The following is a 56255-nucleotide window of genomic DNA, read 5'->3' on the forward strand; positions in this document are numbered from 1 at the left end:
GAGGTTCCGCTGATCCTCAGGATCGAGCTTCAGCATGGCGCGCGGTTGATCCTGGTGGATCGTGCAGAAGATCTTCTTGCCCACGCGAAACGACGGCATGCCGTGGTGGTCGGCCTCATAGGCCTCCGGCTGGCCCAGCGCGATGCGTCTGACGTCGTCGGGGGTGAGCATGACCGGAGGATAGCGCCCTCCGCCGGTCATGGAAAACCACCTAGACCAGGCGCGAACGTTCCTTGGCCGCGCCGATGAAGCTGGCGAACAGCGGGTGCGGATCGAACGGGCGGCTCTTCAGTTCCGGGTGGAACTGCACGCCGATGAACCAGGGATGGTCCGAGCGCTCGCAGATCTCGGGCAGCACGCCGTCCGGCGACAGGCCCGAGAAGGTCAGGCCGGTGTTCTCGATGGCCTCGCGGTAGCCGATATTGACCTCGTAGCGATGGCGGTGGCGCTCGCTGATCGCCGTGCCGCCATAGATCTGCGAGACCTTGGAGCCGGCCGTCAGGACCGCGTCGTAGGACCCCAGGCGCATGGTGCCGCCCAGGTTATCGCCTTCCTTGCGGGTCTCGCGCTCGTTGCCGCGGGTCCACTCGGTCATCAGGCCGACGATCGGTTCCGACGTCGGGCCGAACTCGGTCGAGGAGGCCTGCTTGATGCCGGCCAGATTCCGCGCCGCCTCGATCATCGCCATCTGCATGCCGAAGCAGATGCCGAAGTAAGGCACCTCATGTTCACGCGCGAACCGCACCGCGCGGATCATGCCTTCCGAACCGCGCTCGCCGAAGGCGCCGGGCACCAGGACCCCGTGAACGCCGGTCAGGCGCTCGGAGATCAGCCCTTCCTCGCGCTCGAAGGCCTCGCCCTCGATCCAGTCGAACTTGACCCGGACGTTGCTGGCGACGCCGCCGTGCACCAGCGCCTCGATCAGCGACTTATAGGCGTCGGTCAGGGCCGTGTACTTGCCGACGATGGCGATGTTCACCTCGCCGTCGGGGTTGGTCAGGGTGTGGGAGATGCCCTCCCAGCGCGACAGGTCCGGCGCCGGCGCGGTCTCGGTCAGGCCGAACACGGCCAGCACTTCGCGGTCCAGACCCTGGGCGTGATAGTCGAGCGGCACGTGATAGATGTTCGGCGAGTCCATCGCCTGGATCACGGCGCTTTCGCGGACGTTGCAGAACTGGCCGATCTTGCGACGCTCGCTGTCCGGGATCGGCTGTTCGCAGCGGCAGAGCAAAATGTCGGGCTGAATGCCGATCGACCGCAGCTCCTTGACGGAGTGCTGGGTCGGCTTGGTCTTCATCTCGCCGGCCGTCTTGATATACGGCAGCAGCGTCAGGTGGATATAGCAGGCGTGGCCGCGCGGCAGCTCCTGGCCAAGCTGGCGGATCGCCTCGAAGAACGGCAGGCCTTCGATGTCGCCGACCGTGCCGCCGATCTCGACCAGCACGAAGTCGACGCCCTCGCCCGGATCGCTGAGCACGAAGTTGCGGATCTCATCGGTGACGTGCGGGATCACCTGGACGGTCGCGCCCAGATAGTCGCCGCGGCGTTCCTTCTCGATGATGGTCTTGTAGATCTGGCCGGTGGTGATGTTGTCGGCCTTGGTGGCGTTCACGCCGGTGAAGCGCTCGTAGTGCCCCAGATCGAGGTCCGTCTCAGCGCCGTCCTCGGTCACGAAGACCTCGCCGTGCTGATAGGGACTCATCGTCCCCGGATCGACGTTCAAATAGGGATCGAGCTTGCGCAGGCGGACCTTATAGCCACGAGCCTGCAGCAATGCGCCGAGAGCGGCGGAAGCGAGACCTTTTCCCAAGGAGGAGACCACGCCGCCGGTGATGAAAATGTACCGGGTCATGGGCGTTCAGGTTAGCCGTGATTCGCGTTGGGCGCCCTGCGGCGATTCGCCAAAGGCTGTGGAAAGTGTGGAGTGATGTGCGCCAAGACGTACGCGCAAACGCAGAGTGAGCCGCCGAGGCGGCTTTTGGGAAGGTCTCACGATCACTCTGGACTTAGGGGTTGGACGGCGCCGGCTGATCGCCGGTGAAGGGATTGCGAACCTGCGGGGTCGGAGCCGTCAGCGGCGCGGGCGCGTCGCTCGGGCTGGTCGGCGCCGGCGCGGTGGGCGTCGGAACGGCCGGGCGGTTCAGGCTGTTGGGATCGATGCCTTCGACCTTCACCCGGTCGACGACCGAGGAGGCGCCGCGCTCACGGCCGGCCAGCAGGGTGAGCACCAGGCTGAGGATGAAGAAGACCGAACCCAGGATCCAGGTCGTGCGGGTCAGCAGGTCGCCGGCGCCGCGCGCGGTCATGAAGCCAGTGTTGCTACCGCCCATGCCCAGTGCGCCGCCTTCTGAGCGCTGCAACAGGACGACCGCGATCAGCGAGACGCAGACGATGACGTGGATGGTGAGCAAAATGCCGAGCAGCATTGATATATCCGATGCCTTCGACCGGTCGCCCGTGCCGAAATGAAGCGCGCGCTCTACCATCAGGCGGCGCACAAGGCCATAGCTAGGGCGTCGTATCCGTCAGGCCAAGTCCATGATTCTCGAAACCCAACGCCTGAGCCTGAGGCCTCTGCAGGTCTCAGACGCCGAATTCCTGTTTCCGATCCTGAATGATCCGGAGGTCATGGCCCACTGGGACATCCCCGAGATCGACGATCCGGACCTAGTCCGCGCCATCGTCGAGGGACAGGTGGCCGACACCGCCTCGGGCAAGGCCTTCCACTGGACGATCCGCACCCTCGACGGCGCAACCTTCCTAGGCGCCTGCGATCTGTCCGACATCGACCGCTGGCACAAGCGGGCGGAGATCGGTTTCCTGCTCGGGCGCGACGTCTGGGGCCAGGGCTATGCGCTGGAAGCCACCCGCTCGGTGATCTCCTATGCCGCCGCGATGGGCGTACGGCGGCTGTCGGCCCGCACCCACCTCGGCAACCTCCGTTCCGACGCCCTGCTCGAGAAGCTGGGTTTCGAGGAGGAAGGCCTGCTGCGGGGCCACGTCCTGCGCGACGGCGAGCACCGCGACTGCCGGCTATTCGGCCTTCTGCTCTAGCGTCGCCGCGCCGGCCGCCTATCTCAGACAGACCATGACAAATCCAATCCGCCCCGCCGGCTTCGACCACATCGTCCTGCGCGTGGTCGATAAGGATCGAATGATCGCCTTCTATCGCGACGTCCTGGGCTGTCCGGTGGATTGGGATCGCCCCGAGCTCGGCCTGACCCATATCCGCGTGGGCGCCTCCCTGATCGACCTGATCACCGTGGACGGCCCCTTGGGCAAGTTGGGCGGCGAAGCGCCGGGCGACGAGGGCCGCAATCTCGATCACTTCGCGCTGGCGATCCGCCCATTCGACGAGGCCGCGATCCGCGCCCACCTGGCCGCGCACGGCGTCGCGATCGCCCTGGAGGGCGAGCGTTACGGCGCCGAGGGCGATGGGATGTCGCTCTACGTCCTCGATCCGGAGGGCAATATGGTTGAGCTGAAGGGGCCTTCCGTTTAGCCAGCTTCGTCATCCTCCGGGCAGCCAAAGGCTGATCCGGCGGACCCAAGCTGAGTCGCCGAACTTGATGGGCCGCCGCCAGCGTCCCCCGGATCGTCTTTCAGACGACCGGAGGATGACGACTGGGCCGCCTAGAGCGCCGAGATGATTCCCAGGAAATCCTCGGCCTTCAGCGAGGCACCGCCGACCAGCGCGCCGCCAACCTCGGCCGCGTGCAGGATTTCGGCGGCGTTCGAGGGCTTCACCGACCCGCCATAGAGAATCGGCGGGACCTTGCCGTGGTCGCCGAAGATTTCGACCAGCGTCGCCCGGATGGCCACATGGACCTCCTCGATCTCCGGCGTGGTCGGCGTCAGGCCGGTGCCGATGGCCCAGACCGGCTCGTAGGCGACCGAAAACGCCTTGCCGTCCAGGACGGCCGGCAGCGAGCCCCTCACCTGCCCGGTGACGATCTCCAGCGCCTTGCCGGCCTTGCGTTCTTCCAGGGTCTCGCCGACGCAGACGATGGGTTCGAGACCCGCGCGCAGGGCCGCCTCGACCTTGGCGGCCACCAGGGCGTCGGTCTCGCCATAGCCGGCGCGGCGCTCGGAGTGGCCCAGGATGACCAGGCTGGCCCCGGCGTCGCTTAGCATTTCAGCGGAAACATCGCCGGTGAAGGCGCCGGAGGTCTCGGCCCGGCAGTCCTGTCCGCCGAGCAGCAGAGCCGTTCCCTTAACCGCCCAGGCCGCCTGCGCAATCAGCGTGGCCGGCGGGCAGATCGCGACGCGGGCCGTGGTCGCACCGATCCCGGCGGCGACCGCCTGGGCTTCCGACAGCGACGCGGCGACCCCGTTCATCTTCCAGTTGCCGGCGATCAAAGGGGTCGGAGAAGTCATCTTGGCCTCACGTTTTTCTGGACACAGGCGCGTTAAGCCAAGCCGTTCATTCTGTCACGCGCTTGCGGGGGGGAAGTCCACTCCACTATACCCGCCTTCCACGTTCGCGCCGAAGAGGCTCCGGAAGGTCAAATGCTGTCCGCAACCCGCAAGTTCGCCAAATCCTGGGTCGCCGCTGTGCTGATCGGCCTCCTGGTCGTCAGTTTCGCGATCTTCGGCATCAACGACGCCTTCAAAGGCAACTACACCAACGATGTGATCAAGGCTGGCTCGCGCCATGTCGCCGGTCCCGACTTCCGGCGGGAGTTCGATAATTTCCGCAAGGGCGCCGAGGAACAGACCAAGCAGCCCATCTCGCTCGAGCAGGCCGTTCAATTTGGTCTGGATAAGCGCCTGATGGAGGAAATCGCGACTCGCGAGGCCTTCGGCGCGATGCTGGAGAAGATCGGCATCCGTCCGTCGGACCGCCTGGTCAGCGGCGAGCTGCGCAAGATCCCGGCCTTCTTCAACCCGATCTCCGGCGCCTTCGACAAGGCGCTCTACGCGCAACGTCTGGGCGAGAACGGCCTGACGCCGGCGCGCTTCGACACCCTGATGCGCGACCAGATCGCCGAATCCCATACGGTCTCGGCCATGGTCAACGGCCTGCGGGTGCCCCGCGCCTACAGCGCCCTGGGCGCCGTCTACGAGATGGAATCGCGCGACGTCGGCTACTTCATGATCGACCCGCGCAGCGTCGCCCCGCCGGCCCTGCCGACCGACGCCCAGCTCAACGCCTTCATGAAGGAAAAGGCCGCCCAACTTACCCGGCCCGAGTTCCGCGTGCTCACGGTGGTGGCGTTCAGTCCCGCCATGGTCAGCGCCAACCTGCCGATCGACGAGGCCGAGGTTCAGAAGCGCTTCCAGTTCCGTAAGGACACCCTGAACAAGCCCGAGACCCGCTCGCTGGTCCAGATCCCGGTCAAGGACGCCGCGACGGCCCAGGCCGTCGCCGCCCGCCTGGCCAAGGGTGAAGATCCCTCGGCGGTCGCCAAGTCCCTTGGCGTCGAAGCGATCAACTATGTCGACAAGCCGCAGAGCGCCATCGCCGACAAGCGCGTCGCCGCGGCGGCCTTCGGCCTCAAGGCCGGCGAGGTCTCGCCCGCCCTCCAGGGTGACCTGGGCATGGCCGTGGTGAAGGTCGTCAACGTCGTCCCCGGACAAACGATCACCCTCGATCAGATCCGCCCGCAGATCGAAGCTGAACTGCGCAAGGACGCCGCGGCCGAGAAGGTCTACGCGCTGAGCCAAGCCTATGACGAAGCTCGCGGCGGCGGCTCCAACCTGGCCGAAGCGGCCAAGAAGGCCGGCGTGCCGACCATCACCATCGGCCCGGTCAGCCAGCAGGGCCAAGGCCCGCAAGGCCAGCCGGTCGCCGGCGTGACGCCCAAGCTGCTCGAAATCGCCTACGGCCTGCCGGCCGGCGGCGAGAGCGAAGTCCAGGACGCCGGCAACGGCGAATACTACGCCGTCCGCGTCGAGCGGATCCTCCCCAAGGCCCTGCCCGCACTGGCCGAGGTGAAGCCGGACCTGACCCGGGTGTGGATGATGACCGAGATGCTGAAGCGCCTGCAGACCCGCGCCGACGAGTACGCCGCCCGTCTGCGCAAGGGCGAAAGCCTGGAGACTGTCGCCGCGGCGGCTGGCTCCAAGGTCGCCCGCGTCGCCGGCATCGACCGTCAGAACGCGGCGCAGAACACCGCGCTGTCGCGTGACGCTCTAATGAAGGCCTTCGGCGCCAAGCCCGGCGAGATCTTCACGGCCGAAGGCACGCAGTTCGGCCTGATCGTCGGCAAGCTGGAAGCCGTCCGCGCGCCGTCCGGTTCCACCCTGGCCCGGATCACCGAGGATGCGCGGCCGCAGGTCACCATGGCCCTGTTCCGCGACCTCGGCGCCGCGGCCCGCAAGGCCGCCCGGACCGAAGTGAAGACCAAGATCTATCCCGACAAGGCGCGCGTGGCTCTCGGCCTCCCGCCCATCGGCAGCGACAAGACCGCCGGTGCGGCGGGTACGGCGGAGAAGGCGAAGTGACGATCGATCCTGCGTTTGCGGACTTTGAGGCGAAATACTCTCAAGGGGCGCCGCAGGTCGTTTGGACCCGTCTGATCGACGATCTCGAGACCCCGGTCTCGGCCTATCTGAAGATCGCTCACGGACGGCCTTACGCCTTCCTGTTCGAATCGGTGGAGGGCGGCGCCCATCGGGGCCGCTACTCCGTCATCGCCATGAAGCCCGATCTCGTCTGGAGATGCCGGGGCGATCAGGCCGAGATCGCGGTCGGCCCCGATATCGAGGCCGGGCGCTTCCAATCCCAGGCCGGCGGAGCGCTCGATTCGCTCCGCGACCTGGTGGCGCGCTCGCGTCTGGACCTTCCTGAAGGCCTGCCGCCGATGTCGGCCGGCGTGTTCGGGGCCATCGGCTACGACATGATCCGGCTGGTCGAGCGGCTGCCGAACATCAATCCCGACCCGCTGGACCTGCCCGACGGCCTGATGATCCGGCCCTCGATGATCGCGATCTTCGACGCCATCGCCCAGGAGATCATCCTGGTCACGACGGTCCGGCCCTCGGAGATCACCGCCAAGGCGGCCTATGACGACGCCAAGGCCCGCCTGGCCGAAGTCGTCGCCGACCTGCGCGGGTCGGCCCCGCCGCTGGCCGGGACCGCGACGCCGCAGCCCGACAGCTTCACCACCCCGGTGAGCCGCGAGGACTATCACCGCATCGTGGCGCGGGCGAAGGAGTACATCCTGGCCGGCGACATCTTCCAGGTCGTGCCCAGCCACCGGTTCCGCGCGCCCTTCGCGCACGACCCGTTCGCGCTCTATCGGTCATTGCGGCGGACGAACCCCTCGCCGTTCCTGTTCTATCTGAACTTCGGCGACTTCCAGCTCGCGGGCTCCTCGCCTGAGATCCTGGTGCGGTTGCGCGATGGCAAGATCACCATCCGTCCGATCGCCGGCACCCGTCCGCGCGGCGCCACGGCCGAAGAGGACCGCGCGCTCGAGGCCGAGTTGATGGCCGACCCCAAGGAACGCGCCGAGCACCTGATGCTGCTCGATCTGGGCCGCAATGACGTGGGCCGCGTCGCCATGCTGAAAAGCACCGGTTCCAACGAACCGCCGCAGCCCTCGCGCGGAGCCCGCGTGCGGGTGACCGACTCGTTCTTCGTCGAGCGCTACAGCCACGTCATGCACCTGGTCTCCAACGTCGAGGGCGACGCCCCCGAGGGCCTGGACCCCATCGACGTGCTGATGGCCGCCCTGCCCGCCGGCACGCTGTCCGGCGCGCCCAAGGTGCGGGCGATGGAGATCATCGACGAACTGGAGCTGGAAAAGCGCGGCATCGCCTATGCGGGCGCGGTCGGCTACTTCGGCGCCGACGGCTCGGTGGACACCTGCATCGTCCTGCGCACCGCCTGCTTCAAGGACGGCCAGATGTACGTCCAGTCCGGCGGCGGCGTGGTCGCCGACAGCGATCCGGACGCCGAATACGACGAGACCCTGCACAAGGCCCGAGCCCTGCGCCGCGCCGCCGAAGAGTCCTGGCGATTCGTCTAGGGCGTGCGCTCGACCACGTGCTGGGTGGTCACTGGCGGGGCCATGATCATGGCCCCGGCCAGGGCCAGGGCGGCGATAGCCGCGAACCCAGCCGCCGCCAGGGCGGGCCACACGCGTTCACGCGCCACCGGCGCTCGCAGGAGCGCTCTGGCATAGGCCATCTGTTCAGGGTCGAGGACAGAATCGGGCGGCGACATGACCACAACATCCGGTGAACGGGCCTCGTCCGCAATCCGGGGCCTTGGCGGCAAGCCAAGCGGAGCCTAGAGAAATCTGATGATCTTGGTGATCGATAACTACGACAGCTTCACCTACAACCTGGTTCACTATCTGAACGAACTGGGCGCGGAGACGCTGGTCTATCGCAACGACGCGCTGAGCGTCGAAGAGGCCCTTGGCCTCAAGCCCCAGGGCGTGCTGCTGTCGCCCGGTCCCTGCACCCCCAACGAGGCCGGCATCTGCCTGGCCCTGCTGGAGGCCGCCCCCGTCGACCTGCCGATCCTTGGGGTCTGCCTCGGCCACCAGGCCATCGGCCAGGCCTATGGCGGCGACGTGGTCCGCGCCAAGCATGTGATGCACGGCAAGACCAGCCCGATCATCCACGAGGGCAAGAGCCTCTTCGCCGGCCTGCCCAACCCGTTCACCGCGACCCGCTATCACAGCCTGTCGGTCGAGAAATCGACATTGCCCCCGGTGCTGGAAGTGACCGCCTGGACGGAAGACGGCGAGATCATGGGCTTCCAGCATCGCAACCGGCCGATCCACGGGGTGCAGTTCCACCCCGAATCCATCGCCACCGAGGGCGGCCACGCCATGCTGGCCAACTTCCTCAAGCTCGCGGGCGTTGAGCCCCAGGTCGACGCCTAAACATGTCAGACGCATTCAAGCCGCTCCTGAGCCGCCTGGCTGACGGCGGCACCCTCACCGAGGACGACGCCGGCGAGTTCTTCGCCGCCTGCCTGCGCGGCGAGCCCACTCCCGCCCAGGTCGCCGCCGCCGTCACCGCCATGCGCATGCGCGGCGAAACGACCGGCGAGATCACCGCCTGCGCCCGCGCCATGCGCAAGGCCGCCATCACGCTCGACCACCCGTTCCAGGTCATGGACGTCTGCGGGACCGGCGGCGACGGGCTCCACACCCTCAACGTCTCGACCGCGGTGGCCTTCGTCGCCGCCGGCGGCGGCCTCAAGATCGCCAAGCATGGCAACCGCGCCGTCTCCTCGCGCTCCGGCGCGGCCGACGTGCTGGCCGAACTAGGCGTCAATGTCGCGGCCTCGGCGCAGCAGCAGCTCCGCGCCCTGGACGAGGCCAATGTCGCCTTCTTCTTCGCGCCGGCCCACCACAGCGCCATGCGGCATGTGGCGCCGATCCGCACCGACCTCGGCTTCCGCACCATCTTCAACCTGCTCGGTCCGCTGACCAATCCGGCCGGCGCGCAGCGTCAGGTGATGGGCGTGTTCGCCGACCGTTGGGTCGAGCCCCTGGCCCGGGTGCTGGGCGCTCTGGGCGCCGAACGCGCCTGGGTCGTTCACGGCGGCGGCATGGACGAGATGACCATCACCGGCGAGACCAGCGTCGCCGAATATCGCGACGGTCAGGTCCGGCTCTTCACCGTCACGCCGGAGGCCGTCGGCCTGCCCCGCGCGGCCCTGGCCGACATCACCGGCGGCTCCCCGGCCCAGAACGCCGTGGCGCTGCGCGAACTGCTGGACGGCGCCAAGGGCGCCTACCGCAACATCGTGCTGCTCAACGCCGCCGCGGCTTTCCTGGTCGGCGAACAGGTCGAGACCCTGCGCGACGGGGTCGACCTGGCCGCCCAGATCCTCGACGACGGCCGCGCCAAGGCCGCCCTGGCCAAGCTCATCGAGCTCACCTCCGAACCGCAGAGCGTGGCATGAGCGACATCCTCGACAAGATCGCCGCCTACAAGCGCGACGAGGTCACTGAGCGTAAGGCCCTGCGCAGCCTGGCCGAGCTAGAGGCCGCGGCCCAGGCCGCCTCCCCGCCCCGTGGTTTCCGCAAGGCGCTGGAGCGCGCGCACGCGCCCGGAAAGCTCGCCCTGATCGCCGAGATCAAGAAGGCCTCGCCTTCGAAGGGCCTGATCCGCGAAGACTTCGATCCGCCGTCCCTGGCCCAGGCCTACGAGGCCGGCGGCGCGGCCTGTCTGTCGGTGCTGACCGATGGGCCGAGTTTCCAGGGCGCCGACAGCTTCCTGGCCGCCGCCCGCGACGCCGTCGCCCTGCCCGCCATCCGCAAGGACTTCCTGGTCGATCCCTGGCAGGTCGCCGAGTCTCGCGCTCTGGGGGCCGACGCCATCCTGGTGATCCTGGCCATGGTCGACGACGTCGTCGCCGCCGAACTGATGGCCGAGGCCGCGCGCCTGGGCATGGACGCCCTGGTCGAGGTCCATGACGAGGACGAGATGGCGCGCGCCGGCAAGCTGGGCGCGAAGCTGGTCGGGGTGAACAACCGCAACCTGCGCACCTTCGAGACCGACCTGGCGATCACCGAGCGGTTGGCTCCGGCCGCCCCCGCCGACGCCCTGCTGGTCACCGAAAGCGGCATCTTCACCGCCCTCGACGTCACCCGCCTCGAACGCTCCGGCGCCAGGGCGATGCTGGTCGGCGAGAGCCTGATGCGCCAGGCCGACGTCACGGCCGCCACCCGCGCCCTGCTGGGCTGAGTCGGCGCCAACTTCGTTCCGAACGGTCGGAAAAAGCTAAGCCTTTCAAAGGCTCGGCGGTAACTTGACATTAACCAGGAACACCTAGAGAACATTCGTAACGTTTGCGCTTTGTTCTCCAAGGGCTCCTAGGCCATGCTCACCCGTAAGCAGCACGAACTTCTCATGTTCATCCATGAGCGGATCAAGGAAACCGGCGTCTCGCCGTCGTTCGACGAGATGAAGGAGGCGCTCGATCTGGCGTCCAAGTCCGGCATTCACCGCCTGATCACGGCGCTGGAGGAGCGCGGCTTCCTACGCCGCCTGCCCCACCGGGCGCGGGCTCTGGAAGTGGTGAAGCTGCCGCAGCAGGCGACCACGACCGCGCCGCCCAAGGGCCGCTCGCCCTTCAAGCCGCAACTGGTCGATCCGGGCGACGCGCCGCCCCTGCCGGTCGCCAACGACACCCGCGACCTGCCGATCCTCGGCCGCATCGCCGCCGGCACGCCCATCGAGGCGATCCAGCAGGAACGCGACCGGCTTCCGGTGCCCGAGACCATGCTGGGCGCGGGCGAGCACTTCGTTCTGGAGGTCCAGGGCGACTCGATGATCAACGCCGGCATTCTCGACGGCGACTATGTCGTGATCCGTCGCACCGACTCGGCCAATTCCGGCGACATCGTCGTGGCCCTGGTGATGGGCGAGGAAGCCACCCTGAAACGCCTGCGCCGCAAGGGCGCGTCGATCGCGCTTGAAGCCTCCAACCCGGCCTACGAGACCCGCATCTTCGGTCCCGACCAGGTTCAGGTTCAGGGCCGGCTCGTCGGCCTCATCCGTCGCTACCACTAGGGCCGGTCCAGGGGCGCTGGCCGCGAAGGTCCTGCGCCCAGACCACCCGCCACCCCGCCGGCGTCCGATGGAGCTCGGCTGATCCGCCGCGGGCGAAGTCGGCCTCTGTCAGGGTCAGCGCCTTGGGGCACGCAGGCGCCTAGCCCCGCACGATCACCACCTCGGCCCAGTCGCAGAACAGCGGCAGCTTGCGCACGATGGTCGAGGCGCGTCGGGTCATGATGGCCGCCACCCGCGGCGTCGCCACGCCGGCTCTCGGCGCGCAGGACCAGCGATCGCAGTCATGGCTGGTCTCGACCCCGCCGATGCCGTCAAAGAAGGCGTCACGGGCGAAGTCGTAGGATCCCGGACTGGCCGGCGGCGGCGGCGGCGGCGCGTTCAGCATTCCCCGTACCGAGACCACGGTTCCCGGCGCCGGCAGCGTATCGTCATCCTGCAGCGTCACCCGCACCCGGATCGGCGTTTCCGCAGGCGACAGCCCGCTGATCTGGATCGGCGCCAACAGCAATCGCGGCCCGCCCTGGCCAGGACTGGCCACGTCGACGACAAAGCCCTCGATCGTCCGCACCCCGCCCCCGGCCGGAGCGATCGGCGCCCGCACGCTGTCGGTCCGCAATTTGCCGGCCGCGAACCCCGCCAGCGCGAAGGCTGTGAGACTGAGCGCGATCGTCAGCGGCCGGCCGAGACTCCAGCGCGCGCAGGCCGCCACCAGGGCCCCGGCCAGGGCCAGGACCGCGAACCCCACGGCCGCCGGGGGTTCAGCCGGGAGCGCCAGATAGATCGCCGCCCCAATCCCGAAGGCCACAGGCGTCCACAAGGTCCATCGATCAGACTGCACGAGAGCTTGATCGCGCCACCATGCTGCGATGCGGCAAATGCTAGGACGGTCACGAAACGTCGTGCTAAGAGGCGCCGCGCGCACCCCGTGCGCCCCTGCGTCAGCCATACCCACGAGTTCTATGTCCGACCGTCCCGTCGTCACCCGGATCGCCCCCTCGCCCACCGGCTCTATGCATATAGGCACGGCACGGACGGCGCTTTTCAACTGGCTTTACGCCAAGCACACCGGCGGCAAGTTCCTCCTGCGCATCGAGGACACCGATCGGGAGCGCTCGACCGAGGCCGCCGTCCAGGTGATCTTCGATGGTCTGGCGTGGCTGGGCCTGACTCCGGACGAAGAACCGGTCTTCCAATTCGCGCGCGCCGAGCGCCACGTCCTGGCCGCCCAGGAACTGCTCGCCAAGGGTAACGCCTATCGTTGCTACATGACGATCGAGGAAACCTCGGCCGAGCGCGAGATCGCGCGCGCCGAAGGCCGCGCCATCCGCTCGCCCTGGCGCGACTCGGGCGCCAATTTCAACGACCGCCCGCACGTGATCCGGTTCAAGAGCCCGCAAGAGGGCGAGACCGTGGTCCGCGACAAGGTGAAGGGCGACGTCACCTTCCAGAACAAGGATCTCGACGACCTGATCCTGCTGCGGACCGATGGGACGCCGACCTACAATCTGGCCGTCATCGTCGACGACCATGAGATGGGGATCACCCACGTCATTCGCGGCGACGACCACCTGAACAACGCCGCGCGCCAGACGCAGATCTACGAAGCCCTGGGCTGGGAAGTTCCGGTCTGGGCCCACCTGCCGATGATCAACGGCCCGGACGGCAAGAAGCTGTCCAAACGCCACGGCGCCCAGGCGGTCAGCGAATTCGACGACATGGGCTACCTGCCCGAAGCCATGCGCAACTACCTGGCCCGGCTGGGCTGGGGCCATGGCAATGACGAGATCTTTTCCGACGACCAGGCCGCGTCCTGGTTCGAACTGGAAGACGTGGTCGGCGCGCCGGCCCGCCTCGACTGGGACAAGCTCAACCACCTCAACAACCACTATATCCGGCAGGCCGAAATCGGCCGGCTCGCGGACCTCGTGACCGCGATCCACAAGAGCCGCGACCACGCCCTGCATGACGGCGACCAGGACATCCTGCTGCGCACCATCCCGCTGGTGCGGGACGGCGCCAAGACCATGCTCGAACTCACCGACGCCACGGTCTTCGCGCTCAAGCGCCGGCCGCTGGAACTGCCCGAGAAGATCAAGGGCATGCTGAGCGAAGAGACCCGTGCGCGGCTGGGACGCCTGCGCCAGGCGCTCGAGGCTCAGGCCGCCTGGGAGGTCTCCGACCTGGAAGCGGCCCTGCGCAGCTTCGCCGAAAGCGAAGGCGTCGGCATGGGCAAGTTCGGCCCGGCTCTGCGCGGTGTTCTCTCAGGAGGGTCACCTGCGCCAGACCTGGCCGGAGCCCTTGTGAGCTTGGGAAAATCGGAAAGTTTAGGGCGCCTTGACGACGCGCTTTCACAAGCCGCGTAAGGCGGTATAAGGCTCGCCGAACAGGCGTTTAATATTACATGCGGAAGGGATGGCATGGGCGATACGGCTAAAGTGAATTTCGACGGCAAGACCGTCGAGTTGCCGATCCTGAAGGGAACCGACGGTCCTGCCGTCGTTGATATCCGAAAGCTGTACGCCGAAGCCGACGTCTTCACCTACGACCCCGGCTTCACGTCGACGGCGAGCTGCGAAAGCAAGATCACCTTCATCGACGGCGACAAGGGCGTCCTGCTGCACCGCGGGTATCCGATCGCGCAGTTGGCTGAAGAATCGAGCTTCCTGGAGGTCTGCTACCTCCTGCTGAACGGCGAACTGCCGGACGCCAAGGAATTCGAGACCTTCGAACACAACATCACCTATCACACGATGCTGCACGAGCAGTTCGATAGGTTCTTCATGGGCTTCCGTCGGGATGCTCACCCGATGGCGATCATGGTCGGCGCCGTCGGCGCTCTGTCGGCCTTCTATCACGACAGCACCAACGTCGATGATCCGGAACAACGGATGATCTCGTCGCACCGGCTGATCGCCAAGATGCCGACGATCGCGGCGCGCGCCTTCAAGTACTTCCGTGGCCAGCCGTTCGTGCACCCGCGCAACGACCTGTCCTATTCGGAAAACTTCCTGCGCATGTGCTTCTCGGTCCCGGCCGAGGATTGGAAGCCGAACCCGGTGCTGACGCGGGCCATGGACCGCATCTTCATCCTGCACGCCGACCATGAACAGAACGCCTCGACCTCGACCGTCCGTCTGGCCGGTTCGTCGGGCGCCAATCCGTTCGCCTGCATCGCGGCCGGCATCGCCTGCCTCTGGGGCCCGAGCCACGGCGGCGCGAACGAAGAAGCGCTGAACATGCTCAAGGAGATCGGCACCGTCGATCGCATTCCTGAGTACGTTCAAGGTGTTAAGGATCGCCGCTATCGCCTGATGGGCTTCGGTCACCGCGTCTACAAGAACTACGACCCGCGCGCGACCGTGATGCAGAAGACCTGCCACGAAGTGCTCGCCGAAGTCGGCCACGGGGATGACCCGCTGCTGAAGGTCGCGATGGAGCTGGAAAAGGTCGCCCTGAGCGATCCGTATTTCATCGAACGCAAGCTCTACCCGAACGTCGACTTCTACTCGGGCATCACCCTGCGCGCTCTGGGCTTCCCGCCCGAGATGTTCACCGTGCTGTTCGCTCTGGCCCGCACCGTGGGCTGGATCTCGCAGTGGAAGGAAATGATCGAGGATCCGTCGCAGAAGATCGGCCGTCCGCGCCAGCTCTACACCGGCGCCCCGGCTCGCGATTACGTCCCCGTCGACAAGCGCTAAACGCTTCAGACGCACCTAGAATGATGGCCTGGCTCCCGCGAGCCAGGCCATTTTTCGTTGTGGGGCGAGCATCCTCTTCAGATCGTCATGGCCGCCCCCGGTGACGACCAACTGAGAGGCGGTCGGACGTCGAGCTCGGCTCTAGGCCTTGCGCTCCGCCAACAGCTTCAACACCGCATCGGCGGCGGCTTCTGAGGGGTTTGGCCCGCCGCGCCCCATGGTCACCAGGGCCTCGCTCTGCGCCTGGGCCTGGCGGCGGCGCAGTTCCGGATCATCCAGACGCTTGGAGATCTCGCGCGCCAGGGCTGGGCCATTGCAGTCGTCCTGCACCAGTTCAGGCGCCACGAAAGCCTTAGCCGCGATATTGAACAGGGTGATGTAGGGCGTCCGGATCAAATGCTTCAGGATCGCGTGGGTCAGGGCGCCCAGGCGATAGCCGACCACCATCGGAACGCCGGCCAGGGCCAACTCCGTCGTCACCGTGCCTGAGCAGGCTAGGGCCACGGTGGCGGCCTTCATGGCGTCGAGCTTGGCGCTCTCCCCCTCGACAACGTGGGCCCAGGCCCCGGCCTGCGCCTTGACGGCCTCGGCGACGGTCGGAGCAGCCGGGATCACGACTTCAAGATCAGGTCGCGCGGCCTTGAGAATGGCGACCGCCTCGGCGAACGGCGGCAGGATGCGCGAAATCTCGCCCGGACGGCTGCCCGGCAGCACCAGCAGCAGCGGAGCATCCTGGCGCACGCCGAGCCGGCGACGCAGCCGATCGCCGTCCGCCACCGAGAAGTCGATGGTCAGGGCCGAGTTGCCGACAAAGGTCGTGGGCAGACCCTCGGCTTCAAAATAGGGCGCGTCGAACACGTGGATCGACAGCAGATGGTCCACCGCCGCGGCCAGGGTCTTGGCCCGGCCCGGACGCGTCGCCCAGACCTGGGGCGCCACGTACTTCACCAAGGGCAGTTTCGGGTCGAGCTTCCGCAGACGCTGGGCGACGCGCAGGGTGAACCCCCAGGAGTCGATCAGCACCACCACGTCGGGCTTCTCGCGGACCGCCAGGGCCACAGTGTCCTCAACCCGCGCCATCACCCGGCGATAGGCCAACAGCCCCTCCAGGAGGCCCAGGATCGACAGCTGGGAGATATCGAAGGGGCTTACGACCCCTTCAGCGGCCATCCGCTCGCCGCCGACGCCGACAAAGCGCACGCCATCCCCGAGCCGACGTCGCAACGCCTGCGCCAGCCCCGCGCCACGGTCATCCCCCGAAGCCTCGGCGGCGACCAGCATGACGCATAGCTGTTTGGTCACGGCGCCGCCGGCGGCTCCACGCCGACCACGAACAGGCCAAGCTCGTCGGCCAGTTGGATGACGGCGTCGCGGTCCAGCACCAGCAGGCCGCCGGCCTGGCCAGCAACGCCCGCCAGCCCGGCCTGGGCCGCACGCCGGATGGTGTTCAGGCCGATGGTCGGCAGGTCGATACGGGTTTCCTGGATCGGCTTGGGCGCCTTGGCCAGCACGCCGCGCGGCGCGTCGGGGCCGCCGCGGATCGTGCGGGGCAGTTCGGCCACCCGTCGCAGCATGGCGTCGGTGCCCTCCTGAGCCTCGACCGCCAGGACCAGGCCGTCGCAGACCACGGCCCCCTGCCCCACATCCAGCTCACCGATGGCGCGTGCGACCGTCAGGGCGCGCTCGACGTCGGCCATCTGTTGTTCGTTGGGCGTCACGGCGCCGAGCGCGCCGACCGGCAGGGTCAGGTCGCCCATCACCTCGTGAGCGCCTTCGACGGCGAAGCCTTCCTTCTCGAATTCCCCGACCAGGGCCCGCAACAGGGCGTCGTCGCCCTTACGCGCCGCGGCGATCACGCTCGGCAAGGCCAACAGGCCGCGCAGGTCCGGCGTGAGCGACTTGAAATCGGGCCGGTCCACGGTCCCGACCAGGGTCACGGCCTTGCAGCCGGCGCGCTTGAGCGCCTTGAAGCACTTGCCCAGCTCGGCCAGGCCGATGTCGGCGCCGGGATAGCGGGCGATCTCGGGACCGGAAAAGCCCTTGAGCCGCACGATGAAGAACGGCCGGCCGGCCTGTTCGCAGTGCTGCGCGATCTCGACCGGCAGGTTGCCGCCGCCGGCGATGAGGCCAAGTTTCTGCACGACCTAGATCTCCCGTACCGGCAGGCACAGCGGACGGCTGGCGTCGGCGCGGATGAAGTCGATGATTTCCATCACCTCGGGGCTGCCGGAATAGGTCTCGACCGTGTCGTCGAGCCGCTCCTGGAAGGTGCCCTCGTCGGCGAACAGCATGCGATAGGCCGCTCGCATGATGTTGATGCTCTCACGGCTGAAGCCGCGACGCTTCAGGCCAAGCAGGTTCAGGCCTTCCAGGTGGGCGTGGTTGCCCCAGACCGAGCCGTAGGGGATGACGTCCTTCACCACGGCGGCCAGACCGCCGATCATGGCGTGACGCCCCACCCGGGTGCGTTGGTGCACGGCCGCCAGGCCGCCGACGATCACGAAATCGCCGATCTCGCAGTGACCGCCCAGGGTCGCCTGCTTGGTCAAGATCACCTGGTCGCCGACAACGCAGTCGTGGCCGACATGACTCTCGATCATGAACAGGCCGTCCGAACCCACCTTGGTCACGCCGCCGCCGCCGGCGGTGCCGGTGTTCATGGTGGCGTGTTCGCGGATCAGGTTGCGATCGCCGATCACCAGTTCGGTCGGCTCGCCCTTATAGGCGGTGTGTTGCGGCGGCCCGCCCAGCATCACGAACGGATAGAGGACGTTGTCCTCGCCGACCGTGGTGTAGCCGTCGACAACCACGTGGGAGGCCAGTTTGGTCCGCGCGCCCAGCTTCACATTGGGGCCGACCGTGCAGAACGGGCCGATCACGACGCCGTCGGCCAGTTGCGCCTTGGGGTCTACGACCGAACTGGAATGGACCTCGACGCTCATGGGGTCTCCACCAGCATGGCTGCGAACTCGGCTTCAGCGGCGGTCTTGTCGCCCACCAGCGCCTTGCCCTGGAACTTGAACAGGCCGCCACGCGCGCGCAGGACCTTGACGTGCATCTTCAGCACGTCGCCAGGACGTACCGGTTGGCGGAAGCGGCAGTTGTCGACCGAGGTGAACAGAATGGTCTTGCCCACCCGGTCGACGTTCAGCGACTTCGACATCAGGACCGCGCCGGTCTGGGCCATCGCCTCGACGATCAGCACGCCAGGCATCACCGCATAGTCCGGGAAGTGCCCCTGGAAGAACGGCTCGTTGATGGTCACGCATTTGATGCCGACGATGGATTCGTTCTGGCGATATTCCTCGGCCCGATCGACCAGCAGGAAGGGATACCGGTGAGGTATCCGCTCCATGATCTCGGCGATGTCGATAGTGGGTTCGGCCACGGCCGCGTCATTGCTCATTTATCCGCTCCCTTGCGGTTGGCCGATCTCGAGAGCCACGCGACTTCACGCATCCAACGGCGAATAGGCTGACCAGGGACACCGCCCCAGGTTTCGCCTGCCGGGATATCACGGAAAACCCCGGCCGCGGCCGCCACCTGGGCGCCGTCGCCGATGTTGACATGGTCGGCGACGCCCGCTCGGCCGCCAAAGGCCGCGCCGTCACCGATGACGACGCTGCCCGAAATGCCGGTGTGAGCGGCCATGACGCAGTTTCGTCCCACGCGCACGTTGTGGGCGATCTGCACCAGGTTGTCGATCTTGGTGTTCTCGCCGATCGAGGTGTCGTCAAAGGCCCCGCGATCGATGCAGGTGTTGGCGCCGACCGTGACGCCGTCCTGCAAGATCACGCGGCCGAGTTGCGGAATGTCGACCACGCCCTTGGCGCCGCCCGCCGCGCCGAAACCCGGCTCGCCGATCACGGCGCCGGCCAGGATCCGCACGCGGTCGCCCAGCAGGGCGAAGCCCAGCGTCACGTTGGCGCTGATCACGCAGTCGCGGCCAATGGCGACGCCGGGTCCGATGACCGTATTGGCGCCGATCTCCGTCCGCGCGCCGATCCGCGCGCCAGGACCGACCACGACGCCGGGCGCCAGAACGACGTCTTCCTCGAGCACCGCGTCGGACGAGACCGCCAGGTCGCCGCAATGCCGTCGAGGACGGTGCAGGCGGTTGGCGGCGGCGGCGTAGGCCGCCTGCGGCAGAGGCGTCACCAGGGCTGCGCAGCCTTCAGGAACCAGGTCCTTGTCACGCGCCATGACGAACACCGCGCCGGCCTTGGCCGCGGCCAGGTCGGGGGCGTACTTGCGGTCGGTCAGGAAGGTGATGGTGTCGGGCTGGGCGCTGGCGAGCACCGCCACGGCGCGCACCTGGCGCGAACCATGGTCTGACACGAGGAGTTCGGCGCCTGTCAGACTCGCCAGATCGGCGAGCGTGACAGGGCCAAGGTCTTCAAAGAAGCGGGGGTCGGGCATCGAAATCCTTCGGCTCCCCCCGCCTTTATCGCGAGTCGGGCCCTACTTGCGGGTCGCGGGCGCCGGAGTTTGCGCGGGGGCGACCGCCTGGTCCAGACGTTCCCGATCAAACGCGAACTGAGTGATCTTCGCGTTCAGCGCCGTGACGACCGGCTGGCTGATATCCATGGCCGGGTTGGCGATGACCACCGAGTCACGGTTCAGCAACATGCTGCACTGACGCGACTGATAGACCTGACGGATGATCGGGTCGAGCTCCTGGCCGACGCGGCCAATCGCCTTCTGCTGGGTCGCGCCGAGCTCGCGCTCGCGCAGCTGAGCCTTACGCTGGAAGGCGTTGGCCTTGACCTGCAGGGCCGAGGCGCGGGTCTCGAGCGTGTTCTGGTCGAGGGTCGCGCGTTGGCCTTCAAGCGTCTTGGCTTCGTTCTGAAGGGCGGCTTCTTCAGCCTTCAGTTCTGCCTGAACCTGGGTGGCGATCTGCTGCAACCGGGTTTGGACGTACTTGCCGACCGTCGAGGTGGTGATCGCGCCTTCCAGCGAGACCACGCAAACGCCGGGGATCGCCGGGCCATGACTGACCGTCGGGGCCGCGGCGGCGGGCGCGGCGGCTTGCGCGAAGGCCGCGGTCGACATGGACGCGGTGATGGCGGCGACGCAGGTCGCCGCGACGAGGGCTTTGATCGTCATGAGGAGTTATCAGAACCTGGTTGAGGTGGAGAACCGGAACGTTTCGGTCTTGTCGTAGTCTTCTTTGGCCAAAACTTGGCTGAAGTCGAATCGGATCGGGCCCATCGGCGAGCGCCAGAAGACCGAGAGACCGGCCGAGGCGCGCAGGGCCAGGTCGTCGTGGATCAACGGGTCGACCGTGCCGTCGGCCTTCAGCTTGTCCTTGTCGTCGAGCAGGCCAAGCGTGCCGACGTCGGTAAACAGCGCCGCCTTGATCCCGTACTGCTCGGGCAGGAAGGTCGGGATCGTCAGTTCGGCCGAGCCGATGGCGTAGGCCCGCCCGCCGAGCGAGTCGGAGCGGCCGAAGTTGGTGTCGCGCGGGCCGATACCGGCCGTCTCGAAGCCGCGGAAGTTGTTGCCGCCCTTGTAGAAGCGGCTGTTGACGCGAACCGTGTCCCCGCTCCAGCCAGCGATGTAACCGCCCTGGGCCGTCACGTTGAGGATGAAGTCCTTGCTGAACCCGTGCCACCAGCCGCCGGTCACTTCAGTGCTGAGATAGTTCACGTCGCCGCCGATACCGGCCAGATCCTGGCTGATGTCGAAGCGGTAGCCGCGGGTCGGATTGATCGGGTCGTTCCGACGGTCGTACAGGTAGGTGTAGCCGACCAACGACGTCAGATACTGGCCGCGCTGGGCGCAGAGCGACAGCGACACCAGCGGCGCGTTCGGATCGCAGTAGGAAGAGTCGATCTGCACGTCTTCCTGACGCAGCGTATAGCGCGTCGACATCCGCGAATTCAGCGTCAGCGGGAAGGCCATGCGGATGTTGCCGCCGACCGTGACCGTCTTGTAGGCCGAGTATTCCGTCAGGTCGTAGCGATAGGAATAGAGGTCGACGCCGGCCCCGAGATCGCGACCCAGGAAGCGCGGCTCGGTGAAGCCGAAGTCGATCTGCTGACGCAGCGAACCCACTGAAACCCGTGCGCGAACGCTCTGGCCGCGGCCGCGGAAGTTCCGTTCGGTGACGCCCAGGTCGAGCACCAGCTGGTCGACCGAGGAATAGCCGGCGCTGAACGACAGTTCGCCCGTGGGCTGCTCTTCGACCTTGACCTGCAGGCCGGTCCGATCGGGCGCCGAACCTGGCACCTCGTCGATGGTGACGTCCTTGAAGAAGCCCAGGGCGCGGATGTTGTTGCGCGAGCGGTCGACCAGGGCGCGGTTGTAGGCGTCGCCCTCGACCAGGTTCAACTCGCGGCGGATCACGTAGTCCAGGGTGCGGGTGTTGCCGGTCACGTCGATGCGCTCGACATAGACCCGCGGCCCTTCACGAACCTGGAAGACCACGTCGACCAGGCCGGTTTCGCGGTTGGGCGTGTAGCGCGGACGCACGTCCACCGCCGCAAAGCCCGCCGCGCCGGCCGCGAAGGTCAGCGAGTCGGTGGCCTGCTCGATCTTCTCGTCCTGATAGATCTCGCCCGAGCGGATCGGGACAAGCTGCTGAAGGACGTTCTTGTCGAGCTTCTGGAGTTCGGTCTCGACCGAGATCTTGCCGAACTTGTACTCCTGGCCCTCTTCGAGGGTGTAGGTGATCGCAAAGCCGTTCTTGTCCGGGGCCAGCTCGGCGATCGCCGAGGCCACGCGGAAGTCATAGAAGCCGCGGTTGCGGTAGTGCTTGCGCAGCTGTTCCTTGTCGTACTCGAGCCGGTCCGGATCGTAGTTCGCGTTGGTCGAGAAGAATTTGTACCAGCTGGTCTGCTCGGTCACGACCACGTCGCGCAGGTCGTTGTCCGAGAATTCCTTGTTGCCCAGGAAGTTGACGCGCAGCACCCCGCTCTTGGGGCCTTCATTGATCTCGAAGATCAGGTCGACGCGCTTTTGCGGCAGTTCGACGATCTTCGGCGTGACGGTGGCCGAGATCCGGCCCGACCGGCGATAGAGCTCGACGATGCGCTGGACGTCCTGCTGCACCTTGGCGCGGGTGAAGATCCCGCGCGGGCGGACGGTGACCTCGTCGCGCAGCTTCTCCTCCTTGAGGCCGGAGTTCCCCTCGAAGACCACCTTGTTGATGATCGGGTTCTCGACGACCGTGACGATCATGTCCGCGCCCTGAAGATCGATCTTCACGTCGGCGAACAGGTCGGTGCGGAACAAGGTCTTCAGCGCCAGGTCGGCCTTGGCCGGATCCAGGATCTCGCCGGGCTGGATCGGCAGATAGGACAAGACGGTCGATTGCTCGATCCGCTCGTTGCCGCGGACGATGATCCGCTGCACCACGCCCGACTGCTGGCCTTGGGCCTGGAGCGCAGGCGCTGGAGCCGCTTCCTGCGCCAGCACGGCGCCAGGCAGGGTGAGCGCCGTCGTCCCCATCAACAGGGCGAGGCCGGAGGCGAGCGCGGCGCCGTTGGCGCGGGTTCTTTGCATCGTATCAGCCGTCAACGGAAAAGGGCGGGTCAGGAGAACACGCCGCCAAGGATTTTGAACACACGCAGTTGCTGCAGATCGTTCCAGGTGGCGAACAACATCAATCCCAGCAGCAGCGCAAGCCCCACGCGGTAGCCCGCGGCCTGCACCTTCGCCGCGACCGGCCGGCGCGCCACCGCCTCATAGGCGTAGAACAGGAGATGACCCCCATCCAGGACGGGAATTGGCAACAGATTCATGAAGCCGATGCTCACTGAGATGAACGCCGCGAGCTGGAGCAGATTGACCCCGCCGCCGAGGATCATGCTCCCGACGTCAGGCGCCCCCGCGGCGCCAGCCTGCACCACCTTGCCCGAGGTTCGCGCGATTCCCAGCGGACCGCTGAGCTGATCGGCGGCCACCTGGCCCGTCACCATGCGGCCCAGATAGTAGACCGTGGTCTCCAGCGTGCGCCACGTACGCTCCGTACCGCCGGCCAGGGCCTGGATCGGGTTGTAGGTCAAATGGACATAGTCGGCCTTGGACTGAGCCGGCGCGAGGCCGAGCATGCCCTGGCGCCGCTGGCCGGCGACCTTGTCGCTGCGCACGACCCATTCAGGGGTGGCGACGATCTCGATCTGGCGCCCTGCCCGCTCGACCACGAAGTCAGTCGGCACATTGGCGCGAACCTGGACCAGCTGGGCCAGCTCGTCGAAGCCCTTGATGCTCCGCCCCTCGGCCTTCAGCACCAGGTCTCCGGCCATGAAGCCCGCGCGCGCGGCCGGGCTGCCCGGCTGCACAGAGGCGATCTTCGGCGGCAACACATACTGGCCGAACGCCAGCAGCAGGGCCGCGAACAGCACGATGGCCAGGGCGAAATTGGCCAACGGCCCGGCGGCGACCACGATGGCCCGCTGCCAGAGCGGCTTGAAATGGAAATAGCGGCGGACGGCGTCATGCCCCTCCTCGGCCTCGATCTCGCGGCGGAGGTTCTCGAGGTTCTCGCGGTCAGGCACGCTGGAGGCGTTCTCGTCGCCCGAGAAGCGGACATAGCCGCCGAGCGGAATCCAGCCGACGCGCCATTCGACGCCGGACTTGTCGGTCCAGGACGCGATCGCCTTGCCAAAGCCGATGGAGAACCGGTCGATGGCCACGCCGAAGCTCTTGGCGGCCAGAAAGTGGCCCAGTTCGTGGATGGTCACCACCAGGCCCAGCACCAGGACGAAGGGGACCACGAATGTCAGGGCGGTGAGGATGAATTGGATCACGGGCGGTATTCCTCCAGGATCCTAGCGGGCCAGGCCGCTGACGACATCATGGGCCACACGCCTGGCGTTCGAATCCGTTTGCCGAGCCCGTTCAAGCGTATCGCCCTCCGACGCGACCGGAAGGCCCAGGGCCTCCACGCGTTCAAGGGTCTCGGCCACTGTGGCCGCAATATCGAGAAACCCAATCTTGCGGTCAAGGAAGGCGGCCACTGCGACCTCGTTGGCGGCGTTCATCACCGCAGGCGCGGCCCCACCGGCCGCCAATGCTTCTTTGGCGATCTTCAAGGCGGGAAAACGGCGCAGGTCGGGTTCTTCGAAGGTTAGTTGACCGATCTGGGCCAAATCGAGCTTCGGCGCGGGCCAGGGCAGCCGGTCAGGCCAGGCGAAGGCGCAAGCGATCGGGGTGCGCATGTCGGGCGCGCCGAGCTGCGCCAGGGTCGATCCGTCGGCGTACTCGACCAGGCTGTGAATGATCGACTGCGGATGCACCAACACGTCGACCCGTTCGGCCGGCATCGCGAACAAGTAGGCGGCCTCGATCATCTCGAGCCCCTTGTTCATCATGGTGGCGGAGTCGACGGAGATCTTCATGCCCATGTCCCACTTGGGGTGGGCGATCGCCTGCTCAGGGGTCGCATGGGCCATCTGCTCCATGGTCCAGCCCCGGAACGGGCCGCCCGAAGCGGTCAGGATCAGCCGCGAGACGTGCTGGGCGTTCATCGGGTCCAGCACCTGGAAGATCGCCGAGTGCTCGGAATCGACCGGGATCACCGCGCCGCCCGCGAATTTGGCGGTCCGCAGCAGGGACGGCCCGGCGCAGACCAGGCTTTCCTTGTTGGCCAGGCCGATCACGGCCCCGGCCTTGGCCGCCGCCAGCGTCGGCGCCAGCCCGGCGAAGCCCACGATGGCCGACATCACCCATTGCGCGTCCGCCGCGGCCGCGTCGACCACCGCGCCGGCCCCCGCCGAGGCCTGGACGCCCGAACCCTTCAGGCGGTCGCGCAGTTCGGCGTACTTGGTCTCATCCTCGATGACGGCCAGGGTCGGACGCCAACGCAGCGCCTGTTCGACCAGCCGGTCCACGTTCTTGCCGGCGGTGAGCGCGCGGACCTCGACCTCGGCTCCCGCCTTGTCCAGCAGGTCCAGGGTCGAAACCCCGACCGATCCTGTAGAGCCCAGCACGCTGACGCGACGCGGAAGAGTCAATTCGCCCATCCCCAATGGTTGATCAGGCGGGCCCCGGCCAGAACGACGGCTGCGAACATCAACCCATCGACCCGATCAAGCAAACCCCCATGTCCGGGAATCAGGTCGCCGGAGTCCTTCACGCCGAACCGGCGCTTGAGCATGGACTCCCAAAGGTCGCCGGCCATGGTCGCCAGACCGCCGACCAGGCCGATCAGCGCCCCGGCCTGGAGGCTCAGCACGATGTCGCTGAACGCCGCCATGGCGACGCCGGCGCCGGCCGCGGCGAGCAGGCCGCCGATGAAGCCCGACCAGGTCTTGTTAGGGGAGAAACGCGGCCAAAGCTTGGGGCCCTTCAGCGCGCTGCCGACCGCGAAGGCGGCGATATCGGCCGACCAGGCCACGACGAACAGCAGCACGGTCCATTGCCGGCCCTCCGGCATGGAGCGCAGCCAGACGAGGCAGATCACCGGGATGGCGAGATAGATCGCGCCGAACGCCGCATTGGTGGGCCGCTCGGCGACGCCGCGCGCCACCAGGGCCGCCGCCGCCGCGCCCACCGCCACCGCGCTCCAGGCCAGCGGCATCCGCCCGTCATGGGCCAGGAAAGCGCCTGCGAGGATCGCGACGGTCAGGGCCGTGGAGACGCGGACCGGCGCGTAGGGCGCGGTCATCGCTCCCCACTCGATGGCCAGCAGCGCTACGGCGACCGCCACCAGGACCAGGAACAGCCAGCTGAAGCCCGGATAGTCGGCGAACCAGACAGCACCCAGCACCGCAGGCACCAGGACCGTGGCCGAGGCGACGCGTATGCCCAGATTGGACCAGTCGAAGCGTCTAGCCGGCGGCAAGGACATTATCGGCCACGGCGCCGCCGTATCGCCGCTCACGCTTTTGATATTCCGCGATGCCTTCGGCCAGGTGTCGCGGCGTGAAGTCCGGCCAGAGCACGTCCTGGAAGACGAACTCGGAATAGGCGGACTCCCAGAGGAGGAAATTGGAGAGGCGCTGTTCGCCGCTGGTGCGGATCACCAGGTCGGGAGCCGGCAGGCCGCCGGTCGAGAGCTTGGCTTCCAGCAGTTCGTCGGTGATGTCGTCGGCGGTGATCCGGCCTTCGGCCACATCAGTCGCCAAGGCGCGGGCGGCGTCGACCAGATCGGCGCGGCCGCCATAGTTGAAGGCCACCTGCAGGAAGAACTTGTCGTTATGGGCGGTCTGGCGCTCGGCCCGCTCGACGATCTCGGCGACGTCCGGCGGCAGCCCTTCGCGACGCCCCAGGATGCGGACCTTCACGCCCTCGCGCACCAGCTTGTCGAGGTCGGAGTTCACATAGAGCTTGAGCAGCCGCATGACCTCGGCGACCTCGCCAGCCGGGCGACGCCAGTTTTCCGTCGAGAAGGCGTAGAGCGTCAGCCAGCGAATCCCCTGGTTGGGGGCCGCCTCGACCACGCGCCGAATCGCATCGACCCCCTTCGGGTGGCCGACCTGACGCGGCAAGCCACGACGTTTCGCCCAGCGGCCGTTGCCATCCATGACGATGGCCACGTGCAGGGGCGCGTGCGGCGCGGGCTGCTCTTGATCGACCGTAGCCATGGGGTTCCCGTTCGTCCTCGATCCGGTCTGGGACGATTTAGACCTGCATGATCTCTTGTTCTTTGGTTTTCAAGGCTTCGTCGACGCGCTTGATCGACTCGTCGGTGAACTTCTGGACCTCAGTCTCCATCCGACGCAGTTCGTCCTGCGTGATGGTGCTGTCCTTCTCGGCCTTCTTCAGGTCGTCGTTGGCGTCCCGGCGGACGTTGCGGATCGCGATCTTCTGCTGCTCGGCGTACTTCGCGGCGATCTTCGCCAGATCCTTGCGGCGCTCCTCGGTCAGCGGCGGAACCGGCACGCGCAGGCTCTGACCGTCGACAACGGGGTTGAGGCCGAGGCCGGCGTTACGAATCGCCTTCTCAACCGAGACCACTAGGCCGCGATCCCAGATGCTGACGCTGATCGAGCGCGGCTCCGGGACGCTGATCGAGGCCACGGTGTTGATCGGCGCCATGGAGCCGTAGGCGTCGACCATCACCTGATCGAGCAGGCCGGCCGTGGCCCGACCGGTACGAAGGCTCGCGAACTCCTCCTTGAGGGCGCTGAAGGCCTTGTCCATGCGATCCTTGTAACGAGCCAGGACCGGTTTTTCAGCAGCAGCCATAGGAATTTCTCCCGCAATTCTAGTGTGTCTGGGCCAAGCGTCAGGCGATGGTGGTGAAGACGCCCTGCCCCTTTAGTACCTTGAAGAAGTTACCCCGTTCGCGGATCGAAAACACCACGATCGGAGTCTTGTTGTCGCGCATCAGGGCGATGGCCGAAGCGTCCATGACCCGCAGGTCCTTGGCCAGCACTTCCTGATAGCTGAGCGTTTCATAGCGCTGGGCGCTGGGATCTTTCTTGGGGTCGGCCGTATAGACGCCGTCGACGCTGGTGCCCTTGAAGAGCGCGTCGCAGCCCATTTCGGCGGTCCGCAACGCCGCGGGCGTGTCGGTGGTGAAGAACGGCGCGCCGAGCCCGGCGGCGAAGATCACCACCCGGCCCTTTTCCAGGTGACGCAGCGCCCGGCGGCGGATGTAGGGCTCGCACACCGCGTCCATCGGGATCGCCGACTGCACGCGGGTGTAGACGCCCACCTTCTCCAGCGCGCCCTGCAGGGCCAGCGCGTTCATCACCGTGGCCAGCATGCCCATATAGTCGGCGTTGGCCCGATCCATGCCCTTCCCGGCCAGCGAGACGCCGCGGAAGATGTTGCCGCCGCCGATCACCAGGCAGAGTTCGATCCCGTGATCGACCACTTCCTTGATGTCCTCGGCGACCGCTTCGATGGTCTTGGTGTCGATGCCGAACAGCGCGTCGCCCATCAGGACCTCGCCCGACATCTTCAAGAGGATCTTCTTGTAGCGGGGCGTGGCTTCGGGCATCGGCGGCATCCGTCGAGAATCTGGGCTGTACTACATAAACCAAGGGCGCCGTGCGCGTCGAACGCACGGCGCCCTTGGGGCGTTCAATTTGGACTAAATCAGCCCTGGCCGGTCATCGACGCCACTTCGGCGGCGAAATCGTCCACCTTCTTCTCCACGCCTTCGCCCAGGGCGAAGCGCACGAAAGCCTTCACGGTCACCGGCGAGCCGGTTTCCTTGGCGGTTTCGGCGATCAGTTCCTCGATGGTCTGATCCGGGTTCATGACGAAGGGTTGCTTCAGCAGCACCACTTCTTCCTGCCACTTGCGGATCCGGCCTTCGATCATCTTTTCGACGACGCCGATCGGCTTGCCCGATTCCAGCGCTTGGTCGGTCAGGAACTTCTTTTCCTTCTCGACGGCCGCCGGGTCGAGGTCGCCCTCGTTCAGCGCCAGCGGCGGGGTCGGGGTGCCGGCCACGTGCAGAGCGATCTTGCGGCCGACTTCCTTCAGCACGGCTTGATCGCCAGCGCCTTCCAGAGCCACCAGCACGCCCAGACGGCCGACGCCTTCGCCCTGCGCGTTGTGCAGGTAGAGGGACACGGCGCCTTCGCTCACCGACAGGCGAGCCGAGCGACGCAGACGCATGTTTTCACCGATGGTCGCGATCAAGTTGGTGATCACGTCGCTGACGACTTCGCCCTTGGCCGTCTTGGCCGCGGTGATGGCGTCAACGCCTTCGATTTCCAGGCCGACGAGCGCGAAATCGCGCGCGGCGTTCTGGAAGGTTTCGTTCTTCGACACGAAGTCGGTTTCGGCGTTCAGCTCGACCAGCACGCCGGTCTTGCCGTCGTCGCTCAGCTTGCCGGCCACGAGGCCTTCGGCGGCCGCGCGGTCAGACTTCTTGGCGGCCTTGGACAGACCCTTGGTGCGCAGCCAATCGACGGATGCTTCCAAATCGCCGTTGTTTTCCTGCAAGGCCTTCTTGCAGTCCATCATGCCGGCGCCGGACTTCTCGCGCAGGTCCTTGACCTGTGCAGCGGTGATTTCCGCCATAGTCAGCTCCTTCTAGTCAGAATGGGTTTGACCGGACCCTTATGGGGCCCGGCCATGATCGTTTGACGTCAACCCGTAAGACGCCGAAGCGTCTCAGGTTTAGGCTTGGTCGGCGGCCGGAGCTTCGGCGGCCGGGGCCTCCGAGGCGGCTTCAGCGACCGGGGCAGCTTCGACAACCGGAGCGGTTTCGACAACCGGAGCTGCTTCAACAACCGGAGCTGCTTCAACGACCGGAGCCGCGACGGCGGCTTCGACGACTTGGGGCTCCGGGGTCAGCTCACGCGCCAGGGTCGGCTCGATCGGCGCGATGGAAGCGCCCAGGTCCACGCCCGAGGCCGATTGGCCGGCGGCGAGACCGTCGAGGACCGAGTCGGCCATCAGATCGCAATAGAGCTGGATGGCGCGCGCGGCGTCATCGTTGCCCGGGATCGGATAGGTGATGCCGTCCGGATTGCAGTTGGTGTCGAGGATCGCGATCACCGGGATGTTCAGCTTGCGAGCCTCTTGGATCGCGATCGACTCCTTGTTGGTGTCGATCACGAACATCAGGTCCGGAATACCGCCCATGTCCTTGATACCGCCGAGGCTCAGCTCGAGCTTGTCGCGCTCGCGCGTCATCTGCAGCAGTTCCTTCTTGGAACGGCCTTGGCCTTCGCCTTCGAGCAGGCCTTCCAGCTCACGCAGGCGTTGGATCGAACCCGACACGGTGCGCCAGTTGGTGAGCGTGCCGCCCAGCCAACGGTGGTTCACATAGTATTGGGCGCTGCGCTTGGCGGCGATGGCGACCGGCTCGGAAGCCTGGCGCTTGGTGCCCACGAACAGCACGCGACCGCCGCCGGCGGCGACTTCGCGCACCTTGACGAGGGCTTGGTGCAGCAGCGGGATCGACTGCGACAGGTCGATGATGTGGATGTTCGACCGAGCGCCGAAGATGTAGCGGTCCATCTTCGGGTTCCAGCGGTGAGTCTGGTGGCCGAAGTGGGCGCCAGCTTCCAGGAGCTGACGCATGGAGAATTCAGGAAGCGCCATAGGCTTTTTCGTCCTTTTTCCGGTTAACCTCCGCAGGCAAACCCTCCTGATGGAGGACCGGAATGGATACAGGCGGGATTTCTCCCCGCGCGTCGCCAAACGCCTACGTGTGGAATGAGGCGGGCAAATAGGGCTTAGCGCCTAAAAATGCAAGCCTCGACCTGATCAAACCCGGCCCGTCGCTTGCAGGGGCCCGGCCGTTAGTTCCCTCTCAGGTAGCTGGAGGGGCCCAAATGACACCTATCATAGTGTTCGGCATGGGGCTTGCCGTGATGGCCGGCGGGATCATGACGCCGTCGTCAGGGACATTCGGCCAGCCGACCGGGACAATGCGCCCGGCCCCGACCTACGCTCCCACCTATGTCCCCGCCTACGCCCCGCCGCCGCCGGTGCGCTACAGCGCGCCGCCGACCTACGCCCCGCCTCGGCCGCCACCCCCGGTCGGCGCCGATCGCTTCCGGCCCTATGAGCCGCAGTCGGTCTATTCCAACCGTGGCGGCGTGAACGGCTATCCGAGCGCGCCCAAGCCTCAGGGTTACGTCAGCCCCTACGTCAAATGGCCCTACTGACAGACGGCTTCGAGCTTGTGGCCGTCGGGGTCGGTCACGAACGCCGCGTAGTAGGTCGCGCCATAGCCCGGCCGTAGCCCGGGCGCGCCACGATCCGTCCCGCCCGATTTCAGGGCGGCGGCGTGAAAGGCCTCGACGGCCGCATGATCGGCCGCGTCGAAGGCCAGATGAAACCCTGGCCCTGGCGGGCGCGCATCGGCATGTGGAAACAGGTTGAGCTTCTCGCCCTCGCCCGGCCGGCCATAGCCCAACCCCTCCGGGTCGTCCCACAGTCTGACCCAGCCCAGCGGGGCCAGCACCGCGTCATAGAAGACGCCCGCGCGGACCAGATCGCTCACACCGAATGAAATGTGACCGAGCACGGCCTCAGAGGTCCTCGACGAACACCACGCCAGGTGCGGTCTTCAAGGCCCCGCGGACCGCCCCGTCGAGGGTGAAGCGGCCCGGCAGCCTCATCTCGATCTCGCGCCCGCCGTCGATCGGCGCGACCAGGATGATCTCGCCGCCTCTCGGGTTGGCGACACCCAGACGTTTCTTGATGGCCTCGATCTCGATGCTCCGAGGGACGATGTGCACCCGCAGGGCGGCGACGGCGTTCTCGATCGCTTTGTCGACAGGCTCGCAGTCATCGCCGAAGAACCGCACCTCGCCATCCCGCGCCTTGGCCCGGACCTTGAGCGACACCGCCATGCCCGGCTCCAGCATGTCACGGCACTTGCGCAGCGACTCCGGCGGGAACAGCACTTCGTACTCCCCGGTCGGGTCGGACAGGGTGACGAAGGCGAACTTCTCGCCGCTGGACTGCGAGGCTCGCTCCTGTTTGCGGCGCACCACGCCGGCCATGCGGAAAGCCTCGGCCCCGGCCTCGGCCTTCGGGATCACCTCGGCCAACAGGTCGGTGCGCTTGCGGCGCAGCGCCTCGACCATGTCGTCCAGCGGATGCCCCGAGAGATAGAAGCCGACCGCGGCCAGTTCCTCGTCCAGCCGCTGGACCGGCGTCCAGGGGTCGGTCTTGGGCATCTTCTTCTTCTGGGCCTCGACCTGGAAGTCGCCCCCAGCGAAGAAGTCCTGCTGGTCGGAGTTGCGCTGGGTGGCGACCGATTGCCCGTAGGCCACCAGGAAATCCGCCGCGCCGAACACCTGCGCGCGATTGGGATGGATGGAGTCGAACGCGCCAGCCCGCGCCAGCGTCTCGAACGCCCGCTTGTTGACCTGCTTCGGATCGACCCGCTCGACGAAGTCGAAGATGTCGCGGAACGGCCCGCCTTCCTTGCGGACCGCGACCACGTGCTCCATCGCCTGCAGGCCGACATTGCGGATCCCGCCCAGCGCATAGAGCACCTCGCCGTTCTCCACCTCGAAGTCGGCGCCCGAACGGTTCACGTCGGGGCTGCGGATCTTCACCTTGAAGCGTTTGGCGTCCTGGTAGAACACCGCCAGCTTGTCGGTGTTGGAGATATCGAGGCTCATCGAGGCCGCAAAGAACTCGACCGGCGCGTTCGCCTTCAACCAGGCGGTTTGATACGACACATAGGCGTAGGCGGCCGCGTGGCTCTTGTTGAAGCCGTAGCCCGCGAACTTGTCGACGAGGTCGAAGATCGATCCAGCCTGCTCGGCAGGCACGTCCTTCTCGGCCGCGCCGGAGACGAAACGGGCCCGCTGGAGGTCCATTTCCTCCTTCTTCTTCTTACCCATCGCCCGGCGGAGCAGGTCGGCTTCACCAAGCGAGTAACCCGCCAGGATCTGGGCGATCTGCATCACCTGTTCCTGGTAGACGATGATGCCGTAGGTCTCCTTCAGCACCGGCTCCAGGGTCGGGTGAAGGTAGTCGATCTCGCGGCGGCCGAACTTGCAGTCGATGAAGGCCGGGATGTTGTCCATCGGGCCTGGCCGATAGAGCGAAACGACGGCGGTGACGTCCTCGATGGACCCCGGGCGCAGCTGGCGCAGGGTGTCACGCATCCCCTGCCCTTCAAGCTGGAACACCCCGACGGTGCCGCCGCTGGACATGACTTCATAGGCCGGCGCGTCATCGAGCGGCAGGGTCGAGAAATCGACGACCTCGCCGCGCCTGGCGAGGAACTTCACCGCGCGGTCGATGACGGTCAGCGTCTTCAGACCCAGGAAGTCGAACTTCACCAGGCCGGCGCTCTCGACCCACTTCATGTTGAACTGGGTAGCCGGCAGCTCGGAGCGCGGATCGCGATAGAGCGGCGTCAGTTCGGTCAGCGGCCGGTCGCTGATCACCACGCCGGCGGCGTGGGTCGAGGCGTTCCGGTAAAGGCCCTCAAGCTGCAAGGCCACGTCGAGCAGTTGGGAGACCGCCTCGTCGTCCTTCTTGGCCTGTTTCAGGCGCGGCTCGATCTCGATGGCCTTGGCCAGCGTCACCGGATTGGCGGGGTTGGCCGGCACCATCTTGGCCAGCCGGTCGACCAGGCCGAGCGGCAACTGCAACACCCGGCCGACGTCGCGCAGCACGGCGCGGGCCTGCAGCGTACCGAAGGTGATGATCTGCGCCACGCGGTCGCGGCCATAGTGCTGCTGCACGTAGGAGATCACCTCCTCCCGCCGCTCCTGGCAGAAGTCGATGTCGAAGTCGGGCATCGAAACCCGCTCAGGGTTCAGGAACCGCTCGAACAGCAGGCCATAACGCAGCGGATCAAGGTCGGTGATGGTCAGCGAGTAGGCGACCAGCGAACCGGCGCCCGAACCCCGTCCCGGTCCGACCGGAATGTCGTGCGCCTTGGCCCACTTGATGAAGTCCGCAACGATCAGGAAGTAGCCGGGGAACCCCATCTGGGCGATGACCCCGATCTCCCGCTCCAGCCGCGCCTCGTACTCCTCCGGCGGGAAGGACGAGGCCTGGCCCCGCGCGATGCGGGCCTTCAGACCCTCGCGGGCCTGGTACGCCAGTTCGTCGGCTTCCGAACGCCCGCCCGCCGTATCGAAGCGCGGCAGGATGGGGTCGCGCTTCTTGACCATGAAGGCGCAGCGCCGGGCGATATCGAGGGTGTTGTCGCAGGCTTCCGGCAGATCGGCGAACAGGGTCCGCATGTCGGCGGCCGGCTTGAACCAGTGCTCCGGCGTCACCCGCCGACGCTCGTCCTGCATGATGAAGGCGCCGTCGGCGATGCACAGCAGCGCTTCGTGCGCGGCGTACATTTCCTTCTTGGCGAAATAGACGTCGTTGGTGGCGACCAGCGGCACGTCGTTGTCATAGGCGAAGGCGACGAGCTCGCCCTCGGCGCCGGCCTGCGACGGTAGTCCATGGCGCTGGAGCTCAACATAGAACCGATCGCCGAACACCCGCGCCATTTCGGCGAGCGCGGCCTTGCCTTCCGGGACCTTGCCGGCCGCCAGCAGCGGATCGACAGGCCCATCGACCCCGCCCGACAGCAGGATCAGGCCCTCGTTGTGCTCGACCACCTTGGCCCAGGGGACCGAGACGTCCTCGCTGCCGTCGGCCTCGAGATAGCAGTGTGAGGACAGGACGCTGAGGTTGAGGTAGCCCCGCTCGCTCTGGGCCAGTAGCACGATGGTCGGAACCTTGGCCCAACGCTCGCTCTGGCCGCCGCCGATGCCCGTGACCGGCAGCGCGCAGCCAATGATCGGCTGGACCCCAGAATCCTTGCTGTAGATTGAAAATTCCAGCGCGCCGAACAGATTGGCCCGATCCACCAGGGCCACGGCCGGCATTCCCGCCGCCGCCGCCAGGCTGCTGACCTTGTCGGCCTTGATCGCGCCTTCCAGCAGCGAATAGGCGGAGCGAACCCGCAGGTGGACGAAGCCCTCGTTCACCGCTTCGCTCAACTTCAGACCTCCGTCGTTAGGCCGCGAATTGGGCGACCACACACATCATCCACACAAAGCCGGCGACCGACATAAAGGCCAGCGATTCCCGAGCTAGACGAACCATGATCAGCACTCTCTTGTGGAAGTTCTTGGTTCGTTCTTATTCTGGTTTTGTTCTCATTCGTCAAGCGACATTGTGGATAATTATGAGGATGGAATCGCGGCCTGGAGCGAGAGCGGGCGCTGGAAAGCGCTGTTGCGGCGGCGAGGCTCTCCCCTCACCCAACCTCTCCCCAGCAGCGGGGAGAGGGGTTTGGCTCAAGTCTAGAGGACCTGCGGCTCCAGGTGCCCGTCCTTCAACGCCACCACCCGGTCCATGTGGCGCGCCAGTTCCAGGTTGTGGGTGGCGACCAGCGCGGCCACGCCCTGGCTGCGGGCCAGCTCATAGAGGCTCTCGAACACCGCGGCCGAGGTGTGCGGATCGAGGTTTCCGGTCGGCTCGTCGGCGAGCAGCAGGCGCGGTGAATTGGCCAGCGCCCGGGCGATGGCCACACGTTGCTGCTCGCCGCCCGACATCTGGGCCGGCTGGTGATCGACACGGTCGGCGAGGCCCAGCCGCGACAGCAGCTCGTCGGCCCGAGCCCGCGCCGCCTTGCGCGAACGGCCAGCGATCATCTGCGGCAAGGCCACGTTATCCAGAGCCGTGAACTCGGCCAGCAGGTGGTGGGCCTGGTAGACGAAGCCGACCGTGGCCAGACGAACCCGCGTGCGTTGGCGGTCGCTGAGATCGGAGCAATCGCGGCCCTCGACGACGATCTGGCCAGCGTCGGGGTGTTCCAGCAGCCCCGCGGCGTGCAACAGCGAGGACTTGCCCGAGCCCGAGGGCCCGATCAGCCCGACGATCTCGCCCGGATATACATCCAGGTCGACGCCGTTGAGAACCGTGAGCGTCTTGTCGCCGCTCTTGTAGGTCCGGGTCAGGCCGCGGATGGTGAGGACAGGATCACTCATAGCGAAGCGCCTCCACCGGATCGAGACGCGAGGCGCGCCAGGCCGGCGGCAGGGTCGCCAGGAACGACATGGCCAGCGCCCAGAAGGTGATCACGCCGACTTCCTGCCAGTCGATCTTGGCCGGGATGCGGGTGAGGAAATAGATGTCGGAGTTGAACACGTCGGCGCCGGTGACGAACTCCACGAACTGCTGGATCTCGCCGATGAAGATGCAGAACAGCGAGCCGATCAGCAGGCCGGCCAGCGTGCCCAGCACGCCCACCGCCGCGCCCGACATGAAGAAGATCCGCAGGATGGAGCCCTGGCCCGCCCCCATGGTGCGCAGAATGGCGATGTCGCGGCCCTTGTTCTTCACCAGCATGACCAGGCCCGAGATGATGTTCATGGCCGCGATCGCCACCAGCATCATCAGGATCAGCCGCATTACGTTGCGCTCGACCTTCAGGGCGCCCCAGTAGGCGGAGTTCTTCTCGGTCCAGTCGGTGAGCAGCGCGCCCGGCCCGGCGACGCGGGCGACGTCAGGCTTCATGGCGACGGCCTTGTCCGGGTCTTGCAGTTTGATTTCGAGATAGTCGATGCCGGTGTCACGCCCGAAGAACAGCTGCGCCTGTTCCAGCGGCATGTAGATGAACGCCTGATCGTACTCGCTCATTCCGACCGTGAAGGTCCCGGCGATGGTGTAGGTCTTGCGCAGCGGCGTGGCGCCGAACGCCGTGGCGCCGCCGGTCGGAGACACCAGGCTCAGCTCGTCGCCGGGCCCGACGCCCAGGGTCTGGGCCAGCTTGTCGCCGACCATGATCATGTCCCCGCCGTACTCGCCTTCGCCAAAGCCGGCCATCGTACCGCGAGTGATGTTGCCGGAGACGATCTTGGTGGCTTTCAGATCGGCCAGGGTGATGCCGCGCACGATCGCGCCGCTGATCTGGCCGTTGCCCAGCGCCATGGCCTGGGCCTCGACCACGGGCGTCACCTGGATCACGCCCGGCAGGTCGGCGATCCTCTTCACCACGGCGTCGCGATCGGGCGAGGTCAGCACTCCGCCGGCGACATAGAGGTGGCCGCTGAAGCCGAGGATCCGCGAGAGCAGTTCGGCCCGGAAGCCGTTCATCACGCTCATGACGATGATCAGCACCGCCACGGCCAGCATGATGCCGATGAACGAAATGACCGAGATCAGCGCCACCCCGCCCTGGCTGCGCTTGGCGCGCAGGTAGCGCGCGGCCACCGAACGTTCCCATTGGCCGAAGGGCGGCGCCCTGCCGGCCGTGCCGTTGCTCGCCTGTGAGCTCACGCGGGGACCACCCCGGCGGCGGACGGCGTCAGTCGTCTTGAAAAATGCATCTGAGAGGAAGAGCCCTGGTGAGCTGGCTGAACGACCCTGATAGCCGTTGGTTCGCGAGCTTTGCAATGAAGCTGAGCGAAAAGAAGGCCGCCCAACCATGCGGACGGCCCTCGAGTGTCGGGGAAAACGCCACGAGCGACCAGATGGCCGCCTGTGTCTGTCACCACGACTACCCTGAGCGACGCCCGGCGACGCACCCTATCGTAAGGGCGGCGAGCACTTGGCGAAGTTCGCTCAAAACATGAGCGAACCGCCACCCCGATAGGCGCCTAGCTCCAGCTGGCCGGCACGTCGGGCAGATGGATCAGCTTGAAATGCAGCACCAGGAACAGGATCACCCACAGGATCGTGGCGACGATCGTGGTGGTGGTGAACTTCTTGCGCAGCTTCGGATCGACCGGCGCGCCGGGATCACCGCCATCGCCCTTGTCGATCCCGGCCTCGGCATGACTGGTCACGCCCAGCGGCAGGATCGAAAACAGCACGGTCCACCAGATGGTGAAGTAGATCGCTACGCCGGTGAAAACCGTCATCAGTGCGCTTCCTTGGGGGTTTCCATCAGTTCGACCAGGACCCCGCCCATGTTCTTCGGATGGACGAAGATCACCGGCGTGCCATGCGCCCCGATCCGCGGCTCGCCGGTCCCCAGCACCGTCGCGCCCTTGGCCCGCATGTCGTCGCGCGCCGCGATGATGTCGGCGACCTCGAAACAGACATGGTGTTGCCCGCCGGCCGGGTTCTTCGCAAGGAAACCGATAAGCGGCGAATCGTCACCCAGCGGTTCGATCAGCTCGATCTGGCTGTTGGGCAGGTCCACGAAACAGACATAAACGCCCTGCTCGGGCATCGCCTTGGTTTCGGTGATCTTAGTGGCGCCCAGCACGTCGCGATACAGCTTCACGGACTCGGCGATGGAGGGGGTCGCAACCCCGACGTGGTTCAATCTTCCGATCATGACCTGGGTATAGACCTCTCCATCGCCCCGCGCGAGTTCACGTAGCGGCGCCCGTCCTAGACTCTCAGCACCGTGGTCTCGACCACGGGACGGCGGCCCCAGACCCGTTGGCTCGCCTTCTTGACGGCGCGGGACATGGCGGTCTCGACCTCGCTGTCGATATCGCGCTGGTCGCCCTTCAGACGGCCGAAGGCCTGCTGGGCCTCGCCGGCCAGGTCGTCCAGCACCTCGTCCATCGGATAGTCGTCGTCGGCCGGCAGGCCGAGCGCGCGGATCAGCGGACCGGAAACGATCTTGCCGCGCCCGTCGAGCACGACCGACACCGCCAGCACGCCGTTGAAGGCGGCATGACGGCGCTCACGCAGAGCGTCGCCGTTCTCGGGCGTCAGGACGCCGGCATCGACATAGATGCGGCCAGCCGGAACTTCGTCGATGATCTCGGCGCGGCCAGGAGCCAGGCGAACCATGTCGCCGTTGCGCGGCGCGACGGTCTGCGGGACCTGCAGGTCCTTGGCGAAGGCGGCGTGTTCCAACAGGTGGCGACGCTCGCCGTGGGTCGGCACCGCAATCTGCGGCCGCGCCCAGTGGTACATCCGCGCCAGCTCGTCGCGGCACGGGTGACCGGAGACGTGGATGCCCGGATGGTCGCGCTCGGTGTAGAGCCGCACGCCGCGGTCGGCGAGACGGTTCTGCAGGTTGCGGATCGGGATCTCGTTGCCCGGGATCACCCGCGAGGAGAACACGCAGGCATCGCCCGCGCCCAGCTTCACATGCTGGTGGGTGCCGTCGGCGATCCGCGAGAGCGCGGCGCGCGCCTCGCCCTGGCTGCCGGTGCAGAGGAACAGCACTTCGTTGTCAGCCGCAGCGCCAGCCTGCTGGTCGGTCAGGAAGTCCTTGATGCCCACGAACAGGCCGACGGACTTCGCCGCCGCCGCCATCCGATGCATGGAGCGCCCGACCAGGCAGACGCGGCGCCCGGCCGCCTCGGCGGCGCGGATGACGCTGTCCATGCGCGCGACGTTGGAGGCGAAACAGGCCACCGCGACCTTGCCGCGCAGGCCCGAGATCAGCACCGCCAAGGCGTCGCGCACGTCGGCTTCCGAGCCGGCCTCGCCGTCCACGAACACGTTCGTGGAGTCGCAGACCATGGCCAGGACGCCCTCGTCGCCCAGCTTGATGATCGCCGCCTCGTCAGTGGTCGAGCCCAGCACCGGATCGGGGTCGATCTTCCAGTCGCCGGTGTGCAGGATCGTGCCCAGCGGGGTGCGGATCGCCAGGCCGTTCGGCTCGGGGATCGAGTGGGTCAGGGTGATCAGGTCGATCTCGAACGGGCCCAGCGTCACCTTGCCGCCCAACGGCACCTCGGTGATGTGCGCGTCGGCGCAGTCCTCGTTCTCGCGCAGCTTCTCGCGCAGCAGGAAGGCGGTGAACGGCGTCGCATAGAGCGGCGCGCGCAGTTGCGGCCACAGCCACGCCACGGCGCCGATATGGTCCTCGTGCGCGTGGGTCAAGACGATGCCGAGGATGTCCTTGGCGTGCTCGCGAATGAACTCCGGATCGGGCAGGATGATTTCCACGCCCGGCGTCGTCTGGTCGCCAAAGGTGACGCCCAGGTCGACCACGATCCACTTGCGCGCATGCGGGGGACCATAGCCGTACAGATTGAAGTTCATGCCGATCTCGTTCGAGCCGCCCAGCGGCAGGAAGACGAGTTCGTCTTGGTCTTTTGCTTTCATTACGTCCTTGTCGCCGAGTTCCGGCGATGAATCTCGAGAAGACCGCGGATCGTCAGATCCGGGTCGAAATGGTCGATGGCCATGGTCGCGCCGTGGAACAGCGAGGCCACGCCGCCCGTGGCGACGACGGTCATCTGGGTCCCGCGCTCGGCCTTGATCCGGGCGATCAGGCCCTCGATTAGGGCCACATAGCCCCAGAAGACCCCCGACTGCATGGCGCCGACAGTATCCTTGCCGACCACCTGCTGGGGCTTCTGGATCGCGACCCTGGGCAGTTTCGCCGCCGCTGAGTGCAACGCTTCCATAGATAGGTTGATCCCGGGCGCGATCACCCCCCCTTCGAATCCGCCGTCCACGGCGATGACGTCGAAGGTGGTGGCGGTGCCGCTGTCGATGACGATCAGCTCGCCCGGATAGACGATGTGGGCGCCCAGCGCATTGACCAGCCGGTCGGCCCCGGCCTCGGACGGCTTGTCGATCCGCACCTCGATCCCGAGGTCGGCGTTCTCGCCGATCACCAGGGGTTCGACATGCAGATAGCGTCTGGCCAGGTTGCGCAGGTTGAAGATCGACTGCGGCACCACGCTGGAGATGATGCAGGCGGTTAGCGCGCCGAACTGCAGGCCGGCCATGTTGAGCAGTTGCGAAAGCCAGACCGCGTATTCGTCGGCCGTGCGGCTGGAGTCGGTCGCCGCCCGCCACTGGGCGATCCAGGTCTCGCCGTCATGGACGGCGAAGAGCGTGTTGGTGTTGCCTTGTTCGATAGCCAGAAGCATCGCGTTCAAGCCTCTCCAAAGAAGACGTCGCCGGCGGTTATGCGCAGCACCGCCCCGTCGTCCAGCCGCAGTCGTAGGGCCCCGTCGGCGTCCAGGCCCTCGGCCACGCCGCGGTGGGTCTGGTTCGGCAGCCGCGCCTCGCAGGGCTGACCCAGGCCATGGGCGTAGGCCGTCCAGCCCTTGGCGATCGGCGCGAAGCCCTCGAGGTCCCAGACCGCGCGCCAGCGTTCGAAGCTGCTCGCCAGCAGCTCCAGCGCGTCCAGCGGCGCCGGCGGCGGGGCGGCCATGTGTTCGGCGAAGGCGGTGGCGGGACGTTCGACGTCCTGCGGGGCGTGAGCCAGATTGATGCCGATACCGACCGCCATCCAGAGGCCGCCCTCAGGACGGGCGCCGGACTCGATCAGGATGCCGACCGCCTTGCGGCCATAGATCAGGACGTCGTTGGGCCATTTCAGCTTGGCGGCGCCCGGCCCGATGCAGGTGTCGGCCAGCTCGGCCGCGGCCAGGGCGGCGACGAAGGAGAGCTGCGCCGCTTCGCCCGCGGGCTTGGTGGTGATGAACAGCAAGGTGGCGGCGAGGTTGCCGGTCTTGGTCGACCAGGCCCGGCCACGCCGGCCCCGCCCCGCTGTTTGCCGCGCCGCCGTGATCCACACCGGACCGCCCTCCCCCGCCTCGGCGCGGCGACGCGCCTCGGCGTTGGTGGAGTCCAGTTCGTCGTAGGCTTCGATCGGCGGGTGGACGCCCACCTAGGAGGCCAACCCGAACGCGGCGGCCGCCGCCTTGGCCAGCGGGTCGATGAAGATCAGCGCGCCCAGGACGACCGGGAAGGAGAACAGGGCCGCGCCGATGGCGACAGCCTTGGCCTCGCCCGGGATCGGGTCGGTCCCGCCAGGCGCCGCGTCGAACCACATCACCTTGATCAGGCGCAGGTAATAGAAGGCGGCGACGACGCTACCGACCAGGCCGAGCACGGCGGCGATCTGGATCATCGGATCGGAGACGTTGATGGCGGCCTTGAAGACATAGAACTTCGCCCAGAAGCCGGAGAACGGCGGCAGGCCCAGCGCCGACAGCGAGAACGCCGTCATGGCCAGGGCGATGCCGGGGCGTTCCTTGAACAGGCCGGCCATGTCGTCGATCGTCTCCATCGGACGGCCGTTCCGCGACAGGGCGGTGAGGCAGGCGAAGAAGCCGGTCACGTCGATCATGTAGAGCACCATGAAGACCAGCATGGCCTGCACGCCCTCGGCGTTGCCGGACGCCAGGCCGAGCACCGCGTAGCCGACATTGGCGATCGAGGAGTAGGCCCAGAGGCGCTTCAGGTTCTTCTGCGCCAGGCCGGCGAAGGCCCCGACGAAGATCGACAGCAGCGCGATCACCACCAAGATCTGGCGCCATTGATCGGCGGCGCCGGCGAAGCCCTCCGACAGCACGCGCGCCAGCAGCACCATGGCCGCCAGCTTCGGCGCGCCGGCGAAGAAGGCCACGACCGGGGTCGGGGCGCCTTCGTAGACGTCGGGGGTCCACATGTGGAACGGCGCGGCGGAGACCTTGAAGGCCAGGCCGCAGATCAGGAACACCAGGCCAAACAGCACGCCGGTGCTGGCGCCGGTTTGGGCGGCCACAGCGATGTCGTCGAACTTGGTCGAGCCGGCGAAGCCGTAGATCAGCGAAGCGCCGTACAGCAGCAGGCCCGAGGAGAGCGCGCCGAGCACGAAATACTTCAGGCCAGCTTCCGAGGCCTTGGCGTCCTCGCGGTGCATGGCGGCCAGCACGTAGAGCGCCAACGACTGAAGCTCGACGCCGATATAGAGCGAGATCAGGTCACCCGCCGAGACCATCATGCCCATGCCGAGCGCGGCCAGCAGGATCAGGATCGGGAACTCGAAGTTGCGGATCGCCTTGCGCTCGAACCATTTCTGGCCGAGCGGGATGGCGATGGCGCTGGCGGCGTAGATCGCCACCTTGGCGAAGGCCGACGCCTGATCGGAGATCATGCCGCCGGAGAAGCCGCGACCGATCGGGCCGACGGCGGCGGCCCAGGCGGCGAGCGCCAGGGCGCCGATGGCGGCGAAGGTCAGCGCGGTGGCGGCCCGCGGCGCGAAGGCGCCGAAGACCAGCAATCCGAGGGCCGAGATCGCGAGGATCAGCTCGGGAACGGCGAGAGCAAGGTCGTTTGAAAAGATCATGACTTTACAGGTCCCTCACCCGCCGATGGCCGCGCGGTAGACCGCGGCGAGGTTGTCGACCGAGGCTTGGGTCAGATCGAAGACGGCGGCCGGATAGACGCCGAGGTACAGAGTCATGGCGATCAGGGGGGCGAAGATCGCCACCTCGCGCCAGTCGAGATCGGTGATGTCGGCCAGGGCCGGATTGGTGATCTCGCCGAAGATGACCCGGCGATAGAGCGTCAAGGCGTAGACCGCCGAGAAGATGACGCCGGTTGCGGCCACGACCGCGGTCCAGGTGGAGATCTGATAGACCCCGACCATGGTGGTGATTTCGCCGACGAAGCCCGAGGTGCCCGGCAGACCGACATTGCCCATGGTGAAGAGCATGAAGGTGGCCGCGTACCAGGGCATGCGGTTCACCAGCCCGCCGTAGAAGGCGATCTCGCGGGTGTGCATGCGGTCATAGACGACGCCGACGCAGAGGAAGAGCGCCCCGGAGATCACCCCGTGGCTCAGCATCTGGAAGATCGCGCCCTGAACCCCGACCGAGTTGCCGGCGAAGATGCCCATGGTCACGAAGCCCATGTGGGCCACCGACGAATAGGCGATCAACTTCTTGATGTCGGTCTGACGGAAGGCGACCAGCGAAGTGTAGACGATGGCGATGGCCGAGAGGGCGAAGACCAGCGGCGTGAAGTAGTCCGAGGCCTGGGGGAACATCGGCAGGCTGAAGCGCAGGAAGCCGTAGCCGCCCATCTTCAGCAGGATGCCCGCCAGGATGACCGAACCGGCGGTCGGCGCCTCGACGTGGGCGTCGGGCAGCCAGGTGTGCACCGGCCACATCGGCATCTTCACCGCGAACGAGGCGAAGAAGGCCAGCCACAGCCAGGTCTGCAGGTGCGGGTCGAACTTGTAGTTCATCAGGTCGGGGATCGAGGAGGTGCCCGCGACGCCGATCATCAGCAGGATCGCGGCCAGCATCAGGACCGAACCCAGCAGGGTGTAGAGGAAGAACTTGTAGGCCGCGTAGACCCGGCGCTTGCCGCCCCAGATGCCGATGATCAGGAACATCGGCACCAGGCCGAATTCGAAGAACAGGTAGAAGAGCACCAGGTCCAACGCGCAGAACACGCCGATGACCAGGGTCTCCAGGATCAGGAAGGCGACCATGTATTCCGGCACGCGCTTGTCGATCGTCGTCCACGAGGCCGCGATGCAGATCGGCAGCAGGAAGGCGGTCAGCAGGACGAACAGGATCGAGATCCCGTCGACGCCCATGCGGTAGTGCAGACCGGCGAACCAGGCGTGGTCCTCGACGAACTGGAAGCCCGGATTGGCCGGATCGTATTGCGCGACCAGCAGCACCGACAGCGCCAGGGTGGCCAGGGTCGTGACGAACGCGATCCACTTGACCGCATCGACGCTCTTGGCGTCGTCGCCGTTGCCGAAGGCGCGGATCAGCAGGATCGCCGCCACGCCGAGCAGCGGGGCGAAGGTGATGAGGGAGAGAATACCGGTCATTGGATCGCCTCCCCTAAGCCGCCCAGGCCCAAAGCGCGTAGGACAGAAGTCCCGCCACGCCGAGCAGCATCACGAACGCGTAGTGATAGACGTACCCGCTTTGCAGGAGGCCGGCTCGGCGCCCCACATCGTAGGAGACGGCCGAGACGCCATCGGGGCCGAGGCCGTCGATGATCTTCTGGTCGCCACCCTTCCAGAACAGGTCGCCCAGGAATTTGGCAGCACGCACGAAGGTCGCCTCATAAAGCTCGTCGAAGAACCATTTGTTGTAGAAGAAGGTCCAGAGCGGCCCCTTCCGAGCGGCGATGGCCGCACCGAGGCCCTCGCGCATGATGTAGACGTAGAAGGCGATCGCGAAGCCCAAGCCCGACACCACCAGCGGCGCCCACTTCACCCAGGTCGGCGAATGGTGAGCGTGCTCCAGCACGTGGTTGTCCGCGCCGTTGAAGATCGCCCCGCGCCAGAATTCCTTCCAGCCCTCGCCCACGAAGTGGTCGACGAAGACATAGCCCGCCGCGATCGCGCCGAAGGCCAGCAGGATCAGCGGAACCAGCATGATCCAGGGGCTTTCGTGCGGCTTGTGATCATGGCCGTGGTCGTCGTGACCGTCGGCCAGCGGCTCGTCGTGGGTCTCGATCTGCGCCGAGCTGGCGTGATCGTCGGCACCGTGCGCGTGACCGTCATGACCCCACTTGGGCGTACCATGGAAGGTCATGAAGGCCAGGCGCCATGAGTAGAACGCCGTCAGGCCGGCCGCGAACAGGCTGACCACGAAGGCGAAGTACGCCGGGCCGCCAAACTGCTGGGCCGCCGCGAAGGCGCTCTCGATGATCATGTCCTTCGAGTAGAAGCCGGCGAAGCCCAGGTGCAGGCTCGGAATACCGAAGCCGGTGATGGCCAGGGTCCCGATGGTCATGACCGCGTAGGTCACCGGCAGGTACTTCCACAGGCCGCCCATCTTCCGCATGTCCTGCTCGTGGTGCATGCCGTGGATCACGGAGCCCGCGCCGAGGAACAGCAGCGCCTTGAAGAAGGCGTGGGTGAACAGGTGGAACATCGCCGCCTGATAGGCGCCGACGCCGGCGGCGAAGAACATGTAGCCGAGCTGCGAACAGGTCGAATAGGCGATGACCCGCTTGATGTCGTTCTGCGCCAGGCCGACCGTGGCCGCGAACAGCGCTGTGATGGCGCCGATCAGCGTCACGACCTGACGGGTGTAGGGCGCGTACTCGAACATCGGCGAGAGCAGGCAGACCATGTAGACGCCCGCGGTCACCATGGTCGCGGCGTGGATCAGGGCCGAAACCGGAGTCGGGCCCTCCATCGCGTCCGGCAGCCAGGTGTGCAGGAAGAACTGGGCCGACTTGCCCATGGCGCCGACGAACAGCAGCGCGCAGGCCAGGTCCACCGCGTGCCAGTAGGAACCGGCGAACCACCAGCCCTGGTTGGCGAACTCCGGAACCTTCGGGAATATCTCGGCGAACTGGATCGTGCCGAACATCCAGAAGACGGTCATGATGCCGAGCGCGAAACCGAAGTCCCCGACCCGGTTGACCACGAAGGCCTTGATGGAGGCGGCGTTGGCGGTCGGCTTCTTGAACCAGAAGCCGATCAGCAGATAGCTGGCCAGCCCCACGCCTTCCCAGCCGAAGAACAGCTGCATGAAGTCGGCGGCGGTCACCAGCGCCAGCATGGCGAAGGTGAACAGCGACAGATAGGCGAAGAAGCGCGGCTTGCTGTCGTCCTGCGCCATATAGCCCCACGAATAGACGTGGACGAGGCTGGAGACGCTGGTGACGACCACCAGCATGACGGCCGAAAGGCCGTCGAGCCGGATCGACCAGTTGGACTGAAATTCGCCGATATTGATGAACGGCAGCAGTTGGATGGTGAAGGGCTCGAGGCCGCCCCACGTCCACTGGCTGAAGAGGGTCCACGAAAGCGCGGCGGCCAGCAGCAGCAGGCCGGTGGTGATGGTCTGGGACGCGAGGTTCCCGATGCGGCGGCCGAACAGGCCCGCCACGATCGCGCCGAGCAGCGGCGCGAAGACCACGGTGGTGATGAGAGACTGCGGTGTCATGTCGAGGTCCGTCAGCCCTTCATCACTGAGACGTCGTCCACGGCGATGTCGCCGCGGTTACGGAAGAAGGTGACAAGGATGGCCAGGCCGACGGCGGCTTCAGCGGCGGCGACGGTCAGGACGAACATCGCGAAGATCTGTCCGACGACGTTGTGCAGATAGACCGAGAAGGCCACCAGATTGATGTTCACGGCGAGCAGGATCAGCTCGATCGACATCAGGATGACGATGATGTTCTTGCGGTTCACGAAGATCCCGAACACCCCGATGGTGAACAAGATCGCGGCCACCGCGAGATAGTGGGTGAGCCCGATGATCATTGGTCGATCCCCTCGCCGGACTTGATCTGGACGATGCGCATGCCGGTCTTCGGCTCGCGGGCGACCTGATCCATGATGACCTGGCGGCGAACGCCCGGCTTATGGCGCAGGGTGAGCACGATGGCGCCGATCATGGCCACCAGCAGCACCAGCCCCGCGGCTTGGAAGAAGTAGACGTAGTCGGTGTAGAGCACCCGGCCGATGCTCTCGATGTTCGAGACATCGCCATGCACCATCGGGGCGTTCTTGGTCGCCCCCTGGGTGGCCACCGTGCTCGCCACGACGATCATCTCGACGGCCAGGATGCCCGCCACCAGGCCGCCCAGCGGCAGGTAGCGTGCGAAGCCCTGGCGCAAGGCCGCGAAGTCGACGTCGAGCATCATGACGACGAACAGGAACAGCACCGCGACCGCGCCGACGTAGACGACGACCAGGAGCATTGCGAGGAACTCGGCTCCCAAGGTCACGAACAGGCCCGCGGCCGAGAAGAAGCTGAGGATCAGGAACAGCACCGAGTGCACGGGATTGCGGGATGAAACCACCCCGAACCCGGCGCCCAAGGTCACCCCCGCCAGCAGATAGAATGCGATCGCCAAGGCCATGACGGCTCTTCTCAGCCCCTTAGTTACTTAGGTCGTCCGCCCCGGCCGCAGCCGGCAAGGACAACAATGGTTCGTCTCGGAATCGCGCCCGGGTTCTTACCGGTAGGGCGCGTCCAGTTCCAGATTCTTAGCGATCTGCCGTTCCCAGCGGTCGCCGTTCGCGAGCAAGCGTTCTTTGTCGTAGTAGAGCTCTTCGCGCGTCTCGACGGCGAACTCGATGTTCGGCCCCTCGACGATGGCGTCCACCGGGCAGGCCTCCTGGCACAGGCCGCAGTAGATGCACTTCACCATGTCGATGTCGTAGCGCGTGGTCCGGCGGCTGCCGTCGTCGCGCGGTTCGGCCTCGATGGTGATCGCCTGCGCCGGGCAGATGGCTTCGCACAGCTTGCAGGCGATGCAGCGCTCTTCCCCGTTGGGATAGCGGCGCAGCACGTGTTCGCCCCGGAACCGCGGCGATTGCGGGCCGCGCTCGTGCGGGTACTGCACGGTGGCCTTGGGCTTCACCATGTATTTCATCGCCAGGCCGAAGGCCCCGACGAAGTCCATCAGGGCTGCGCCCCGGACCGCTTGTGAAATCCGCTGCATCATCTCGCGGTTACTTTCTCTTGCACGCGAAGTCGGACATGCGCTTGCCCGAGTTCAGGTCGTCCCGCACCAACTCGCCGCCCTTGGCCACGCAGGCCGTGCGCGCGCTCTTCAGCGCGTCGTAGCTGGCCACGCCGCCCAGCGGATCGGGTCCGCCGGCGCCGGCCGAGCAGCCGCAAAGGGAGATGAGAAGGAGGCTGGACATCAGGATCTTCATGCGCCGCCCGGTCCGAAGACCCGCCAGGCCGCGACCAGCACGACCGCCACCAGCGAGGTCGGCAGGAACACTTTCCAGCCCAGGCGCATCAGTTGGTCATAGCGATAGCGGGGCACGATCGCCTTCACCATGGCGATCAGGAAGAAGAAGAAGCAGATCTTCACCACGAACCACATCAGGCCGTAGAAGCTCTGCACCGTGTCAGGCCAGGTGTGGACGAAGCCAAAGTCGATTGGGGCCTGCCAGCCGCCGAAGAACAGCAGCGAGATCAACGCGCACATCAGCACGATGTTGATCAGCTCGCCGATCATGAACAGCAGGAACGGCGAGGACGAGTATTCGACCTGATAGCCGGCCACCAGCTCCGACTCCGCTTCCGGAAGGTCGAAGGGAGGACGGTTGGTTTCGGCCAGGGCCGAGATGAAGAAGATCACCGCCATCGGCACCATGACCAGGGTCAGCGGCAGGTTCTGCAGGCCTGGACCGCCGAAGACGTTCCAGTTCCAGAAGCCGCCGGCCTGCTGCTGCACGATGGTCTGCAGGTTCATGGTCCCGGCCAGCAGGATCACGGTGACGATCACGAAGCCGATCGAGACTTCGTAGGAAACCATCTGTGCGGCCGACCGCAGGCTGCCCAGGAACGGGTACTTCGAGTTCGAAGCCCAGCCGCCCATGATGATGCCGTAGACGCCCAGCGACGAGATCGCGAACAGGTACAGCACGCCCACATTGATGTCGGCGACCACCCAGCCCGGCGCGAACGGGATCACCGCCCAGCCGACCAGGGCCAGGGTGAAGGTCAGCACCGGAGCTAGCAGGAAGACGAACTTGTCGGCCCCGTCGGGGATGACGATTTCCTTCAGCACGAACTTGATCAGGTCGGCGAAGGACTGGAGCAGGCCGAAGGGCCCGACCACGTTCGGGCCTTTGCGCATCTGCACGCCGGCCCAGATCTTACGGTCGGCCAGCATGAAGAAGGCCAGGGCCACGAGCAGCGGCAAGATCACGGCCATGATCTGGGCGACCGTGATCAGGGTCCAACCGCCCGGAGTGGTCCAGAAGGTGTTGGCGACAGCGTCCATGCCCCTACTCCGCCGCGATCTTGGCGGCGCCGGAAGCCACGGCGGCGCACTCAGCCATCGTCACGCTGGCGCGGGCGATGGGATTGGTCAGATGGAAAGCCTTCACCGGGCTCGCGAACGGCGCGTCGGAAAGCTCGCCCTTGGCGCCCAGCAAGCCGAAGTCCAGCGAGGCCGCGCCGGCCGGACCAGCGACATAGTCGACCTGGCCGAAGCTCGGATGATCGGCGAACAGCTTGGCCCGCAGTTGGGCCAGGGTGTCGTAGGGCAGCTTGGCGCCGAGACCTTCGGACAGCGCCCGCAGGATCGACCAGTCTTCCTTGGCCTGCCCCTTGGGGAACACCGCGCGATAGCCGAATTGAACCCGGCCCTCGGTGTTGACGTAGATGCCGTCCTTTTCCGTATAGGCCGCGCCCGGCAGGATCACGTCGGCCAGGTGAGCGCCCGCGTCGCCGTGGGTGCCCAGATAGACCGTGAAGGCGTCCGAGCCCTTGGCGTCGATCTCGTCGGCGCCCAGCAGGAACAGCACGTCGAGCGCGCCCTTCTGAACCATTTCGCCAGCGCTCTTGCCGCCCTCGCCCGGCACGAAGCCCAGGTCGAGGCCGCCCACGCGGGCGGCGGCCGAATGCAGCACGTTCCAGGTCAGGCCAAAGCTCTTGGCGGCGGCGGCGGCGGCGGCCAGCACGGCCGCCCCGTCAGCCCGCGCCAGGGCGCCGGCGCCGACGATGATCGCCGGGTTCTTGGCGCCCTTCAGGGCGGTGACGAAGTCGTTCTTGGACCGCGACAGGCCCGAGAGGGTCTGCGGACCCGCGCCGAGATAGTCGTAGCCATAGGTCAGGTCGGCCTGCTCGCCGATCACGCCCACGCGCAGCGCGCCGGCCAGCCAGCGCTTACGCAGACGGGCGTTGAACACCGGAGCCTCGACGCGCGGATTGGTCCCGACCAGCAGGATGACGTCGGCCTCTTCGATGCCGGCGATGGTGGAGTTCAGCAGCCAGCTCTCACGCGGGCCGGCGCCCAGCGCCATGCCGTCCTGACGGCAATCGAGGTTCTTCACCCCCATGGCGCCGAACAGGTCGAGCGCCGCCTTCATGGACTCGGCGTCCTGCACGTCGCCGGCGATGACGCCGATGCGCTCAGGCGTGGTCGCCTTCACCTTGGAGGCGATCAGCTCGAAAGCCTCGGCCCAGGTCGTGGGTTGCAGACGGCCGCCCTTGCGCAGGAACGGCTGGTCCAGGCGCTGACGCGAGAGACCATCGACCGCGTAGCGCGTCTTGTCGCTGATCCACTCTTCGTTGATGTCTTCGTTCAGGCGCGGCAGCACCCGCAGCACGGCTGGGCCGCGGCTGTCGACGCGGATCGACGAGCCCAGCGCGTCCATCACGTCCACGCTCTCGGTCTTCTTCAATTCCCACGGACGGGCGTTGAAGGCGTAGGGCTTGGAGGTGAGCGCGCCGACCGGACAGAGGTCGATCACGTTGGCGGACAGCTCGGACGCAACCGATTTGTCCAGATAGGTCGTGATTTCAACGTCTTCGCCGCGGGAGATGAGACCGATGTCCGGCACGCCGGCCACTTCGGTGATGAAGCGGACGCAGCGCGTGCACTGGATGCAGCGGGTCATGACCGTCTTGATCAACGGCCCCATGTACTTCTCTTCGACCGCACGCTTGTTGTCGGCGTAGCGGCTGTCGTCGCGGCCATAACCCATGGCCTGATCTTGCAGATCGCACTCGCCGCCCTGGTCGCAGATCGGGCAGTCGAGGGGGTGGTTGATCAGTAGGAACTCCATCACCCCTTCCCGCGCCTTCTTGACCATGGGCGAGTTGGTGATGATCTCGTTGCCTTCGGCGGCCGGCAGCGCGCACGAAGCCTGCGGCTTCGGCGGGCCAGGCTTCACCTCGACCAGGCACATCCGGCAGTTGCCGGCGATGCTGAGACGTTCGTGGTAGCAGAAGCGCGGAATCTCTTCCCCGGCCAGTTCCGCAACCTGCAGAACCGTCATGCCGGGCTCGAACTCGACCTCGACGCCGTTGACTGTGGCTTTTGGCATGCCGTTACTCCGCCGCCGCCAGGGTCGCGCCCTGCACGTGCGGCTTGCCGATACGGTAGTTGGTGATCCGCTCCTCGACCTCGTGGCGGAAGTGGCGGAACAGGCCCTGGATCGGCCACGCCGCAGCGTCGCCCAGACCGCAGATGGTGTGGCCTTCGACCTGGCTGGCGACGTCGAGCAGGAGGTCGATCTCCTTCATCTCGGCTTCGCCCGTGGCCATGCGTTCCATGACCCGCCACATCCAGCCGGTGCCTTCACGGCACGGCGTGCACTGGCCGCAGCTCTCGTGCTTGTAGAAGTACGAGGCGCGCGCGATGGCCCGGACGAGATCGGCGTCCTTGTCCATCACGATCATGGTGGCGGTGCCCAGGCCCGAGCGGCGTCCGGCCAGGTCGTCGAAGTCCATCAGCGCGACCTCGGCCTCTTCGGCCGGGATCATGCGCATCGAGATCCCGCCCGGGATCACGGCCTTCAGGTTGCCCCAGCCGCCGCGCACGCCGCCGAAGTGATCTTCGATCAGCTGGCGCATCGGGATCGACATGGCCTCTTCGACCACGCAGGGCTTGTTGACGTGGCCCGAGGCCGCCATCAGCTTGATGCCCGAGTTCTTCGGACGGCCGAAACCGGCGAACCAGTCCGCGCCACGGCGCAGGATGGTGCCGACGACCGAGATCGACTCGACGTTGTTGATGGTGGTCGGCGCGCCGTAGATGCCGGCGCCGGCCGGGAACGGCGGCTTCAGGCGCGGCTGGCCCTTCTTGCCTTCCAGGCTTTCCATCAGCGCGGTTTCGTCGCCGCAGATATAGGCCCCGCCACCGTGGGTGACGTGAAGGTCGAAGTCCCAACCGTGGACATTGCCCTTGCCGATCAGCTTGGCCTCGTAGGCCTGCTTGATCGCCGCTTCCAGGCGCTCGCGCTCATGCACGTATTCGCCGCGGATGTAGATGTAGGCGGTGTGGGCGCGGATGGCGTAGCTGGCCACCAGGCATCCCTCGATCAGCAGATGCGGATCGTTGCGGATGATTTCGCGGTCCTTGCAGGCGCCCGGCTCGGACTCATCGGCGTTGACGACCAGGAAATGCGGTCGCTCGCTCTGCGCCTTCGGCATGAAGGTCCACTTCAGCCCAGTCGGGAAACCGCCGCCGCCGCGTCCGCGCAGGCCCGATTCCTTGATCTGGTCGCAGATCCACTCCGGGGTCTGCTTCAGCATTTCGCGGGTGCCGTTCCAGCAGCCGCGCGCCTTCGCGCCCTCGAGGCCCCAATCATGGACGCCATAGAGGTTCGTGAAGATGCGGTCCTTGTCTTCGAGGATGCCGACCAAGGCCCCTACACTCCCTTTTGCGCAGGGCGAACGCCCGCGACGAAAATCATGCTGCTCACGCCGCCGGCTCCTTGGCGCCCTTGGTAGGCTTGGGCGCGTTAGGGAGAGACTTGATGGGCTTGGCGCGGCTGCCGTCATAGAGCGACGGATCGATGAGCACGAGCGGCCCGCCCTCAGGCGAAGATCCCTGACGGCCGGTGGCCGAGCCCGGCGTGGGCGTACGGCCCGCGGCGAACTCGTCGAGCAGCTTGTCGAAGCTCTCGACCGTGAGGTCCTCGTAGTAATAGTCGTTGATCATCGCCATCGGTGCGTTCGAACACGCGCCCAGGCACTCGACTTCCTGCCAGTAGAACTTGCCGTCCGCCGAGCGGTGATCCTTCGGACCCAGCCGCTTCTTGCAGTGGGCCAGCAGGTCGTTCGCGCCGCGCAGGGCGCACGGCGTGGTGCCGCAGACCTGGACCAGCGCGTGGGTGCCGACCGGCTCCAGCATGAACATGGTGTAGAAGGTCGAGACCTCCAACACCCGGATCTGGGGCATGCCCAGCATTTCGGCGACAGCGCGGATGGCGGGCTCGGAGACCCAGCCTTCCTGCTTCTGGACCAGCCACAGGATCGGGATCACCGCCGACTGCTGCTTGCCGGCCGGGTATTTCGAGATCCACCATTGCGCCTGCTTCAGGCTCTCTTTCGAGAAGGTGAAGCTCGCGGGCTGGTTCGGGGAGAGGCGGCGAACGCTCAAGCGATCCTCACTTCACGAAGTCGACGCGGACGATCTTGGCGTCGGCGATGGTGTAGATGGCGGCGACCTCGAAGGGATCGGCGTCCGGCGAACGCTTGACCCGCTCGTGATCGATGACGCGGGCGCCGACCACGATGCGGTTCAGCAGCTCGGCGTGGTTCTGCGGGAAGTCCGCGAACACCTGCTCGTACTTGGCGCGATAGGCGGCGATGCCGCTGATCGTCACCGCGCCGTTCAGGTCGGCGACCACGACGTCGTCGGCGAAGCACGCGCAGTGACCGTCGAGGTCATGGGCGTTGTAGGCCTCGAGCTGGGCCTCGGCCACGTCGAAGGGGCTGATGCAGGCAGGCGCGCTCAACGGTCGATCTCCCCGAACACGATGTCCAGCGAACCGAGGATGGCCGAGACGTCGGCCAGCATGTGACCGCGGTTGATCCAGTCCATCGCCATCAGGTGCGGATAGCCCGGCGCGCGGATCTTGCAGCGGTAGGGCTTGTTGGTCCCGTCCGACACCAGGAACACGCCGAACTCGCCCTTGGGGGCTTCGACGCAGGAATAGACCTCGCCCGGCGGCGTGCGGAAGCCCTCGGTGTAGAGCTTGAAGTGATGGATCAGCGCTTCCATCGAACGCTTCATCTCGCCACGGCGCGGCGGCGCGAACTTGTTGTCCTCGGTGATGACCGGACCGGGGGTTTTCTTAAGCCGCGCAACGCACTGCTGGATGATTTTGACGGATTCGCGCATCTCCTGCATGCGGCAGAGATAGCGATCGTAGCAGTCGCCGTTCACGCCCAGCGGGATGTCGAACTCGAAGTCGTCGTAGCACTCGTAGGGCTGGTTGCGGCGCAGGTCCCAGGCGATGCCCGAACCCCGAACCATCACGCCCGAGAAGCCCCAGTTGATCGCCTCTTCCTTGCTCACCACGCCGATGTCGACGTTGCGCTGCTTGAAGATGCGGTTGCCGGTGATCAGCTTGTCGATGTCGCCGATCGGACGCGCGAAGGCGTCGGCCCAGTCGCCGATGTCGTTGACCAGAGCTTCCGGCAGATCCTGGTGGACGCCGCCCGGACGGAAATAGTTGGCGTGCAGACGGGCACCGCAGGCGCGCTCGTAGAACACCATCAGCTTTTCGCGCTCTTCAAAGCCCCACAGCGGCGGGGTGAGCGCGCCCACGTCCATCGCTTGAGTGGTGACGTTGAGCAGGTGGTTCAGGACCCGGCCGATTTCCGAGAACATCACCCGGATCAGCGAACCGCGGATCGGAACCTCAAGATCCAGCAGCTTCTCGATGGCCAGGCAGAACGCATGTTCCTGGTTCATCGGCGCCACGTAGTCGAGGCGGTCGAAGTACGGGATGTTCTGGAGGTAGGTCCGGTACTCCATCAGCTTTTCGGTGCCGCGATGCAGCAGGCCGATGTGCGGATCGACCCGTTCCACGACTTCGCCGTCCAGCTCCAGGACCAGGCGCAGAACGCCGTGGGCCGCGGGGTGCTGCGGGCCGAAATTGATGTTGAACTTGCGGACCGGGGTTTCCGGGATGGGTGTCGAAGCGTCGTCAGCCATCACTTCGGGCCTCCCGCTTGGGGCGCGCCGGCCCCGGCCACCTTCTCATCGCCCGGCAGCACGTAATCGGCGCCTTCCCACGGCGAGAGGAAGTCCCAGTTGCGATATTCGACGGCCTTGACCGGCTCATAGACGACGCGCTTCAGCTCATCGTCGTAGCGCAGCTCGACATACCCCGTCATCGGGAAGTCCTTGCGCAGCGGATGGCCGTGGAAGCCGTAGTCGGTCAGGATCCGACGCAGGTCGGGGTGGCCTTCGAAGAAGATCCCGTACATGTCGAACGCCTCGCGCTCGAACCAGTCGGCGCAGGGATAGACGCTCGTCACCGTGGCGACCGGCGTGTCCTCGTCGGTCTGGATCTTCAGGCGGACGCGGTAATTCTTGGTCAGCGACAGCAGGTGGTAGACCACGTCGAACCGCTGGGCGCGGTCCGGATAGTCGACGCCGCAAAGGTCGATCAGCTGCTGGAAGGCGAACTGGTCGCGCAGTTGGGTCAGCACCTGCACGATCCGGCCCGCCGGAGCGGTCAGGGTCAGTTCGCCATAGGCCACGTCGAAACCGGCGACGGCGCCGGCCGAAGAGGTGACGATCTCATTGCCCAGCGCGTGCAGGGCGTCCTCGGTGACGGGCCAGCTCATCGCTCGATCGTCCCCGTCCGGCGGATCTTCTTCTGCAGCTGCAGAACGCCGTAGACCAGGGCCTCAGCCGTGGGCGGGCAACCGGGCACATAGATGTCGACCGGCACGATCCGGTCGCAGCCGCGCACGACGGAATAGCTGAAATAGTAGTAGCCGCCGCCATTGGCGCACGAGCCCATCGAGATGACGTAGCGCGGCTCCGGCATCTGGTCGTAGACCTTGCGCAGAGCCGGGGCCATCTTGTTGCAGAGCGTGCCGGCGACGATCATCACGTCCGACTGACGCGGTGAGGCGCGCGGCGCGAAACCGTAACGCTCCAGGTCATAACGCGGCATCGAAGCCTGCATCATTTCCACGGCGCAGCAGGCCAGGCCGAACGTCATCCACATGAGCGAGCCGGTGCGCGCCCAGGTGATCAGGTCGTCGGCGGCCGCGGTGATGAAGCCCTTGTCGGCCAGTTCGTTCGACACGCCGTCGAAGAACGGGTCGTGGACTTTGGGGTCGTAGCCCTCGACCGTCGTACGGCCGGCCGAACCCGCAGGAACGATCACTCCCATTCCAGGGCGCCTTTCTTCCACTCGTAGATGAAGCCGACGGTCAGAACGCCCAGGAAGGACATCATCGACCAGAAGGCGAACTGGGCCACGTCCTGCGGCAGCTTCATAAGCGCCACGGCCCAGGGGAACAGGAACGCCACTTCGAGGTCGAAGATGATGAAGAGGATCGAGACCAGGTAGAACCTGACGTCGAACTTCATCCGTGCGTCATCGAATGCGTTGAACCCGCACTCGTAGGTCGACATTTTTTCCGGGTCAGGCGCTGTCGGCGCGAGCGTCGCTGACGCCACGATGAAAGCGAGACCCAAAACGGTCGCAATCCCAAGGAAGATCACGATGGGCAGATACTGCAAAAGAAAGGCGTTCATGGAATCCTCGAAGGAGTCGCGCGCCCTTCTAGACCACCATTGCGCAGGGTTCAAACGGCGTGGTGCGACCGTTGGTATCGCAGCGCGGGACAAATAGCATCGGCGGAAAAATTCGTC

58 protein-coding genes (1 of these 58 running past the window's edge) are annotated in these 56255 nt (G+C 66.4%); 11 read left to right on the forward strand and 47 right to left on the reverse strand.

Translation table 11 applies throughout. From position 1 onward, the window contains the following. From ASE02_RS11945 to secG, 3 genes are all read right to left on the reverse strand, one after another. Nucleotides 1–201: the 5' portion of an MmcQ/YjbR family DNA-binding protein gene (locus ASE02_RS11945; protein WP_056734416.1), read on the reverse strand. 186 nt of this gene lie to the left of the window's left edge; the window shows 201 of its 387 coding nt (coding positions 1–201); the start codon lies at nucleotides 199–201; its stop codon lies beyond the left edge, outside the window. A 10-nt stretch (nucleotides 202–211) separates the two neighbouring features. Then, entirely contained in the window at nucleotides 212–1852 is a 1641-nt protein-coding gene (locus tag ASE02_RS11950) for a CTP synthase (RefSeq protein WP_056734417.1), read from the reverse strand. Between the two features lie 154 nt (nucleotides 1853–2006). Beyond that, a complete protein-coding gene (gene secG / locus ASE02_RS11955; protein ID WP_056734419.1) occupies nucleotides 2007–2426 on the reverse strand; it encodes a preprotein translocase subunit SecG in 420 nt (139 codons plus the stop codon). A gap of 112 nt (nucleotides 2427–2538) precedes the next feature. Here secG and ASE02_RS11960 point away from each other — a divergent pair, with 112 nt between their 5' ends. Together ASE02_RS11960 and ASE02_RS11965 are read left to right on the forward strand one after the other, a co-directional pair. Beyond that, nucleotides 2539–3054 carry a GNAT family N-acetyltransferase gene (locus ASE02_RS11960; RefSeq protein WP_056734421.1) on the forward strand — a complete coding sequence of 172 codons (516 nt, stop codon included), beginning with the start codon at nucleotides 2539–2541 and terminating at the stop codon, nucleotides 3052–3054. Nucleotides 3055–3088: 34 nt separating this feature from the next. After that, a complete protein-coding gene (locus ASE02_RS11965; RefSeq protein WP_056734423.1) occupies nucleotides 3089–3502 on the forward strand; it encodes a VOC family protein in 414 nt (137 codons plus the stop codon). A 131-nt stretch (nucleotides 3503–3633) separates the two neighbouring features. On the opposite strand, the gene tpiA is transcribed toward ASE02_RS11965, so the two are convergent. Further along, the gene (gene tpiA / locus ASE02_RS11970; protein WP_056734425.1) at nucleotides 3634–4377 is read right to left on the reverse strand and encodes a triose-phosphate isomerase; all 744 of its coding nucleotides are present in this window, start codon (nucleotides 4375–4377) and stop codon (nucleotides 3634–3636) included. A 132-nt stretch (nucleotides 4378–4509) separates the two neighbouring features. On the opposite strand from tpiA, the gene ASE02_RS11975 reads away from it, so the two are divergent. Both ASE02_RS11975 and trpE read left to right on the forward strand, forming a co-directional pair. Beyond that, a complete protein-coding gene (locus ASE02_RS11975; RefSeq protein WP_056734427.1) occupies nucleotides 4510–6447 on the forward strand; it encodes a peptidylprolyl isomerase in 1938 nt (645 codons plus the stop codon). Next, nucleotides 6444–7976, forward strand: coding sequence for an anthranilate synthase component I (gene trpE / locus ASE02_RS11980; protein WP_056734429.1), 1533 nt, complete (start codon nucleotides 6444–6446; stop codon nucleotides 7974–7976). The genes ASE02_RS11975 and trpE overlap by 4 nt, the downstream gene beginning before the upstream one ends. On the opposite strand, the gene ASE02_RS11985 is transcribed toward trpE, so the two are convergent. Then, on the reverse strand, nucleotides 7973–8173 hold the full coding sequence (locus tag ASE02_RS11985; protein ID WP_056734431.1) for a hypothetical protein: 201 nt from the start codon (nucleotides 8171–8173) through the stop codon (nucleotides 7973–7975). The two genes, trpE and ASE02_RS11985, sit on opposite strands and share 4 nt — an antisense overlap. Before the next feature lie 79 nt (nucleotides 8174–8252). Here ASE02_RS11985 and ASE02_RS11990 point away from each other — a divergent pair, with 79 nt between their 5' ends. From ASE02_RS11990 to lexA, 4 genes are all read left to right on the forward strand, one after another. Further along, nucleotides 8253–8843 carry an aminodeoxychorismate/anthranilate synthase component II gene (locus tag ASE02_RS11990; protein ID WP_056734433.1) on the forward strand — a complete coding sequence of 197 codons (591 nt, stop codon included), beginning with the start codon at nucleotides 8253–8255 and terminating at the stop codon, nucleotides 8841–8843. A 2-nt stretch (nucleotides 8844–8845) separates the two neighbouring features. Continuing rightward, nucleotides 8846–9874, forward strand: a complete 1029-nt coding sequence (gene trpD, locus ASE02_RS11995) for an anthranilate phosphoribosyltransferase (RefSeq protein ID WP_056734435.1) — start codon at nucleotides 8846–8848, stop codon at nucleotides 9872–9874. Beyond that, complete coding sequence (gene trpC, locus ASE02_RS12000; protein WP_056734437.1) at nucleotides 9871–10659, forward strand: indole-3-glycerol phosphate synthase TrpC; 789 nt, start codon at nucleotides 9871–9873, stop codon at nucleotides 10657–10659. Before trpD ends, trpC begins: the two co-directional genes overlap by 4 nt. A gap of 135 nt (nucleotides 10660–10794) precedes the next feature. Further along, entirely contained in the window at nucleotides 10795–11487 is a 693-nt protein-coding gene (gene lexA / locus ASE02_RS12005; RefSeq protein WP_056734439.1) for a transcriptional repressor LexA, read from the forward strand. A gap of 139 nt (nucleotides 11488–11626) precedes the next feature. Here lexA and ASE02_RS12010 read toward each other — a convergent pair whose 3' ends face one another. Continuing rightward, nucleotides 11627–12325 carry a DUF4131 domain-containing protein gene (locus ASE02_RS12010; protein WP_162257166.1) on the reverse strand — a complete coding sequence of 233 codons (699 nt, stop codon included), beginning with the start codon at nucleotides 12323–12325 and terminating at the stop codon, nucleotides 11627–11629. Nucleotides 12326–12446: 121 nt separating this feature from the next. Here ASE02_RS12010 and gltX point away from each other — a divergent pair, with 121 nt between their 5' ends. Together gltX and gltA are read left to right on the forward strand one after the other, a co-directional pair. After that, complete coding sequence (gene gltX, locus ASE02_RS12015; protein WP_056734448.1) at nucleotides 12447–13850, forward strand: glutamate--tRNA ligase; 1404 nt, start codon at nucleotides 12447–12449, stop codon at nucleotides 13848–13850. Nucleotides 13851–13904: 54 nt separating this feature from the next. Then, nucleotides 13905–15185, forward strand: coding sequence for a citrate synthase (gltA, locus tag ASE02_RS12020; protein ID WP_056734450.1), 1281 nt, complete (start codon nucleotides 13905–13907; stop codon nucleotides 15183–15185). A gap of 141 nt (nucleotides 15186–15326) precedes the next feature. Here gltA and lpxB read toward each other — a convergent pair whose 3' ends face one another. The 15 genes from lpxB to rpsB all read right to left on the reverse strand — a co-directional run bounded on the left by lpxB (nucleotide 15327) and on the right by rpsB (nucleotide 30143). Then, nucleotides 15327–16487, reverse strand: a complete 1161-nt coding sequence (gene lpxB / locus ASE02_RS12025; protein WP_235536679.1) for a lipid-A-disaccharide synthase — start codon at nucleotides 16485–16487, stop codon at nucleotides 15327–15329. Then, the gene (locus ASE02_RS22340; RefSeq protein ID WP_056734455.1) at nucleotides 16484–17326 is read right to left on the reverse strand and encodes an LpxI family protein; all 843 of its coding nucleotides are present in this window, start codon (nucleotides 17324–17326) and stop codon (nucleotides 16484–16486) included. Before ASE02_RS22340 ends, lpxB begins: the two co-directional genes overlap by 4 nt. Before the next feature lie 3 nt (nucleotides 17327–17329). After that, the gene (lpxA, locus tag ASE02_RS22345) at nucleotides 17330–18127 is read right to left on the reverse strand and encodes an acyl-ACP--UDP-N-acetylglucosamine O-acyltransferase (RefSeq protein WP_056734458.1); all 798 of its coding nucleotides are present in this window, start codon (nucleotides 18125–18127) and stop codon (nucleotides 17330–17332) included. Next, nucleotides 18124–18591, reverse strand: a complete 468-nt coding sequence (gene fabZ / locus ASE02_RS12040; protein ID WP_056734460.1) for a 3-hydroxyacyl-ACP dehydratase FabZ — start codon at nucleotides 18589–18591, stop codon at nucleotides 18124–18126. Before fabZ ends, lpxA begins: the two co-directional genes overlap by 4 nt. Further along, the gene (gene lpxD, locus ASE02_RS12045) at nucleotides 18588–19604 is read right to left on the reverse strand and encodes a UDP-3-O-(3-hydroxymyristoyl)glucosamine N-acyltransferase (protein WP_056734461.1); all 1017 of its coding nucleotides are present in this window, start codon (nucleotides 19602–19604) and stop codon (nucleotides 18588–18590) included. The genes fabZ and lpxD overlap by 4 nt, the downstream gene beginning before the upstream one ends. Before the next feature lie 42 nt (nucleotides 19605–19646). After that, the gene (locus ASE02_RS12050) at nucleotides 19647–20291 is read right to left on the reverse strand and encodes an OmpH family outer membrane protein (protein ID WP_056734462.1); all 645 of its coding nucleotides are present in this window, start codon (nucleotides 20289–20291) and stop codon (nucleotides 19647–19649) included. Between the two features lie 9 nt (nucleotides 20292–20300). Next, a complete protein-coding gene (gene bamA, locus ASE02_RS12055; protein WP_056734465.1) occupies nucleotides 20301–22691 on the reverse strand; it encodes an outer membrane protein assembly factor BamA in 2391 nt (796 codons plus the stop codon). A gap of 29 nt (nucleotides 22692–22720) precedes the next feature. Then, nucleotides 22721–23938 carry an RIP metalloprotease RseP gene (rseP, locus tag ASE02_RS12060; RefSeq protein WP_369818550.1) on the reverse strand — a complete coding sequence of 406 codons (1218 nt, stop codon included), beginning with the start codon at nucleotides 23936–23938 and terminating at the stop codon, nucleotides 22721–22723. A 21-nt stretch (nucleotides 23939–23959) separates the two neighbouring features. Continuing rightward, nucleotides 23960–25153, reverse strand: a complete 1194-nt coding sequence (locus ASE02_RS12065) for a 1-deoxy-D-xylulose-5-phosphate reductoisomerase (protein ID WP_056734466.1) — start codon at nucleotides 25151–25153, stop codon at nucleotides 23960–23962. Then, complete coding sequence (locus ASE02_RS12070; RefSeq protein WP_056734930.1) at nucleotides 25141–25983, reverse strand: phosphatidate cytidylyltransferase; 843 nt, start codon at nucleotides 25981–25983, stop codon at nucleotides 25141–25143. The genes ASE02_RS12065 and ASE02_RS12070 overlap by 13 nt, the downstream gene beginning before the upstream one ends. Beyond that, on the reverse strand, nucleotides 25961–26716 hold the full coding sequence (locus ASE02_RS12075; protein WP_056734467.1) for an isoprenyl transferase: 756 nt from the start codon (nucleotides 26714–26716) through the stop codon (nucleotides 25961–25963). The genes ASE02_RS12070 and ASE02_RS12075 overlap by 23 nt, the downstream gene beginning before the upstream one ends. A 37-nt stretch (nucleotides 26717–26753) precedes the next feature. Beyond that, entirely contained in the window at nucleotides 26754–27320 is a 567-nt protein-coding gene (frr, locus tag ASE02_RS12080; RefSeq protein ID WP_056734471.1) for a ribosome recycling factor, read from the reverse strand. A gap of 40 nt (nucleotides 27321–27360) precedes the next feature. Continuing rightward, complete coding sequence (gene pyrH, locus ASE02_RS12085; protein WP_056734932.1) at nucleotides 27361–28080, reverse strand: UMP kinase; 720 nt, start codon at nucleotides 28078–28080, stop codon at nucleotides 27361–27363. A gap of 98 nt (nucleotides 28081–28178) precedes the next feature. Beyond that, on the reverse strand, nucleotides 28179–29114 hold the full coding sequence (gene tsf, locus ASE02_RS12090) for a translation elongation factor Ts (RefSeq protein WP_056734472.1): 936 nt from the start codon (nucleotides 29112–29114) through the stop codon (nucleotides 28179–28181). 99 nt (nucleotides 29115–29213) lie between these two features. Beyond that, a complete protein-coding gene (gene rpsB / locus ASE02_RS12095; RefSeq protein ID WP_056734473.1) occupies nucleotides 29214–30143 on the reverse strand; it encodes a 30S ribosomal protein S2 in 930 nt (309 codons plus the stop codon). Between the two features lie 233 nt (nucleotides 30144–30376). On the opposite strand from rpsB, the gene ASE02_RS12100 reads away from it, so the two are divergent. Further along, a complete protein-coding gene (locus tag ASE02_RS12100; protein ID WP_156406022.1) occupies nucleotides 30377–30712 on the forward strand; it encodes a hypothetical protein in 336 nt (111 codons plus the stop codon). On the opposite strand, the gene ASE02_RS12105 is transcribed toward ASE02_RS12100, so the two are convergent. The 26 genes from ASE02_RS12105 to ASE02_RS12230 form a co-directional block, all read right to left on the reverse strand. Beyond that, nucleotides 30706–31074, reverse strand: a complete 369-nt coding sequence (locus ASE02_RS12105; protein ID WP_056734476.1) for a VOC family protein — start codon at nucleotides 31072–31074, stop codon at nucleotides 30706–30708. The genes ASE02_RS12100 and ASE02_RS12105 overlap by 7 nt on opposite strands. 4 nt (nucleotides 31075–31078) lie before the next feature. Then, nucleotides 31079–34522 carry a DNA polymerase III subunit alpha gene (gene dnaE / locus ASE02_RS12110; RefSeq protein WP_056734481.1) on the reverse strand — a complete coding sequence of 1148 codons (3444 nt, stop codon included), beginning with the start codon at nucleotides 34520–34522 and terminating at the stop codon, nucleotides 31079–31081. A 16-nt stretch (nucleotides 34523–34538) separates the two neighbouring features. Next, the gene (gene sidA, locus ASE02_RS23345) at nucleotides 34539–34628 is read right to left on the reverse strand and encodes a cell division inhibitor SidA (protein WP_156406023.1); all 90 of its coding nucleotides are present in this window, start codon (nucleotides 34626–34628) and stop codon (nucleotides 34539–34541) included. Nucleotides 34629–34828: 200 nt separating this feature from the next. Then, nucleotides 34829–35515 (reverse strand): ABC transporter ATP-binding protein, encoded by a 687-nt coding sequence (locus tag ASE02_RS12120; RefSeq protein WP_056734485.1) that lies wholly within the window; start codon nucleotides 35513–35515, stop codon nucleotides 34829–34831. Then, nucleotides 35508–36806, reverse strand: a complete 1299-nt coding sequence (locus tag ASE02_RS12125) for a lipoprotein-releasing ABC transporter permease subunit (protein WP_056734487.1) — start codon at nucleotides 36804–36806, stop codon at nucleotides 35508–35510. The genes ASE02_RS12120 and ASE02_RS12125 overlap by 8 nt, the downstream gene beginning before the upstream one ends. Nucleotides 36807–37126: 320 nt before the next feature. Continuing rightward, nucleotides 37127–37390 carry a DUF1467 family protein gene (locus tag ASE02_RS12130; protein WP_056734488.1) on the reverse strand — a complete coding sequence of 88 codons (264 nt, stop codon included), beginning with the start codon at nucleotides 37388–37390 and terminating at the stop codon, nucleotides 37127–37129. After that, nucleotides 37390–37812: a methylmalonyl-CoA epimerase gene (gene mce / locus ASE02_RS12135; RefSeq protein ID WP_056734490.1), complete on the reverse strand. Its 423-nt coding sequence runs from the start codon at nucleotides 37810–37812 to the stop codon at nucleotides 37390–37392. The genes ASE02_RS12130 and mce overlap by 1 nt, the downstream gene beginning before the upstream one ends. 56 nt (nucleotides 37813–37868) lie before the next feature. Next, nucleotides 37869–39548: a ribonuclease J gene (locus ASE02_RS12140; RefSeq protein ID WP_056734492.1), complete on the reverse strand. Its 1680-nt coding sequence runs from the start codon at nucleotides 39546–39548 to the stop codon at nucleotides 37869–37871. Next, on the reverse strand, nucleotides 39548–40324 hold the full coding sequence (locus ASE02_RS12145) for a type III pantothenate kinase (protein WP_056734494.1): 777 nt from the start codon (nucleotides 40322–40324) through the stop codon (nucleotides 39548–39550). Before ASE02_RS12145 ends, ASE02_RS12140 begins: the two co-directional genes overlap by 1 nt. Nucleotides 40325–40329: 5 nt before the next feature. Continuing rightward, nucleotides 40330–41070 (reverse strand): biotin--[acetyl-CoA-carboxylase] ligase, encoded by a 741-nt coding sequence (locus ASE02_RS12150; protein ID WP_056734495.1) that lies wholly within the window; start codon nucleotides 41068–41070, stop codon nucleotides 40330–40332. Then, nucleotides 41071–42513: an NADH-quinone oxidoreductase subunit NuoN gene (nuoN, locus tag ASE02_RS12155; RefSeq protein ID WP_056734496.1), complete on the reverse strand. Its 1443-nt coding sequence runs from the start codon at nucleotides 42511–42513 to the stop codon at nucleotides 41071–41073. A gap of 15 nt (nucleotides 42514–42528) precedes the next feature. Then, the gene (locus ASE02_RS12160; RefSeq protein ID WP_056734497.1) at nucleotides 42529–44016 is read right to left on the reverse strand and encodes an NADH-quinone oxidoreductase subunit M; all 1488 of its coding nucleotides are present in this window, start codon (nucleotides 44014–44016) and stop codon (nucleotides 42529–42531) included. Nucleotides 44017–44029: 13 nt separating this feature from the next. Further along, nucleotides 44030–46096, reverse strand: coding sequence for an NADH-quinone oxidoreductase subunit L (nuoL, locus tag ASE02_RS12165; protein WP_056734500.1), 2067 nt, complete (start codon nucleotides 46094–46096; stop codon nucleotides 44030–44032). Between the two features lie 11 nt (nucleotides 46097–46107). Continuing rightward, nucleotides 46108–46413 (reverse strand): NADH-quinone oxidoreductase subunit NuoK, encoded by a 306-nt coding sequence (gene nuoK, locus ASE02_RS12170; protein ID WP_156406035.1) that lies wholly within the window; start codon nucleotides 46411–46413, stop codon nucleotides 46108–46110. Beyond that, nucleotides 46413–47018, reverse strand: a complete 606-nt coding sequence (locus ASE02_RS12175; protein ID WP_056734503.1) for an NADH-quinone oxidoreductase subunit J — start codon at nucleotides 47016–47018, stop codon at nucleotides 46413–46415. Before ASE02_RS12175 ends, nuoK begins: the two co-directional genes overlap by 1 nt. Nucleotides 47019–47114: 96 nt before the next feature. After that, nucleotides 47115–47606, reverse strand: coding sequence for an NADH-quinone oxidoreductase subunit NuoI (gene nuoI / locus ASE02_RS12180; RefSeq protein ID WP_056734505.1), 492 nt, complete (start codon nucleotides 47604–47606; stop codon nucleotides 47115–47117). Nucleotides 47607–47613: 7 nt separating this feature from the next. Continuing rightward, complete coding sequence (locus tag ASE02_RS12185; RefSeq protein WP_156406024.1) at nucleotides 47614–47808, reverse strand: hypothetical protein; 195 nt, start codon at nucleotides 47806–47808, stop codon at nucleotides 47614–47616. A gap of 8 nt (nucleotides 47809–47816) precedes the next feature. Beyond that, nucleotides 47817–48902 (reverse strand): NADH-quinone oxidoreductase subunit NuoH, encoded by a 1086-nt coding sequence (gene nuoH, locus ASE02_RS12190; protein WP_056734509.1) that lies wholly within the window; start codon nucleotides 48900–48902, stop codon nucleotides 47817–47819. A 4-nt stretch (nucleotides 48903–48906) separates the two neighbouring features. Next, a complete protein-coding gene (nuoG, locus tag ASE02_RS12195) occupies nucleotides 48907–50952 on the reverse strand; it encodes an NADH-quinone oxidoreductase subunit NuoG (protein ID WP_056734516.1) in 2046 nt (681 codons plus the stop codon). Between the two features lie 4 nt (nucleotides 50953–50956). Continuing rightward, on the reverse strand, nucleotides 50957–52273 hold the full coding sequence (nuoF, locus tag ASE02_RS12200; RefSeq protein WP_056734518.1) for an NADH-quinone oxidoreductase subunit NuoF: 1317 nt from the start codon (nucleotides 52271–52273) through the stop codon (nucleotides 50957–50959). A 55-nt stretch (nucleotides 52274–52328) separates the two neighbouring features. Further along, nucleotides 52329–53012, reverse strand: coding sequence for an NADH-quinone oxidoreductase subunit NuoE (gene nuoE, locus ASE02_RS12205; RefSeq protein ID WP_056734520.1), 684 nt, complete (start codon nucleotides 53010–53012; stop codon nucleotides 52329–52331). 7 nt (nucleotides 53013–53019) lie between these two features. Further along, nucleotides 53020–53370, reverse strand: coding sequence for a nuclear transport factor 2 family protein (locus ASE02_RS12210; RefSeq protein WP_235536680.1), 351 nt, complete (start codon nucleotides 53368–53370; stop codon nucleotides 53020–53022). Further along, nucleotides 53367–54575 (reverse strand): NADH-quinone oxidoreductase subunit D, encoded by a 1209-nt coding sequence (locus ASE02_RS12215; protein ID WP_056734522.1) that lies wholly within the window; start codon nucleotides 54573–54575, stop codon nucleotides 53367–53369. Before ASE02_RS12215 ends, ASE02_RS12210 begins: the two co-directional genes overlap by 4 nt. Next, entirely contained in the window at nucleotides 54575–55213 is a 639-nt protein-coding gene (locus ASE02_RS12220; protein WP_056734524.1) for an NADH-quinone oxidoreductase subunit C, read from the reverse strand. The genes ASE02_RS12215 and ASE02_RS12220 overlap by 1 nt, the downstream gene beginning before the upstream one ends. Beyond that, nucleotides 55210–55791, reverse strand: coding sequence for an NADH-quinone oxidoreductase subunit B family protein (locus ASE02_RS12225; protein ID WP_156406025.1), 582 nt, complete (start codon nucleotides 55789–55791; stop codon nucleotides 55210–55212). The genes ASE02_RS12220 and ASE02_RS12225 overlap by 4 nt, the downstream gene beginning before the upstream one ends. Next, nucleotides 55761–56138, reverse strand: a complete 378-nt coding sequence (locus ASE02_RS12230; RefSeq protein WP_056734528.1) for an NADH-quinone oxidoreductase subunit A — start codon at nucleotides 56136–56138, stop codon at nucleotides 55761–55763. Before ASE02_RS12230 ends, ASE02_RS12225 begins: the two co-directional genes overlap by 31 nt. Nucleotides 56139–56255: the final 117 nt, after the last annotated feature.

The organism is Phenylobacterium sp. Root700, from assembly GCF_001429025.1.
Classification (GTDB): Bacteria; Pseudomonadota; Alphaproteobacteria; order Caulobacterales; family Caulobacteraceae; genus Phenylobacterium.

Bases quoted from the DNA above. Each gene is read 5' to 3' on its own strand.
- ASE02_RS11985 (WP_056734431.1), bottom strand. From the start codon at position 8,173: ATGTCGCCGCCCGATTCTGTCCTCGACCCTGAACAGATGGCCTATGCC.
- nuoI (WP_056734505.1), bottom strand. From the start codon at position 47,606: ATGATGCAGCGGATTTCACAAGCGGTCCGGGGCGCAGCCCTGATGGAC.
- ASE02_RS12075 (WP_056734467.1), bottom strand. From the start codon at position 26,716: ATGGCTACGGTCGATCAAGAGCAGCCCGCGCCGCACGCGCCCCTGCAC.
- lexA (WP_056734439.1), top strand. From the start codon at position 10,795: ATGCTCACCCGTAAGCAGCACGAACTTCTCATGTTCATCCATGAGCGG.
- ASE02_RS12120 (WP_056734485.1), bottom strand. From the start codon at position 35,515: ATGAGTGATCCTGTCCTCACCATCCGCGGCCTGACCCGGACCTACAAG.
- ASE02_RS12230 (WP_056734528.1), bottom strand. From the start codon at position 56,138: ATGAACGCCTTTCTTTTGCAGTATCTGCCCATCGTGATCTTCCTTGGG.
- ASE02_RS12065 (WP_056734466.1), bottom strand. From the start codon at position 25,153: ATGGGCGAATTGACTCTTCCGCGTCGCGTCAGCGTGCTGGGCTCTACA.
- tpiA (WP_056734425.1), bottom strand. From the start codon at position 4,377: ATGACTTCTCCGACCCCTTTGATCGCCGGCAACTGGAAGATGAACGGG.
- lpxD (WP_056734461.1), bottom strand. From the start codon at position 19,604: ATGCCCGACCCCCGCTTCTTTGAAGACCTTGGCCCTGTCACGCTCGCC.
- ASE02_RS12215 (WP_056734522.1), bottom strand. From the start codon at position 54,575: ATGGCTGACGACGCTTCGACACCCATCCCGGAAACCCCGGTCCGCAAG.
- secG (WP_056734419.1), bottom strand. From the start codon at position 2,426: ATGCTGCTCGGCATTTTGCTCACCATCCACGTCATCGTCTGCGTCTCG.
- ASE02_RS12220 (WP_056734524.1), bottom strand. From the start codon at position 55,213: ATGAGCTGGCCCGTCACCGAGGACGCCCTGCACGCGCTGGGCAATGAG.
- pyrH (WP_056734932.1), bottom strand. From the start codon at position 28,080: ATGCCCGAAGCCACGCCCCGCTACAAGAAGATCCTCTTGAAGATGTCG.
- ASE02_RS12185 (WP_156406024.1), bottom strand. From the start codon at position 47,808: ATGTCCAGCCTCCTTCTCATCTCCCTTTGCGGCTGCTCGGCCGGCGCC.
- gltX (WP_056734448.1), top strand. From the start codon at position 12,447: ATGTCCGACCGTCCCGTCGTCACCCGGATCGCCCCCTCGCCCACCGGC.
- ASE02_RS11950 (WP_056734417.1), bottom strand. From the start codon at position 1,852: ATGACCCGGTACATTTTCATCACCGGCGGCGTGGTCTCCTCCTTGGGA.
- fabZ (WP_056734460.1), bottom strand. From the start codon at position 18,591: ATGAGCAATGACGCGGCCGTGGCCGAACCCACTATCGACATCGCCGAG.
- ASE02_RS12100 (WP_156406022.1), top strand. From the start codon at position 30,377: ATGACACCTATCATAGTGTTCGGCATGGGGCTTGCCGTGATGGCCGGC.
- lpxA (WP_056734458.1), bottom strand. From the start codon at position 18,127: ATGAGCGTCGAGGTCCATTCCAGTTCGGTCGTAGACCCCAAGGCGCAA.
- nuoN (WP_056734496.1), bottom strand. From the start codon at position 42,513: ATGATCTTTTCAAACGACCTTGCTCTCGCCGTTCCCGAGCTGATCCTC.
- ASE02_RS11975 (WP_056734427.1), top strand. From the start codon at position 4,510: ATGCTGTCCGCAACCCGCAAGTTCGCCAAATCCTGGGTCGCCGCTGTG.
- ASE02_RS11960 (WP_056734421.1), top strand. From the start codon at position 2,539: ATGATTCTCGAAACCCAACGCCTGAGCCTGAGGCCTCTGCAGGTCTCA.
- bamA (WP_056734465.1), bottom strand. From the start codon at position 22,691: ATGCAAAGAACCCGCGCCAACGGCGCCGCGCTCGCCTCCGGCCTCGCC.
- rpsB (WP_056734473.1), bottom strand. From the start codon at position 30,143: ATGGCGCTTCCTGAATTCTCCATGCGTCAGCTCCTGGAAGCTGGCGCC.
- ASE02_RS12175 (WP_056734503.1), bottom strand. From the start codon at position 47,018: ATGGCCTTGGCGATCGCATTCTATCTGCTGGCGGGGGTGACCTTGGGC.
- ASE02_RS11990 (WP_056734433.1), top strand. From the start codon at position 8,253: ATGATCTTGGTGATCGATAACTACGACAGCTTCACCTACAACCTGGTT.
- ASE02_RS11965 (WP_056734423.1), top strand. From the start codon at position 3,089: ATGACAAATCCAATCCGCCCCGCCGGCTTCGACCACATCGTCCTGCGC.
- tsf (WP_056734472.1), bottom strand. From the start codon at position 29,114: ATGGCGGAAATCACCGCTGCACAGGTCAAGGACCTGCGCGAGAAGTCC.
- sidA (WP_156406023.1), bottom strand. From the start codon at position 34,628: ATGGTTCGTCTAGCTCGGGAATCGCTGGCCTTTATGTCGGTCGCCGGC.
- ASE02_RS12050 (WP_056734462.1), bottom strand. From the start codon at position 20,291: ATGACGATCAAAGCCCTCGTCGCGGCGACCTGCGTCGCCGCCATCACC.
- ASE02_RS12130 (WP_056734488.1), bottom strand. From the start codon at position 37,390: ATGACGGTTTTCACCGGCGTAGCGATCTACTTCACCATCTGGTGGACC.
- ASE02_RS12160 (WP_056734497.1), bottom strand. From the start codon at position 44,016: ATGACCGGTATTCTCTCCCTCATCACCTTCGCCCCGCTGCTCGGCGTG.
- nuoL (WP_056734500.1), bottom strand. From the start codon at position 46,096: ATGACACCGCAGTCTCTCATCACCACCGTGGTCTTCGCGCCGCTGCTC.
- mce (WP_056734490.1), bottom strand. From the start codon at position 37,812: ATGATCGGAAGATTGAACCACGTCGGGGTTGCGACCCCCTCCATCGCC.
- frr (WP_056734471.1), bottom strand. From the start codon at position 27,320: ATGGCTGCTGCTGAAAAACCGGTCCTGGCTCGTTACAAGGATCGCATG.
- nuoH (WP_056734509.1), bottom strand. From the start codon at position 48,902: ATGGACGCTGTCGCCAACACCTTCTGGACCACTCCGGGCGGTTGGACC.
- trpD (WP_056734435.1), top strand. From the start codon at position 8,846: ATGTCAGACGCATTCAAGCCGCTCCTGAGCCGCCTGGCTGACGGCGGC.
- ASE02_RS12145 (WP_056734494.1), bottom strand. From the start codon at position 40,324: ATGCTTCTGGCTATCGAACAAGGCAACACCAACACGCTCTTCGCCGTC.
- nuoG (WP_056734516.1), bottom strand. From the start codon at position 50,952: ATGCCAAAAGCCACAGTCAACGGCGTCGAGGTCGAGTTCGAGCCCGGC.
- trpC (WP_056734437.1), top strand. From the start codon at position 9,871: ATGAGCGACATCCTCGACAAGATCGCCGCCTACAAGCGCGACGAGGTC.
- ASE02_RS12140 (WP_056734492.1), bottom strand. From the start codon at position 39,548: ATGAAAGCAAAAGACCAAGACGAACTCGTCTTCCTGCCGCTGGGCGGC.
- gltA (WP_056734450.1), top strand. From the start codon at position 13,905: ATGGGCGATACGGCTAAAGTGAATTTCGACGGCAAGACCGTCGAGTTG.